Genomic DNA, 41,306 nt, shown 5'->3' with positions numbered 1-41,306 from the left:
GGCCGGGCGCACCGGCTTGAGCAGCAGCTGGTAGCCGCCGCGGCGGACCTCTTCGGCCACCTCCTCGGTGCGGTCGGCGGTGATCACGATACCGGGCACCGCGCCGGTCAGGCGCTCGCCGAGCGCGTCCAGCGCCATCAGGCCGGTGACCTCGTTGTCCAGGTGATAGTCGGCGAGGATGGCGTCGGGGTCGTCGTCCAGATGGCGCAGCACCGACTTGGCGCCACCGATGGAGGTCGCGGTGAACACCTCGCAGCCCCAGCCCGACAGCATCGCCTTCATGCCCTCGAGGATCAGCGACTCGTTGTCGATGCACAGGATGCGCTTGCCGTCGAGCTTGCTGGCGACCTTGCGCGCAGGCCGGGAGTCCGTGTCCTCGGCCGGGGCCTTTGCCTCGACCCTGGGCACGCTGACTGAGAATACCGTGCCCACGCCGACCCAGGAGCGCACCCGGATGGGGTGGTCGAGCACCCGGCTCATGCGGTCGGCGATGGACAGGCCGAGGCCCAGTCCCTTCTCGCTTTCCTTGTGGCGCGAGGCCTGATCCAGGCGACGAAACTCCTGGAAGATCTCGGCCTGCTTGGCCTCGGGGATGCCGGGGCCGCTATCCCATACCTCGATCAGCAGGCGCTCACCGCGCCGTCGAATGCCCAGCAGCACCCGGCCTTCCTGGGTGTAGCGGATGGCGTTGGACAGGAAGTTCTGGATGATCCGGCGCAGCATCTGGCTGTCGCTGTCCACCCACAGGGCCGAACCCACCACCTTGAGGTCCAGGCCGCGGTCTTCGGCCATCACCGCAAACTGGGCCTGCAGCGGGCGCAGGATGTCGGTCAGCGCAAAATGGCTGCGTCTGGGAGTCAGCGCGCCGGCGTCCAGCTTGGAGATGTCCAGCAGGGTGCCGAGCAGCTCTTCGGCGGACTGCAGTGAGCTGTCGATATGGCCGATGGTGCGCTTCATGTCCTCGGCGCCCATGTCCTGGGACAACGCCGAGGTAAACAGCCGCGCCGCGTTGAGCGGTTGCAGCAGGTCATGGCTGGCTGCGGCCAGGAAGCGCGTCTTGGAGGCGTTGGCGTCCTCGGCCACCTGCTTGGCCTGGCGCAGGGCCTGCTCGGCTTCGGCGCGCACCCGGTTCTCCTGGCGCAGCGCGGCGTTGGCTTCGGACAGGGCCAGGGTGCGCGAGCGTACCCGCTCCTCCAGGGTCTCGTTGGTTTCCTTGAGGGCGATCTCGGCCCGCCGGCGTTCGGTAATGTCCTGATAGAGCGCGAAGAAGCCGAGGATCGCGCCGCTGTCGCCGAAGTGCGGAGTATAGGTCACCAGCATGTAGCGCAGGCCTTCGTTGGTGATCTCGAGCGACACCTCGAAGCTGACCCTTTCGCCACTCAGGGTGCGCTGAATCCAGGGAATGCGCTCCTCGGCCATGGTCTCCGGAATCACCTGGGTCACCTTCTTGCCGATGACCTCGTTGCGGTTGATGTTGAAGGCCTGCTCGTAGGCACGGTTGGTAAAGAGGTAGCGACACTCCCGGTCGAAGTAGGCGATCAGCGCCGGCACGTTGTCGGTATAGATGCGGATATTGTTTTCCGAGCGGATCAGCGCTTCTTCGGTGCGTTTCTGCTGGGTGATGTCCTGATAGGTGTAGACGAAGCCGCCACCGGGCATGGGGTTGCCCTGGACCTCCAGCACGCTGCCGTCCTGGCGATATCGCACGTAGCGGTGGGGCTGGCCCTCGCGGATGTTGTCGAGCAGCAATTCCACGTGCTCTTCCGGGTCGCCGGGGCCGTACTCGCCGTTATGGGCGTTGTAGCGGAAGATGCGGTCGATCGGGGCGCCGACACGGATCAGGTGGTCAGGGAAGCGGAACAGCTCCAGATAGCGCTGGTTCCACACCACCAGGCGCAGGTTCTGATCCACCACGCTGATGCCCTGGTTGATGTTCTCGATGGTGGCCTGGAGCAGGGCGCGATTGAACTCCAGCACCTGGGAGGCCTCATCGACGATGGAGATGACGTCGGAGATGCCGATGCCACGCCCCTGCAGCGCCGAGTTGACGACGATCCGCGCCGACGAGGCGCCCAGCACCGAGGCCAGAAAGCGCTCGGTGAACTGGATCACGTCGATGGACGCTCGGGCACTGTCTTCCAGCGCCTTGCCGTTGCGCCGGGCGTAGTCCGAGAAGGCGCGGTCGACCTGGCCGGCGCTGAGGAAGCGCTGGCACAGCACCTTCAGGTCGCCGACCGTGGTAGCCCCGGTCCAGGGGCGATTGACCGAGGTCTGGCGGGTCTCGACGCTGTCGACGAACAGCGACGCCTGAATCCGTTCCACCACCCGCTGAGGGGTTACCTGGGAGACAAAGATGTAGGCCACCAGGTTGACCCCCAGCGACAGCATCACGCCGTGGGTAAAGCTGTCACCCACGTGCAGGCCGAATAGCGAGGTCGGTGACAGCCAGGCGATCCCCAGCGGCCCACCCTGTAGCCAGCCGGAGGGCAATACTCCGGCGTTGATCATCGCTGGCAACAGCAGGGTGTAGGCCCAGATGGCGAAGCCCGCGTTCATGCCGACGATGACCCCCAGGCGATTGCCGCGCTTCCAGTAGAGCCCACCGATCAGCGCCGGGGCGAACTGGGCGGCGGCGGCGAAGGACAGCATGCCGATGGAGGCCAGCGAGGTGAATTCGCCGATCAGCTGGTAGAAGCCATAGGCCATGGCCAGGATCACGGCGATGGTAATGCGCCGTGCCCGCAGGACCAGGCGGCCGTAGTCGCGGGCCTTGGTGTCGAACCAGCGCATGCGGAACAGCGCCGGGATGACGATCTCGTTGGAGATCATGATCGAGACCGCCACGGCGGCGACGATGACCATGCCGGTGGCGGCGGAGAAGCCGCCGATAAAGGTCAGCAGGGCCAGCCAGCTCTGGTTGGCGGCCATCGGCAGCGACAGCACATAGGTATCGGGTGATACGTCGGTGCCGGCGAAGATGGTCAGGCCGGCGGCGGCCAGCGGCAACACGAAGAAGGCGAACAGCACCAGGTACAGCGGGAACATCCAGCGCGCGCGGGCGGCGTCGTCGCGGTGGGTGTTCTCCACCACGGTGACGTGAAACTGACGCGGCAGACACAGGATCGCCAGCATGGCCAGCAGGGTCTGGGCCCAGAAGCTCTGGCCGAAGTCCTGCTGGGCCAGTTGCCGCTGCAGCTGCAGGTGGGTGTCGGCCCGGGTCATCAGGTCCTGCAGGCCATCGAACATGCCCCAGGTGACGTAGGCGCCGAGGATCAGGAAGGCCACCAGCTTGACCAGCGACTCGAAGGCCACCGCGTGGATCAGGCCTTCGTGGTGCTCGGTGGCGTCGGTATGGCGGGTACCGAACAGGATGGCGAAGATCGCCATGACGATGGCCACATAGAAGGCGGTGTCACCGAACAGCGGCGCCTGGGTGATGTCGGAGGCGTCGGTGAGCACGGCAAAGGACGTGGACACTGCCTTCAACTGCAGGGCGATGTAGGGCAGGGTGCCGATCAGCGCGACCAGGCTGGCGAAGGCCGCCAGAGACTGGGTCTTGCCGTAGCGAGAGGCGATGAAGTCGGCGATCGAGGTGACGTTCTGGTGCTTGGCGACCCGCACCATCTTGGCCAGTACCGGCCAGAACAATAGAAGCGTCAGTACCGGACCGACGAAGATGCTGGCGAACGACCAGCCGGAGGTCGCCGCCTGGCCCACGGCGCCGTGGAAGGTCCAGGAGGTGCAGTAGATCGCCAGCGCCAGGCTGTAGACCAGCGGGCGACGATGGCTGGCCCCCAGGTGGCGTGCACGACGATCGCCGCGCCAGGCGATGGCGAACAGCACGGCGATGTAGAGCAGTGAAACAGCGATCAATAGCCAACCGGCAAACATGGGCACCTCCTCGACGTCAGCGGCCATTCTAGGGCATTGGCGGCCTGCTCGGCAGGGGCGCAGCGTGGTTGCCTCGATTCGGGCGCCTGAAGCGCGAAGCATTGACAGAATTTTGCGCCATCAAGGGAAAGGCATTGCCTTCTCTCAAGGCCTTGAATCGCGACTAAGGTGGATTGCACCTTTGTAGTGATAGACCATCGGCTAATATTCCAGGAATGTTTATAAGTTACTGAAATATTTGATGTAATGGTTTTCTTGGTGCGGTGCATTTATGCTTTTCGACTAAAGTTATCGTTCCAGGAAAGACCATTTTGTCTAGTCTGCTTCTCGAGCCTTTGTGTCGTCTTTGCGGCGGCATTTGGCGATCAAACCACTTCTTGAGGGTAGCCTTATGCTAGACAAGAGCGCACAGGCCTACTGGAAACGAAACATACGAACCATCCTCGGCTGTCTGGCCGTATGGTTCATCGTCTCCTATGGCTTCGGCATTCTGCTGGTGGATGTACTCAACAATATCCAGTTCTTTGGCTTCAAGCTCGGCTTCTGGTTTGCACAGCAGGGATCCATCTACACCTTTATCGTGCTGATCATTTTCTATGCCTGGAAGATGAACAAGCTCGATGAAGAGTACGACGTCCACGAACAGTGACACCCGCAAAATAACGTCAATGAACGGGAATTGATTCCATGGATGTACAACTACTTACCTATATATTTGTAGGGGCGTCCTTCGCGCTCTACATCGGTATCGCGATCTGGTCGCGTGCCGGGTCTACCAAGGATTTCTACGTCGCCGGCGGCGGCGTCCACCCTGCCGCCAATGGCATGGCTACTGCGGCAGACTGGATGTCGGCGGCCTCTTTCATCTCCATGGCGGGCCTTATCGCCTATCTGGGTTACGACGCCTCGGTCTACCTGATGGGCTGGACCGGTGGCTACGTCATGCTGGCCATGCTGCTGGCGCCTTACCTGCGCAAGTTCGGCAAGTTTACGGTGCCGGACTTTATCGGTGACCGTTACTACTCGAATATCGCCCGTACCGTGGCGGTCATCTGCGTTATTTTCGTGTCCTTTACCTATGTCGCCGGTCAGATGCGCGGCGTCGGTATCGTCTTCGCCCGTTTCCTCGAAGTCGAGGTCAATCTGGGCGTGGTCATCGGCATGGTCATCGTGTTCTTCTACGCGGTGCTCGGTGGCATGAAGGGCATCACCTACACCCAGGTGGCTCAGTACTGCGTGCTGATCACCGCCTTCATCGTGCCGGCGGTGTTCCTGTCGATCATGATGACCGGCCACGTGCTGCCGCAGACCGGGCTCGGTGCCACCTTCGTCGATGCCGCCGGCAACGACAGCGGCCAGTACATTCTCGATCGTCTCGACGGTCTGCTGACGGATCTGGGCATCACGCCCTACACCGACGGCAGCCAGCCGATGATCAACGTGTTCTTTATCACCGCCGCCCTGATGTGCGGTACCGCGGGTCTGCCCCACGTCATCGTGCGCTTCTTCACCGTGCCGCGGGTGCGTGACGCCCGGGTCAGCGCCGGCTGGGCGCTGGTGTTCATCGCACTGCTCTACACCACCGCTCCGGCGGTCGGCGTGTTCGCCCGCACCAACATCATCGAGACGGTACACGAGACCAGCTACGAAGAGGCACCGGCCTGGTTCAAGAGCTGGGAAGGCGTGGGCCTGATCGGTTGGCTCGACAAGAACGACGACGGTCGGGTGCAGATGGGGCCGGGCGCGCCGTTCGAGGGCAAGCCGACCTTCGAAAGCGGCCCGCTGGAAGAGGAAACTCCCGGCGAGCACGGGCAGCGGGTGGTGACCAATACGCCTACCGACAGCCCCAACGAGGTCTATATCGATCGTGACATCATCGTGCTGGCCAACCCCGAGATCGGCGGCCTGCCGGCCTGGGTGATCGCCTTGATGGCCGCCGGTGGCGTGGCCGCGGCGCTGTCCACCGCAGCCGGTCTGTTGCTGGTGATCTCGGCGGCGGTGTCCCACGACCTGATCAAGAAGCAGATCAATCCCAACCTCAGCGAGAAGGGGGAGCTGCTGGCGGCGCGTAGTGCTGCTGCGGTGGCGGTGGTGGTAGCCGGCTACTTCGGCATCAACCCGCCGGGCTTCGTGGCCCAGGTGGTGGCCTTTGCCTTCGGTCTTGCTGCCTCGTCCTTCTTCCCGGCGATCCTGCTTGGCATCTTCGACAAGCGCATGAACCGCGAAGGGGCCATCGTCGGCATGGTGCTGGGTCTGAGCTTCACCTTCATCTACATCGTCTACACCAAGTTCATCAACACCGATCCTTCGATCTGGTGGTTCGGCATCTCGCCGGAGGGTATCGGTACCCTCGGCATGATCCTCCACTTCGTTGTGGCCTTCGTGGTCTCGCGGGCAACCGCGGCACCGCCGGAGCACATCCAGGAACTGGTGGAGAACGTGCGTGTGCCGAGAGGCGCGGGTGAGGCCCACGCTCACTAGAGCGGGCCATCAGGCAGGGGCGTCGGCCCACCATCCGTCGCCCCCTGCCAGACGACAACACTCCCCGACCCCGGCCTCGCCGGGGTCGGTCATGGAGCAGACATGATCGACATCGACTTCACTCATCCACCGTTTTCATTGCTCGACGAGGCCGAGCGCGAGCGGGTCCTGGGCGGGCTGGATATCGCCTACTACGGGCGGGATGACGTGATCCTCGATGCAGGGCAGTCCGGCGAGTTCGTCTTTGTGATCCACAAGGGCGAAGTCGCCGAACTGGACCCGGCCGAGGGCCCCGCCGGGGGGCGCATCGGCCACTACACCGGGGGCGATCTGTTCGGTGCCATCAGCGTGATCAACGGCCAGAGCCGTTACCGCTTCGTCGCCGAAGAAGAAAGCCTGTGTTATCTGATGCCGCACACCTTGTTTCTGTCGCTGTGCGAGAACAACGCCGCCTTCTCGGACTACTTTCACCAGCGCCTGATCAGCAAGACGCGCTTGCTCGCCGAACGTCGCGCCGAGGGCGGGGTCACCCTGGCCGGATTCATGCTCGCCCGGGTGAACGAGTGCATGCGTGAACCGCTCAAGGTCGGCTCGACGACATGCATTCGCGACGCCGTGCTGACCCTCAAGGACAAGGGCGCCGACAGCCTGCTGGTCGAGACGCCCGATGGTCCTGGCATGCTGACCAAGACCGACCTGCTCGAGGCCCTAGTGCTGGAGGGGTGCGACGGTAATGCCGAGGTCGGTGGCATCGCTCATCTGTCGCTGGTGACGGTGAACGAAAGCCAGTACCTGTTCGAGGCACTGATCGAGATGACCCGCCACAAGGTGGCCAGGGTGGTGGTGCTTCAGGGCCAGCGGCTGATCGGTGTCGTGGAGCTGACCGATGTGCTCAGCTTCTTTTCCAGCCGCAGCTACGTGGTCAGCCTGCAGGTCGAGCAGGCGACGACCCTGGCCTCGCTCAGCGAAGCAAGTCAGCGTGCGCCGGAGCTGGTCGAGGCGCTGATGGCCCAGGGGGTACGCATGCGCTTCGCCATGGGCATGCTGTCGGCGCTCAATGGGCGCATCATCAGCAAGGCCTGGCACTTCTCGATGCCGGTCCCTCAGCGCGAGCGCGCCTGTCTGCTGGTGCTCGGCAGCGAAGGGCGCGGCGAGCAGATCCTGAAGACCGACCAGGACAATGCGCTGATCCTGGCCGATGACCAGCAGTGGGACGAGCTCAGCGCAGATACCGCGCGGTTCACCAGCGTGCTCGACGATCTGGGCTATCCGCGCTGCCCGGGCAACATCATGGTCTCCAACCCCCAGTGGGTCGGCACCCTTGCGCAATGGCGCGCGCGCATCCGTCGCTGGGTCAGCGAACCCGACGGAGAAAGCCTGATGCGTCTGGCGGTGCTTGCCGACGCCTCGGGGGTGGCCGGTGACTTTGCCCTGGTGGACCGACTCCACGACGTGCTGATCGAAGAAACACGGGGCAATGAACTGTTGCTGACCCATCTGGCGAGGGGAGTGTTGCGGTTCTCGACGCCCTTGACCCTGTTTGGAACGCTGAAGAAGCCCGAGCACGGCGTCGACATCAAGAAGGGTGGCATCTTTCCCATCGTCCACGGTGTTCGCACCATGGCGCTGGAGTGCGGGCTGCGCGAGACCTCGACCCACGACCGGCTGGCGGCGCTGGCGTCACTCGGGCGCATCGAGCGGGTGGTGGCGGAGGATCTCGGCGAGGCGTTGTCGCTGTTCTGTGAGCTGCGGCTTCGGGCGCAGCTGGCCTACCGGCGCGACGATGCCCGGGCCACGGACGCCCCGGACAGAGTGGTGGTTCAGTCGCTCAATTCGCTGGAGCGGGACCTGCTGCGCGAGGCGCTGCATCTGGTCAAGGAGTTCAAGGCCAGCCTGTCCCACCGCTATCACCTGGAGTATGCATGAGTGTCGAGGCAGCCCCCCAGGGCAAGCTGCCTTGGCGTCAATGGTTTCGCTTGGGAGAGTACCCGATGCTGAGAGCGATCAGGCGTGTGGCCGACAGGCGTCGGCAGGCCGATGGCGATTTCGCCTGGCTGTTCAATCCCTATACCGGCGATGAGCTGGTGTCCCTGGACTGCGAAACCACCGGTCTGGATACCCGTCATGCGGAGCTGGTGTCCATCGCTGCGGTGCGCATCCGTGACGATCGCGTCTTGACCAGCGAGTCGCTGGACCTGCGGCTCGCGCGTCCTGCCAGTCTGAGTGGTGACTCCATCTGCATCCATCGCCTGCGAGGGGTCGACCTGGAAGGCGGCCTCGAGGTACGCGAGGCCTTGACGACGCTGCTGGAATTTATCGGCAATCGCCCATTGGTCGGCTGGTGTATCGACTTCGACCTGGCCATGCTGGATCGCTACCTGAAGGCGGAGTTTGGCTTCTCGCTGCCCAACGCCACCATCGACGTGGCCCAGCAGTACCGCAAGCGGCTGCGCCGAAGTCACCCGGAAATCGAGGTGCAGCCGACCTTTGAACAATTGGCAGAGCGACTTGGAGTCCCGATCATGGGACGCCATACGGCCCTGGGCGACGCCGTCACCACGGCGCTGATGCATCTGCGCCTGGAGAGCGGGGCACTCACGGCGCCATCGCGCTGACCCGGTGCCGTCATCCGCGCTGACCCGGTGCCGCCCGCACCGGCAACCATTCACCTGCAAGGAGATCCTGTCATGAGTCTGCACGCCATGTTGACCCTTCTCGAGCCCACGCTGCTGGCGCTGGGCCTGGTCTCGGTGCTGGTGGCCTACCTCCAGTACTATCGCCGTACCCGGGACCTGTGGGGCATGGTCAAGTTCTGGGAGAAGCGCCTGACCCTGACCGTGCGCGAGTTTGGCTGGCAACGTGCCGGCATCCTGCTGCTGTTGCTGGGCGTGGTGGTGCGCTATCTGCTGGCGCTGAACGTCGTCTAGGGCCTGTCTGAAAAGTGCCTGCGCTCGGTAATACGGCGTTAAAAATCGTCTGGTGCGCCAGCCCGGTCAAAATGCTCATTTACACCCCGTAAACTGCGCTTTCTCACCGATTTTTGCCTTGTCTAACCTTCGCTCGTCGACTTTTCGGACAGCGCCTAGGGCCTGGCTGACAGGCACTTGCGTTCTTCGACTTGCCAGGCCAGACCAGGCCAGGCCAGGCCACGACGCGCAAGAGCGCCACTACGGCGGTGTCGTCCTTGGCGGTTTCCGATGTGCCGCCGACGAAAAGCCCCTGCCGTATTGTCCTCGTCGGGGTAAGCGGTCGCTGACCTCTTCGCCACTAAAGCGTCCGGATGGTAGACTGGCGCCTCTTTCATTTTCAGCCGTGATGTCCCGCTCCCATGTCGCCACAGTCCGCCTCCGCCACCCTGTTCGATCCCCGTACCCCCGAGGATGACCATCTCTCGATCGATGCCGGCGTCAGCCCGGCCGACCCTGCTGCGGGTGGCGATCAGACGGAAGCCCAAGTTCAGGCCAAGGCACGGCGTGAATTCAACAAGCTGCAGAAGCGCCTGCGCCGCCAGGCCGGCAACGCCATCATCGACTACGGCATGATCCAGGAAGGCGACAAGATCATGGTGTGTCTGTCTGGTGGCAAGGACAGCTACACCATGCTCGAGATCCTGCGCAGCCTTCAGCGCAACGCGCCGGTCAACTTCTCGCTGGTGGCGGTGAATCTGGATCAGAAGCAGCCGGGCTTTCCGGAGCATGTGCTGCCGAACTATCTGGACAGCATCGGCGTGGACTACCACATCCTCGAGCGCGACACCTATTCGGTGGTGAAGGAGAAGACGCCGGAGGGCAAGACCACCTGCGCGCTCTGCTCACGCCTGCGGCGCGGCTCGCTCTATGGTTTCGCCGAGGAGATCGGGGCGACCAAGATCGCTCTGGGCCACCACCGCGAGGACATTCTCGAGACGCTGTTTCTGAACATGTTCTTCGGTGGCAGCCTCAAGGCGATGCCGCCCAAGCTGCTCTCCGACGACGGCAAGAACATCGTCATCCGTCCGCTGGCGTACTGCCGCGAGGCCGATATCCAGGCCTACAGCGAGGCGATGGAGTTCCCGATCATCCCGTGCAACCTGTGTGGTTCCCAGCCCAACCTGCAGCGCCAGGTGGTCAAGGAGATGCTGGCCGAGTGGGAGGTCAAGCATCCCGGGCGCCTCGAGAGCATGTTCAAGGCGGTGACCAATGTGGCGCCGTCGCAGCTGGCGGATCGGCAACTGTTCGACTTCGAGGGGCTGGAGGCCGTACAGGCCGAACGCCAGGCCCGGCGCATCGACGTGGTGGATGCCGGCTGATCTCGCCAGCAGCGAATGTGCATGATGCCATGACAGCGAAAGAGGCCGCATCTCCGGATGCGGCCTCTTTCTTGTCACACGCCATCTATTACGCTTTGCTTTCCAGATCCTGGATACCGGGCCCTGCCGGCCAAGCCCGGCACACTGCTGCCAGGCCCGCTCAGGTAACTTCGGTGTCGGCCAGGGTCGACAGCGCGGTCAGGTCGAGGATATTGACCTCACGTCCCGATACCGCCACCAGATCCTGCTGCTGGAAACGCCCGAGGATACGGCTGACCGTTTCCACCGCCAGCCCCAGGTGATTGCCGATGTCGGCGCGGGACATGGACAGGCGGAAGCTGAACGGTGAATAGCCGCGGCGGCGGAAGCGGTCCGACAGGCCGAGGAAGAAGCAGGCCAGGCGCTGATCGGCGGTCTTGCGTGACAGCAGCTGCATCATCCGGCGGTCTTCTCGCAGCTCCTTGCTCAGGGTGCGAAACAGCTGGGCACGCAGCTCCGGTAGGGTCTGGGTCAGCGCATCGAGGCGGTCGAAGGGAATCTCGCACACCGTGGTGGTCTCCAGCGCCACCACGCTGCCGGGATAGCGGCCGTCGTCGATGCCATCCAGGCCAACCAGTTCACTGGGCAGGAAGAAGTTGGTCAACTGAGCTTCGCCGCTGCCTTCGGTGGTGATCTGCTTGAGACTCCCCGATCGGACCGCGAAGACGCTGGTGAAGCGATCTCCCTGCTCGACCAATCGTGTGCCTTTCTTGATCGGCGGGTGACGACGGATGATGGAATCGAAGCGCTCGAGGTCGGCGGTCTCCAGCGACAGCGGAAGGCACAAGGAACTCAGGCTGCAGGACTCACAGCGAGTCTCATGCAGCATGGGACGCCGCCGATCTTGGGCCGTAGGACTCATTCGCAGCTCCTGTGGATCTGGGATCGATATTGACTGGGCCATGGGGAGAACAGACGTCGCCCGTACAGCACGTTGATGGCACTATTCTACACCCTCAGATCAGCTAAAAGTGGCGTCTACCTCTTTAGGATTAATAACTTAGAGGTAGGATGCGTCATTGATGCAGCCCAGTCCAAAGTTGCCAGACGGCAAAGGCGATGATCATGCCAGCGGCGACAAGGCGTGTTGCCCGATGCGCCAGCAGGGCCTGCATTTGTCTGGCGGCGAGGCCCGTCACCACCAGCGCCGGAAGCGTGCCAAGACCGAAGCTCGCCATCAGCAGTGCGCCCTCGAGGGGCTCGGCCCGTGCCAGGCTCCAGGCCAGCATCGAGTACACCAGGCCACAGGGCAGCCAGCCCCAGATGGCGCCCAGCGCCACCGCCTGGGGCAGACGCACCACCGGCAACAGGCGTCTGCCTGCGGGTTCCAGGTACCTCCAGAGGTGACGTCCCAGTGCCTCGACGTGACGCAGGCCTTTCCATAGATCGGCAATGTAAAGCGCCATCAGGATCAACATCAGGCTGGCGACGATCTGCATCAGGCCACGCAGGGTCGGCGAAAGGCCGATCACCGAACCCAGGGTGGCAACCAGAGCGCCCGCCACACAGTAGCTAGTGATACGACCTACATTGTAGCCGAGCACAAGTGTGCTCACCCGCCAAGGTTGACGCATGCTGGGGGGGATGGCAAAGGTCAGGGCGCTCATGATACCGCCGCACATGCCAATACAGTGTGCACCGCCGAGCAGGCCAAACACGAAGGCCGCCATCATGGGGGGCAGTTCCAGGCCGGTAGGGTTCACTCAGGCCCTCTGGACGATGGATCACGCTCGGATGTCTGCGCAGGCGTTTCGGAAGAGGAAGCGCCGTCATCGGCACCGCGAGTGTCGTCCTCATCCTCGAACAGGATGCGATAGGCGGGGCCTTCGAGGTCCTCGAACTGGTCGTTGCGCACCGCCCAGAAGAAGGCCCAGACCGCCAGGCCCAGCAGGATCAACGACAAGGGTATCAACAGGTAAAGGATGCTCATGGGCCGGGGCTTGCGGTGACGGGTGAAGGCGTCGCGGTCCGCCTGGTGCGTCCACGTCGCAGACGCAGGGCATTGCCGATGACCAGCAACGAGCTGAGTGACATGCCGATGGCGGCAAGCCATGGGGGCACGAAGCCCAGCGCCGCTGCGGGCAGCGCCACGACATTGTAGAGCACCGACCAGGACAGATTCTGGCGAATGATGCGACGGGTCTGACCGGCCACCTCGATGGCTTCGACGATACCCGTGAGCGGTTCGCCCAGCAATACCAGATCGGCGCGGGTGCGGGTGAGGTCGCTGGCCCCGGCCATGGCGATGGCAAGGTCGGCGCCGGCCAGTACCGGCACGTCATTGATGCCATCACCGACCATGGCCACCTTTTCACCCTGTGCCTGTCGCGCCTTCAAGTGCCCGAGCTTGTCCTCGGGGGTGGCCTCGCCACGCCACTGATCGACGCCCAGCGTGCGGGCCAGCTGGCCGACGTTGACTGCGCGGTCGCCCGACAGGATCTCGATGGCAAGCCCCCGATGGGCGAGGGCGGCGAGGGTCTCGGCGGCGTCGTCACGGGGCTGATCGTCGAGCTTGAACCAGGCCTGGGGCTTGCCTTCGCTGGCCAGCAGCAACCAAAGCCCTGCGCCAGGGAGCTCAGGAACGGGTCGGCCCAGGCAGGCAAAATGCGGCTGGCCCAGTCGCCAGCGCCGGCCGTCGATCACGCCTTCCACGCCCTGACCCGGGTGATTGCGCAGTTCGCTGGCCTGGCAGCTGGCGTCGCGCCAGGCAGCGAAGGCGCGGGCGATGGGGTGCTCCGAGCCGGTCTCCAGTGCCGCCGCCAGTGCCAGATGCCGGCGCTTGGCGGCAGCGTCCATCTCGCCATTGTTGGCGCTTCCTTCGTCGTCGCTCAGCGGCCGGTGTTCGGCGAGTTGCATACGCCCCCGGGTCAGGGTGCCGGTCTTGTCGAAGACGACGCGATCGAGGCCGGCCAGGGTCTCCAGCGCATCGGCTCGGGTCACCAGTACCCCGGCACGTCTCAGCCGGCCGTGGGCCACGGTCAGGGCGGTGGGGGTCGCCAGCGCCAGGGCGCAGGGGCAGGTCACCACCAGTACCGACAGGGTGATCCACAGGCTGCGGCTAGGGTCGATCAGGCTCCAGACCAGCGCCACCAGGGCGGTGATGACCAGCAGGTTCAACACGAAGCGATGGGCCACCTGCTCGGCCAGGCGGGCGATACGTGGACGATGGGCGAAGGCACGGTCGGTGAGATCGAGAATGCCGGCGGCGCGGGTATCGTCGCCGACGCGGGTGACCATCACTTCGATCGGGCTGTCCATGCACAGGGTACCTGCGTGCACGGTATCTCCCTGGCGACGCAGGCAGGGCAGCGATTCGCCGGTCAGCAGCGACTCGTCGATCTGGGCCAGGCCCGAGGTAAGGGTGCCATCTGCAGGAATCTGGGCGCCGGGGCTGACCCGAACCCGGTCACCAGGCGCCAGCTGACTGGCAGGGATGACGCGTTCATCGCCCTGCTCGTCGAGGCGCACCGCGGCACTCGGCAGCGCGCTGGCCAGGGCATTGCCGCTGCGGCCGTAGTGGGTACGGGCGCGAGACTCCAGGTAGCGTCCGAACAGCAGGAAGAAGGTGAACATGCTGACCGAGTCGAAGTAGCGGTCCCCGGAGTCGCTCACGACCGACCAGGTGCTGGCGACGAAGGCACCACCGATGGCCAGCGCCACCGGCACATCCATGCCCAGCACGCGGGTTCGCAGATCGCGCAGGGCGCCGACGAAGAAGGGTTGGGCCGAGTACAGTACCACCGGAGTGGTCAGCGCCAGCGATAGCCAGGCAAACAGACGCTCGAACTCGGTGCTGAGATCACCGCCGTCGACGTAGTGCGGGATGGAAAACATCAGCACCTGCATCATGCCGACGGCCGCCACGATCAGGCGCCTTATCATCTGGCGCGACTGTTGCTTGAGCCGCTGCTGAGCCTGGTCCGGCTCGTAGGGCTGGGAGGGATAGCCGATGGCAGCCATCTCGGCCAGCAGGCGCGACAGCGACAGGCGTTCGGGATCCCAGCGCACCTGAAGGCGATGCTGGGAAAGATTGACAGCGCAGCTCTCCAGGCCGTCGAGGGCATTCAGGCGGTGTTCGATCAGCCAGGCGCAGGCGGCGCAGGTGATGCCATCCACCGCCAGGGTCGCTACCTTGGTGTCGCCATCCTGACGCACGAAACGATCCTGCAGGCCCGGATCGTCGAATACCTGATAGCGGGCCTCGTCGGCGGGTGTCGGCGATGGGCGCTCCGGCAGGGCGGTGCGAAAGCGATAGTAGCTGTCCAGGCCGCCGCCGACGATGGCCTGGGCCACCGCCTCGCAGCCCGGGCAGCACAGCGGATGGCGCTGGCCATCCAGGGTGATCGACCAGGGTGCTGTGGCCTCCACCGGGGCGCCACAGTGGTAGCACGAGGCCGCCATCAGAGTCCCGGTGTCAGGCGCACGGAGGTCTCCCGCGGGAACTCTGCCTCGCCGGTCAGGCGCCATTCAGGCTGTCCTGACGCGCCTTCTGCGTGGGGCTGCAGCTGAAGGTACCAGCGATAGCGCAGATTGCGGTCGAGGGTGCCGACATAGTGGCCTGCACGGGTGTGGGTCAGCACCAGTGCCCGGTCGCGGGCGCCATCGGTGGGGAACTTCAGCGCCAGATCCAGCCGCTCTGGGCGTTCGTCGCCATCGAGTGTTACCACCACGTCGCCGGTGGTGGCGTCGATGCGCAGCTCGGCCGCCAGCCCCAGCGCCTCGGCACGTTGCTGCTTTTCGAGCTGGACGTTGATGGCCAGACCTTCCTTGTAGTAATCGTCCGGCACCGAACCGTCGAAGTAGCGGATCGAGAAGGCCAGGTAGACCATGCTGAAGGTGACCGACGACAGCAGCAGGGCGATCAGGAACCAGGGCCAGAACTGCTTGTACCAGGGCGGCACCTGGGGATCGGACAGGGACATCAGGGGGTAACTCCTATAAAGCGGCTTTCACGTTCGATGGCCACGGACGGATCGTCCTCGGCGAGGACGCGAACGCTGATATCGGCACTGCGTTGTTCCATCTGATCAGGATTCACGCTCAAGGTCATCACCAGTTGGCGGGACTGGTTGGCGGGAACCTCGATGGCGGTGGTGTCGCTCTCGAGACCCTCGATGCCGGCTACCTCGATCACGTAGCGATGAGGGCGGTTGTCGAGGTTACGCACGGTCATGGCGTAGGAGTTGGCGATGCGTCCATCGGTCAGTGTCTGGTAGAGCCGAGCGCGATCGCGCTCCACATCCACATCCAGCGGTGTGCGGTCGGCGATGGTCCAGACGAACAAGCCGATCATCACCACCAGGGCGACCAGATAGCCGATCAGTCGAGGCCTCAACAGGTGGGTCTTGTTGCCGTCGAGGGCGTGCTCGGTGGTGTAACGCACCAGACCACGGGGGTAGCCCATCTTGTCCATTACGCTGTCGCAGGCGTCGATGCAGGCGGCGCAGGTGATGCACTGGTACTGCAGACCGTCGCGGATATCGATGCCGGTCGGGCAGACCTGAACACAGAGGTCGCAGTCGATGCAGTGGCCAAGGCCCTGCTCTGCCGGGTCGGCGTTGCGCTTGCGCGGGCCGCGAGGCTCCCCGCGGTGGTAGTCGTAGGACACGATCAGGGTGTCGCGATCGAACATCACCGACTGGAAGCGGGCGTAGGGGCACATGTACAGGCAGACCTGCTCGCGCAGCCAGCCGGCGTTCAGGTAGGTGAAGACGATAAAGAAGCCGACCCAGAAATAGGACCAGCCGCTGGCCGAGAGGGTGGCAAGATCCAGCACCAGGCCACCGATCGGGGTGAAGTAGCCGACGAAGGTGATGCCGGTGGCCGCCGAGATGATCAGCCAGATGGCGTGCTTGGCGCTCTTGCGCCAGGCCTTGTCGGCGTCCCAGGAGCGCTTGTCGAGCTTGATGCGACGATTGCGCGGCCCCTCGATGCGGTGCTCGACCCAGATGAACAGGAAGGTCCAGACGCTCTGGGGACAGGTGTAACCGCACCAGACACGGCCGGCAAAGACGGTGATGAAGAACAGGCCGAAGGCGCAGATGATCAGAAGCCAGGACAGCAGCACGAATTCCTGGGGGTAGAAGGTGGCGGCGAAGATATGAAATTCGCGCCCCGGCAGATCAAACCAGACCGCCGGTCGATCACCCCAGGGAATCCAGGGCAGCAGCAGAAAACCGAGCATCAGCGCCCAGTTGGCGACCCGACGGACACGCTGGAACACGCCTTTGATCTCGCGTACGTAGATATGCCGGCGGCTCTCGTACATGCTCTGGCTGTCGGGGGAATGGTGCGACACCGCAGGGTCGGTGACGTCGTGGGCAGGGATCTTGTCGCTCATGGCAGACTCACATCGCGTCGATGGGGCCGAAGCCCCAGTCTAGCGATTGACGGGTAGGTGGGTGGCGAGTGCGGCCAAGCGCCGCACTCGCCGCGGGAGCGATCCCGCTGGGGTCACTACTGACTCTGGTCCTGATTCTGGCTCAGACCATAGACATAGGCGGCGACCAGGTGGACCCGCTCCTCGCCGATGTAGGCGGCCTGCGCCGGCATATGGCCGTTGCGGCCGTTGCGCAGCGTCTGACGCACGGAGTCGGCCAGGCTCTGGCCCGGTGCCTGGTACAGCCAGCTGTCGTCGGTCAGATTGGGCGCGCCCAGCGCCTGGTTGCCGGTACCGTCAGGCATATGGCAGGCGGCACATACCGAGGTGAAGACGGCGCCGCCTTTTTCGGCACGTTCGGCGTCCTCGGCCTGGCCGGACAGCGACAGTACATGCTGGGTCAGGTTCTCGATATTGTCCGCGCCGAGCTGCTGCCATGACGGCATCAGGCCATTGCGTCCGTTGTTGATGGTGGTGACGATGTGCTCGGGCTCGCCGCCGTAGAGCCAGTCGTCGTCGGTCAGATTGGGGAAGCCGTAGCCGCCCTTGGCGTTGGAGCCGTGGCAGATGGCGCAGTTGTTGAGGAAGATGCGCTCGGCCACCTGCATGGCGTCACCGTCCTGAGCGAGTTCCGGGATGGGTACCTGCTGGTACTTCTCGAAGATCGGCGCAAAGCGCTCTTCGGCCTGGGCGACCTCTTCCTCCCACTGACCTTCCTGGCTCCAGCCCAGCACACCGGCGAAGTTGCCGAGGCCCGGATACAGCACCAGATAGCCCAGGGAGAAGATCACCGTGGCAACGTAGAGCTGAAACCACCAGCGAGGCAGCGGGTTGTCGTATTCGTCGATACCGTCGGCGGTGTGGCCGGTGGTCTCGACGGTGCCGTCGGCGTCAGGGCGCTTGTCGGTCTTGCGGTTGGCCCACAGAAGCCAGAACGCAAAGCCGATGGTGCCGAGCGTGATGACGATGATCCAGGCACTCCAGAAGCCTGAGAGGGCATCACCCCAAAGCGTATTCATGTGTTCTTCTCTCCCCTGTCCTCTCGGGAATCGGCCTGTCGCTCGGCCGTGCGGTCACGATTCGGTTGTTCGTCGTCGTCGGCGAACGGCAGCTGCGCCGCCTGATCGAACTCGCGCTTGCGGCGGCTCGAGTAGGCCCAGGCCACCAGGCCCAGGAAGGCGATCAGCAGGATGCCGGTCAAGATGCCGCGAAAGGTTCCGATATCCATGGTTACGGGCTCTTCGCCGAGCTGGGCAACACCGTGCCAAGCTGCTGCAGGTAGGCGACCAGGGCGGTGATTTCACGCTCACCGCGGACCTCGCTGGTGGCGTTGGCGATCTGCTCGTCGGTGTAGGGCACGCCCAGTTTCTGAAGGGTGCGCATCTTGGCCGGGGTGTCCTCGCCTTCCAGGGTGTTCTCGAACAGCCAGGGGTAGGCCGGCATCACCGATTCGGGCACTACGTCCCGCGGGTTGTAGAGGTGGGCACGATGCCAGTCGTCACTGTAGCGACCGCCGACGCGGGCCAGGTCCGGGCCGGTGCGCTTGGACCCCCACAAGAAGTTGTGCTCGTAGACGGATTCACCGGCCACACTGTAGTGGCCATAGCGCTCGGTCTCGGCACGGAAGGGGCGAATCATCTGCGAATGACAGCCGACGCAGCCTTCGCGGCGATAGATGTCCCGGCCTTCCAGTTCCAGTGCGGACAGTGGCTCGAGGCCCTCGACCGGCTCCGTGGTCTGCTTCTGGAAGAACAGCGGTACGATCTCGGCCAGGCCACCGAAGCTGATCACCACCAGCACCAGCACCGCCATCAAACCGACGTTCTTTTCTATGATCTCGTGTTTCATGTCAGTCTCGGTCCTTCGTTGACTCAGGCGGTCTGGGGCAGGGGCGCGCCGCGCTTGGCGGAACCCTTGACGGTCATGGCCACGTTGACGGCCATGATCAGCATGCCGGTCACCCAGAAAAGGCCACCGATCAGGCGCACGATATAGCCGGGGCCGCTGGCCTCGACGGTCTCGACGAAGGTGTACATCAAGGTGCCGTCTTCGTTGATGGCGCGCCACATCAGGCCCTGCAGGATGCCGTTGACCCACATCGCGGCGATGTACAGCACGGTGCCGATGGTGGCCAGCCAGAAGTGCACCGCCACCAGCTTGACGGAGTACATCTCGGTGTGACCGAACAGGCGTGGAATCAGGTGGTACATCGAGCCGATGGTGATCATCGCTACCCAGCCGAGGGCGCCGGCGTGGACGTGACCGATGGTCCAGTCGGTGTAGTGGGACAGGGCGTTGACGGTCTTCACCGCCATCATCGGGCCTTCGAAGGTCGACATGCCGTAGAACGACAACGCAACGACGAGAAAGCGCAAGGTCGGGTCGGTTCGCAGCTTATGCCAGGCCCCGGAGAGGGTCATCATGCCGTTGATCATGCCGCCCCAGGAGGGCGCCAGCAGAATGATCGACATCACCATGCCCAGCGACTGCGCCCAGTTCGGCAGGGCGGTGTAGTGCAGGTGGTGGGGGCCGGCCCACATGTAGACCATGATCAGCGCCCAGAAGTGGACGATGGACAGGCGGTAGGAGTAGACCGGGCGCTCGGCTTGCTTGGGCACAAAGTAATACATCATGCCGAGGAAGCCGGCGGTCAGGAAGAAGCCTACCGCGTTGTGGCCGTACCACCACTGCACCATGGCGTCGATGGCGCCGGAGTAAATGGAGATGGAGTAGGTGGCGGTGACCGGAAGGGCCGCGCTGTTGACGATGTGCAGTACGGCAACGGTCAGGATGAAGGCGGCGAAGAACCAGTTGGCCACGTAGATGTGGGAGGTCTTGCGGACCTTGATGGTGCCGAGGAAGACGGCTGCGTAGGTCACCCACACCACCGCGAGCAGAATGTCGATGGGCCATTCCAGCTCGGCGTATTCCTTGACCTCGGTGAGGCCTAGCGGCAGGGTGACGACCGCGCACAGGATGACCGCCTGGTAGCCCCAGAAGGTAAAGGCGGCCAGCTTGTCGCTGATCAGCCTCACCTGGCAGGTGCGCTGGACGACGTAGTAGGACGTCGCGAACAGGGCGGAGCCGCCGAAGGCGAAGATGACCGCATTGGTATGCAGCGGGCGAAGCCGACCGAAGCTTGTCCAGGGCAAGCCAAGGTTGAGTTCCGGCCAGACCAGTTGGGCGGCGAGAATCACACCGAGGGTCATGCCCACGATGCCCCACACCACCGTCATGATCGCGAACTGCCGGACCACCTTGTAGTTGTAGGTCGGATGTTCAAATGCTGTGCTCATGATCAGTTTCCCATCGATCGCGTAAAGGGGACGATCCCCCGGCCATAGTGCCTGCCCGGCAATTGCCTCAGAATGATGCAGATCAACAACCACTCAGAATTCTAGCCCAGCCTGGCAGTGAGAAGAACTTAGCCTCTGGTGGCAGTGAACTTTGGAAACTTTGCCGTGTCACAACTCGTTTTACCCGACGCTTTTACTCAGGAATTCAGCCAGGCACTCGCCGCCGGGCACCGTGGCGAGTGGCAGGTGCCCGACCTGGCGCCGGTGATCATGGAAGGGCCACCCAGTCGCAATGTGCTGCTGCTGGCGCATGGGGCCGGTGCCGGACACGATTCACCCTTTTTGCTTGAATGGCGCGCGGCGCTGGCCAGGGCCGGCGTACAGACGCTGTCATTCGAGTTTGCCTATCTGCGCGAGATGCGTGCGGCGGGGCGTCGGCGGCCGCCGCCCAGGGTGGCTCGGCTGGTGGAGGAAATGCGCCTCTGGCGTGACGTTTTGTCGCAGATGGTGCCGGGGGCGCTGTGGCTCGGCGGCAAGTCCATGGGCGGTCGGGTGGCCAGTCTGCTGGCCGCCGAGGACGGTGCGCCGGGGCTGGTGCTGGCTGGCTACCCCTTTCATCCCGTGGGCAAGCCCGAGCGCCTGCGTCTGGATCACTGGCCGTCGCTGGCTTGCCCTCTGGTGGTACTGCAGGGTACCCGGGACGCTTTCGGCACTCGCGACGAGGTGGCGGGCTATGAGTTGGCGGCGCATGCGCGTCTTGAATGGCTCGAGGATGGCGACCACGACTGGTCGCCGCGGCGCTTGAGTGGACTGTCGCGTCAGGACCTGATGGCTAAGGCGGCGCGCGCTACCGCGGACGCCATGGGCAAGTCGTGAGCGCTTCTTTCTACAAGGGTGGATATCGCGGCGCTGTGGCGCCAGCCCTTGCGCCGTCTGGCTTTCGGCCCAAGTCGATGAATGCACGGGCAAAAGTCGGGACAAAAAAAACGAGAAAGATGCGTGGAGCGCGTTGACATCCCCCGGATGTTCTGTAGAATGCAGCGCCACGTGACCAGGGGTGGTTAGCTCAGCTGGGAGAGCACCAGCCTTACAAGCTGGGGGTCACAGGTTCGAACCCTGTACCACCCACCATCATGAAAATGATGGATGGACACGTAGAGTAGAGAGCGCTGGACCGGTAGTTCAGTTGGTTAGAATGCCGGCCTGTCACGCCGGAGGTCGCGGGTTCGAGTCCCGTCCGGTCCGCCAGCGTCTCTTCTCGAATTGGTCATCATTGCGGACCGGTAGTTCAGTTGGTTAGAATGCCGGCCTGTCACGCCGGAGGTCGCGGGTTCGAGTCCCGTCCGGTCCGCCACGATGACAAGCCAAAGACGACGTCTTCAGGAAACTCGAGACATCGCACCGTGTGAAATAACGTGGGTGATTAGCTCAGTTGGTTAGAGCACCAGCCTCACATGCTGGGGGTCACTGGTTCGAATCCGGTATCACCCACCACGCGGACCGGTAGTTCAGTTGGTTAGAATGCCGGCCTGTCACGCCGGAGGTCGCGGGTTCGAGTCCCGTCCGGTCCGCCAGTTTCACTCGATCCAGTTCGCTGGAAAAGTCCGGTCCTGTTACCGGCGCTTATTTCGAAAGGCCCCGCTGCTACGCAGCGGGGCCTTTTTCGTGTGCGTCAGGTCAGCGGTGGTGGACGAGGGTTGCCTGGAGGGCTATCTAGAGAGCTGTTCCAGGAGGGCGATTCCAGGGGCCATTTTAGTAGCTGTTTCAGGAGCTGTTTCAAGAGCTATCCCCGGAGCTGGCCGGAAAGAAACCTTTGCCCGACGATGCGTTTTGCGCGCATTTTCATCGTGGGGGGTGGCAGAGGGTGGACTGCTATCATACAGTTGTTTGAAATTGGTCGATGAGTGGCGCCAATTGTGTGAGCGCGCCATCCGACACCGCCAACAACAACGCGCAGCCTGTGCTGCGAAGGACCGCCCCGTGACCGCCTATCCCCAGCTCTTCACTCCCTTGCGCCTGGGCCATCTGAGCCTGCCCAACCGTGTGCTGATGGGCTCCATGCATACCAACCTGGAAGAAGCACCGCGCGGCTTCGAGCGTCTGGCCGCCTTCTACGCCGAGCGCGCCCGGGAGGGAGTGGCGCTGATTGTGACCGGCGGCATCGCCCCCAACGTCGAAGGCGCCGTCTTCCAGGGTGCCTCGCAGTTGACCAGCGAGGACCAGCTCGAGGGACATCGTCAGGTCGTCGAGGCGGTGCACGCCGAGGGCGGACGCATCTGCATGCAGATCCTGCACGCTGGGCGCTACGCCTACTCGCCGGAGCTGGTGGCGCCGTCGGCGATCCAGGCGCCGATCAACCCCTTTACCCCGCGTGAGCTTACTGACGAGGATGTGGAGCGGCAGATCGACGACTACGTGCGCTGCGCGCGCCTGGCCCAGCAGGCCGGCTACGCTGGCGTCGAGATCATGGGCTCCGAGGGCTACCTGATCAATCAGTTCATCTGTCGGCGCACCAATCAGCGCCAGGATCGCTGGGGCGGCGACTTCGACAATCGCTGTCGCTTTGCGCTGGAGATTTTGCGCCGGGTACGCGCGGCGGTGGGGGATCGCTTTCTGCTGATCTACCGGCTGTCGATGATCGACCTGGTGGAGGACGGCAGCACCCATGACGAGGTCATCGCCCTGGGGCGGGCGGTGGAAGCCGCCGGTGCCGACGTGATCAACACCGGCATCGGCTGGCACGAGGCCAGGGTGCCGACCATCGTCACCAGTGTGCCGCGGGCGGCCTTTACCGAGGTGTCCCGGCGCATGCGCCAGGCGGTGACAATTCCGCTGATCACCACCAACCGCATCAACATGCCCGAGGTGGCCGAGCGGGTGCTCGCCGAGGGCCACGCCGACATGGTCTCCATGGCTCGGCCTCTGCTGGCCGACCCCGCCTGGGTGGCCAAGGCTCGCGGCGACAGGGCAGACGAGATCAACACCTGCATCGCCTGCAACCAGGCCTGCCTCGACCACACCTTCCAGGGCAAGCTGACCTCGTGCCTGGTCAACCCTCGCGCCTGTCATGAGACCGAGCTGTCGCTGGAGGCGGCCGCCACGCCGCAGACGGTGGCGGTGGTAGGGGGCGGTCCTGCCGGACTCGCTACCGCCGTCAGTGCCGCCGAGCGGGGCCACAGGGTCACCCTGTTCGAGCGCCAGGCCAGTCTGGGGGGACAGTTCAACTTTGCCCGTCGGATACCTGGCAAGGAGGAGTTCGACGAGACGCTGCGCTACTTCCGGGTCATGCTCGACAAGACCGGTGTCGACGTCAGGCTGTCCTGTGAGGCAACGCTGGCCGACCTCGAGGGCTTCGATCACGTGGTGCTGGCCACCGGCGTCCGTCCCCGCCAGCTTCAGTTGCCCGGTGCCGATCATGCCAGTGTGCTGAGCTACGCCGAGGCAATCGAGTCACCTGGGCGGGTCGGGCGGCGGGTCGCCATCATCGGCGCCGGCGGTATCGGCTTCGACGTGGCGGAGCTACTGACCCACGTCGCCCCGGGTGACGACCCCCTGGCCGAGTGGTGTGACGAGTGGGGCGTGGATCTCGCCGTGAGCGCGCCGGGAGGGCTCAAGCCCGCACAGCGTCCCGAGTCACCGCGGGAGGTCTTTCTGCTGCAGCGCAAGAGCTCCAAACCCGGCAAGGGGCTCGGCACTACCTCTGGCTGGGTGCATCGGGCCTCGCTGCGCCATCGGGGCGTCCAGGCGATACCCGGCTGCGAGTATCAGCGTATCGACGACCAGGGCCTGCATCTGAGCGTTGACGGCGAGGAGCGCACCCTGGCCGTGGACAGTGTGGTGGTGTGTGCCGGGCAGGAGTCGGTGCGTGAGCTGGTAGCGCCACTTGAGGCCGCCGGCGTTCGGGTGTCGATCATCGGTGGGGCGGACAAGGCAGCGGAGCTGGACGCCAAGCGCGCCATCGATCAGGGCGTGCGTCTGGCGGCGTCGCTGTAGGATTGTCGACAATAAAATATGCAGATTCGGTAATCCTCAGGAGGTGCGTTGTCGTGCCTCATGAGGACCGGGCAGGTGGCGTCCGGCGCTGGCTTCCCGGCCGTCGGCTACCTCGGCTTTGGTGCCTCTTGACCCTCTTAGGTCGAATTACGTCTGGACAATGAAACGCTTCTGCTGGCATGAGTTCTTATAGGTAAGGACGTTCAGCGTTGAAGACTCGAGCATCGTCATTGGCTAATGCTGTTCTACGCTGAGAGTACCCCCTCGACAAGGGCGATGGCAGGCAAGGGTGGGTGACGTCGTCCAGATCGAGTCCCGGGCATCACAGGAGGCATCGATGAGCATCTTCGACCACGTGCAGAACCGCTTCGCTCGCGTCCAGCAGGAAGAAATGTCCCTGCAGGAATATCTGGAACTCTGCCGTCAAGACCCTTCCGCCTACGCCAGTGCGGCCGAACGCATGCTGGAGGCCATCGGTGAACCCGAGGTGATCGACACCGCCAAGGACCCGAGGCTGGCGCGGATCTTTTCCAACAAGGTGATACGCCGCTACCCGGCGTTCAGTGAATTCCACGGCATGGAGGAGGCCATCGAGCAGATCGTGGCCTACTTCCGCCACGCCGCTCAGGGCCTGGAAGAGAAAAAGCAGATTCTCTACCTGCTGGGGCCGGTGGGTGGCGGCAAGTCGTCTCTGGCCGAGCGGCTCAAGCTGTTGATGGAAAAAGTGCCGTTCTACGCCATCAAGGGTTCTCCGGTGCACGAGTCCCCGCTTGGCCTGTTCTCGCCCGAAGAAGACGGCGAGCTGCTCGAGAAGGAGTACGGTATTCCCGGTCGCCACCTGCGCAGCGTGATGTCCCCCTGGGCAGCCAAGCGACTCAAGGAGTCCGGTGGTGACATCTCCCAGTTCCGGGTGGTGCGGCTGTATCCCTCACGTCTCAATCAGATCGCCATCTCCAAGACCGAGCCTGGCGACGAGAACAACCAGGACATCTCCTCGCTGGTGGGCAAGGTGGACATCCGCCAGCTCGAGCTTTATTCCCAGGATGACCCGGACGCCTACAGCTTCTCCGGTGGCCTGTGTCGGGCCAACCAGGGTCTGATGGAGTTCGTCGAGATGTTCAAGGCGCCGATCAAGGTGCTGCATCCGCTGCTGACCGCCACCCAGGAAGGCAACTACAACCCCACCGAGGGCATGGGCGCGATCCCCTTCGATGGCGTCGTGCTGGCCCACTCCAACGAGAGCGAGTGGCAGGCGTTCCGCAACAATCGCAACAACGAGGCCTTCCTCGACCGGGTCTACATCGTCAAGGTGCCTTACTGCCTGCGGGTCTCCGAAGAGATCAACATCTACAAGAAGCTGCTCGAGCACTCCTCGCTCAACCAGGCTCCCTGCGCGCCGGATACCCTGCGCATGCTGGCCCAGTTCTCGGTGCTGTCGCGGCTCAAGGAGCCGGAGAACTCAAGCGTCTACTCCAAGATGCGGGTCTATGACGGCGAGAACCTGAAGGACACCGATCCCAAGGCCAAGTCGATTCAGGAGTATCGCGACAGCGCCGGGGTGGACGAGGGCATGGACGGGTTGTCCACACGCTTCGCCTTCAAGATCCTGTCGAAGGTATTCAACTTCGACAACCATGAGGTGGCGGCCAACCCGGTGCACCTGCTGTACGTGCTGGAGCAGCGTCTGGAGCAGGAGCAATTGCCCAAGGAGACCTTCGAGCGTTACCTGCGCTACATCAAGGAGTACCTGGCGCCGCGCTACGTCGACTTCATCGGCAAGGAGATCCAGACCGCCTACCTGGAGTCCTACTCCGAGTACGGTCAGAACATCTTCGACCGCTACGTCACCTACGCCGACTTCTGGATCCAGGATCAGGAGTATCGGGATCCTGAGACTGGCGAGCTGTTCGATCGCCAGTCGCTCAATGACGAGCTGGAAAAGATCGAGAAGCCGGCGGGCATCTCCAATCCCAAGGACTTCCGCCACGAGGTGGTCAACTTCGTGCTCAGGGCGCGTGCCCAGAACAACGGCATGAATCCGGGCTGGCAGTCCTACGAGAAGCTGCGTGGTGTGATCGAGCACAAGATGTTCGCCAACACCGAGGAGCTGCTGCCGGTGATTTCCTTCAACGCCAAGGCATCCTCTGCCGACATCAAGAAACACGAGGACTTCGTGGCGCGGATGAAGGATCGAGGCTACACCGAGAAGCAGGTGCGCCTGCTGTCGGAGTGGTACCTGAGGGTGCGCAAGTCGCAGTAGCCGTGAAGGCACCGGGAGCGTCCCGGTGCCTGCCACCCTTGTCGACTGCGCCCAGGAGGTCCCATGACCTACTTCATCGATCGCCGAGCCAACGCCAAGAACAAGAGCGCGGTCAACCGCCAGCGCTTTCTTGACCGTTATCGGACCCATATCAAGCGCTCCGTGGAGGAGGCGGTGAATCGCCGTTCCATCACCGACATGGAGCGCGGCGAGAAGGTCTCGATCCCGAGCCGTGATATCTCCGAGCCGGTATTCCAGCACGGCAGCGGGGGGCGTCGCTCCATCGTCGCGCCGGGCAATCGCGAATTTCAGGAAGGGGATCGCCTGCGCCGTCCGGACGGTGGCGGCGGTGGTGGCGATGGCAGCGGCGAAGGCGGCGCTTCCAATCAGGGTGAGGGCATGGACGAGTTCGCCTTCACCCTGACGCGGGAGGAATTTCTCGAGTTTGTCTTCGACGGCCTGGAGTTGCCCCACCTGGAGCGCAAGCCGCTGGTCGACGTCGAGGAGGTGCGGCCGGTGCGCGCCGGGGTGTCCCGGGACGGGGTGCCGGCGAGGATCAACATCGTGCGCTCCATGCGCGAGGCCCAGGCCCGACGTATCGCTATGCGGGCGCCCATTCGTCGGGCCCTGCGCGAGGCTCAGGAGGCACTGGAGGTCGAGGAGCGCAAGGATCCGGTGCTCCGAAACCCCGCTCGCATCCAGGAGCTCAAGGACGAGATCGAGCGCCTGGAGCGGCGCCTGGAGGCGGTGCCCTTCATCGACACCTACGATCTTCGCTACAACCACCTGATCAACCAGCCCCAGCCATCGAGCAAGGCGGTGATGTTCTGCGTGATGGACGTCTCCGGGTCGATGACCCAGGCCCACAAGGACATCGCCAAGCGCTTCTTCCTGCTGCTGTACCTGTTTCTCGAGCGCAGCTACGAGCGGGTCGAGCTGGTCTTCGTCAGGCATCATACCGCCGCCAAGGAGGTCGACGAGGAGGAGTTCTTCTACTCCCGCGAGACCGGCGGCACCATCGTCTCCAGCGCCTTGACCCTGGTCGACGAGATCATCGACAAGCGCTATCCGCCGGGGCAGTGGAATCTGTACGTGGCCCAGGCCTCGGATGGCGACAACTGGGACGATGATTCGGTGAACTGTCGTGAGCTCCTGACCAAGTCACTGATGGGGCGCCTGCAGTACTTCACCTACGTGGAGATCACGCCCCACGCCCACCAGGCCCTGTGGGAAGAGTACGAGCGGGTGGAGGCGGCCTATCCTGACCGTTTCGCCATGCGTCAGATCGTCGAGCCGGGGGATATCTATCCGGTGTTCCGTGCCTTGTTCAAGCGTCGCGCCGAGAGTTGACCCCTAGGTCGACTCGACAGCAGGCCGGGGCCTTGCGGCCCCTGAACAAGCGCTACGCAACTCCGGGCGATAATAGAGCCCCGGAGAGGAGGGGAGCTCCATGACCACCTTGACCAAGCGCCACGCCAAGCCCATCGCCACCGGCTCCGACTGGAGCTTTGACGATCTCACCGAGTTCGAGGCCGAGATCGCGCGACTGGCAGACGAGTACCGGCTCGATACCTACCCCAACCAGATCGAGATCATCACCACCGAGCAGATGATGGACGCCTACGCCAGCGTCGGCATGCCGGTGGGCTATCACCACTGGTCCTTCGGCAAGCAGTTCCTGGCGGTGGAGCAGGCCTATCGGCGTGGTCAGATGGGGCTGGCCTACGAACTGGTGATCAATTCAGATCCCTGCATCGCCTACCTGATGGAAGAGAACACCCTGATGATGCAGGTGCTGGTCATGGCGCACGCCTGCTATGGCCACAACTCCTTCTTCAAGGGCAACTATCTGTTTCGGACCTGGACCGACGCCTCCTCGATCGTCGACTACCTGGTGTTCGCCCGCAAGTACATCAGCCAGTGCGAAGAGCGCCACGGTGTTCAGGCGGTGGAGCAGCTGCTCGACGCCTGTCACGCCCTGCAGAATTATGGCGTCGACCGCTACAAGCGTCCGTCCCCGGTATCTCCCGAAGAGGAGGCTCGCCGTCAGCAGGAACGCGAAGACTACCTGCAGACCCAGGTCAACACCCTGTGGCGCACCATTCCGACCGGTGATGTGGGCAGCATCGCAGAGCCCATGGCGTCCGAGGACGATCCGCTGGGGCTGCGAGGTGGCGGGCGTTATCCGCCGGAGCCCCAGGAAAACCTGCTGTACTTCATCGAGAAGAACGCTCCGCTGCTGGCGCCCTGGCAACGCGAGGTGGTGCGTATCGTGCGCAAGCTGGCCCAGTACTTCTACCCCCAGCGCCAGACCCAGGTGATGAACGAGGGCTGGGCGACCTTCTGGCACTACACCCTGATGAATCGTTTGTTCGACGAGGGCGCGGTGGACGAAGGGCTGATCCTCGAGTTCCTGCAGTCGCATACCGCCGTGGTCAGTCAGCCGGCCTTCGATAGCCCCTACTACAACGGCATCAACCCCTACGCCCTGGGGTTCGCCATCTTCACCGACCTGAAGCGTATCTGCGAGGCGCCCAATGACGAGGACCGCGAGTGGTTCCCCGACATCGCCGGCAGTGACTGGCGCGAGACGTTGAACTTTGCCATGCGCAACTTCAAGGACGAGTCCTTCATTCAGCAGTTTCTCTCGCCCAAGGTGATCCGCGATCTGAAGCTGTTCCAGATCGTCGACGATGACCAGGAGGAGACCCTGGAGGTCGGCGCCATCCATGATGAGCGAGGCTACCGGCGGGTGCGCGAGGCGCTGTCCACGCAGTATGCGCTGTCGCTGCGTGAGCCCAATATTCAGGTCTATGAGGCGGATATCCGTGGTGATCGTTCGCTGACGCTGCGCCACGTGCAGGATCAGCGGCGACCGCTGGCACGCAGTGTCTATCCGGTGATCCGTCATCTGCATCAACTGTGGGGCTTTCCGGTCAAGCTGGAGTCCTGGGACGGCGATGAGGTGGTGCGTCGCTATCAGTGGCCGCTGCCGGACAGCGAAGAAGGCGCTTGAGACTCGGCAAGAGCGGCAATCGACAACACCCCGGGCCATCGGCCCGGGGTGTTGTCGTTCTGGTGTGGCTCAGGGGTGAGCTCTTTTCAGCCTACCCCTGGTAGATCCGACGCTGGGTCAGCCAGACGTCAAGGCTTGGCGGTCCAGGACTGGCACCACCCGCCCGGCTCCACGCTGTTCTGCGGGAACAGCTGGCAGCCTTCGGTCTCGGCGTTGAAGAACATGCAGTTGGCGCAGGTCTCTCCCTCTTCGTAGGCGGCGTTGCCACTGGCGTCGCTGGCGTTCTCGACGTAGCCGAGCGCTTTGGCCTGGGCGTTGTCGGTATCCAGGCGCGGCAGGCTCTGGGCCAGGGCGGTGCGGGACAGTACGCCAGCGCCCAGAGGCAGGGCGGCGATGCCCAGCAGACTGTGGCGCAGGAAGTCACGGCGGCTGTGCTTGGCCATGGTGGGGCTCCTCGTTGTGGCTCGATCGATAGTGATCGAAGTCGATAGTCGAACGGTCTTGGTTGGGTCCTTTTCTGCTGGACCGATGTTATCGAGTGTGCCCGGTGAGCCTGGGCGACCTCGTGCGCTCTAGGCGGCGCTGAACATTCAGATTAGCTAAGCCTTTGAGTCTTGGCGAATCCTCGCTACTCCGCTGCGGCAATCCGCCACGCAGGTGGTGCCCGTCGGGTGGTGCTGCCCGTGCCGCGCCGGCGCTGATATACTGCGCCGCGAGCACACCACATCTTGCCGTCTGTGCCGTGGGCTTGGTTGGCCAGGCGAAGACGGACATCGAAGGAGGGCGACCATGCAGAATGCAGTGATCCTGATCAATGCCGAAAAGGGCCAGGTCAAGGCGGTGGCGGAGCGCCTCGCCGAGGTCGACGGCATCAGCGAGGTGTACTCCACCTGTGGTCGCTACGACCTGGTGGCGATCGCGCGCACCCGTGATTTCGAGAGCCTGGCCGAACTCGTCACCGGTCGCCTGAACGCGGTGGAGGGGATCGCCGACACCGAGACCCTCAATGCCATGCAGGTGCACTCCCGTCACGACCTGGAGACCATGTTCTCGCTGGGGTGGTAGCAAGATCGCGTCGGCGGCCCGGTGACTGCGCCGGGCCGGCGCAACGCCGCTCGTTCGACGCGCCGGCGACCAGCACCTCTTCGCCATCTCGTGACTCTTTGCATCAAGGAAGCGTGTGGACCTTTCACTCGATCGCCTGATACCCCGCCCCCGAAACCTCCTTGTCTCGCTGGTGCTGGTCGCCGCGGGTGCCTTTCTGTGGCACAGCACAGAGCAGGGCTACCGTGATCGCATGAGCTGGATGGGGGTAACCGAGTGGGCCGAGCCCGGCGTCTTGTCCTTCACCCGCGTCATGCGTAACGATGGCTATCTGCTGGGATGGTCGGATGTCCGCGTCGGTGCGCTGTGGGTCAGCTATGAGCTACGCCAGAGCGGGGATCGACAGATCGGGCCGCGACCCGGTTTCCGCCAGGACTGGCGCACGCTCTGGCCTGTCAGTACCTCAAGCTACTCGGGCAGCGGTTACGACCGCGGCCATCTGGCTCCAAACTACGCCATGGCCAAGGTGTGGGGAGAGGACGCCCAGGACGACAGCTTTCTGATGAGCAACATGATGCCGCAGAAGCCCGCGCTCAATCGGCAGCTGTGGCAGCGCCTGGAGGAGGTGGTGATGGACCACTTCCTGCCGCGCTTCGGCCGGCTGCAGGTGATCACCGGCCCGATCTACGCCGAGACACGAATCACCGATATCGAGATCGATCGTCTACTCAATCGCGTCGGCTTCGTCGAGGTGCCGGTGGCGTTCTACAAGATCGTGGTGGTGCCGGGGGATACGCCGCTGGCGGTGGCCTTTGTGATGCCCCAGGACGTGCGTGGCGACGAGTCGCTCAAGCAGTTTCTGGTCAGCATCGACGAGGTAGAAGCAAGCACCGGGCTGAATTTCCTGCCGCGGCTGGCGGCGAGCCAGGAAGCCGACTGGGAGTCGGTCGCGGGGGTCGGCGACTGGGCATTGTCCCAGGTGGCCGAGTTGCCCTCTCGATTCGACTAGGTAGAGAGTTCGCGGGTGCCGGAAAGACGGCGGAGCTGGCTGTTGCTGTTCTGCTGCGTCAGGAGGGTGGCGCAGAGGGATAGTGCGAGAGGAAGGTGAGGTAGAGGGATATCCGGGAGCGGTGCAGATTTCAGGCACAAAAAAACCGCGACGAGGCGCGGGTTCTTGTTGATCCGATGTGGATCCGTTGTCTGCATGACGATGGTGCCCAGGAGAGGACTTGAACCTCCACGTCCATAAGGACACTAGCACCTGAAGCTAGCGCGTCTACCAATTCCGCCACCTGGGCATGTCATGCGATTCTCTTGTCAATCTTGCATCAGTCTGTCGTGTTCGTCGACCCTGACGAGTCGATGGTGCCCAGGAGAGGACTTGAACCTCCACGTCCATAAGGACACTAGCACCTGAAGCTAGCGCGTCTACCAATTTCGCCACCTGGGCGAACACGTGCTGCTTGACTGACAAAGAGCGTGACGACTTGCATCGTCGTGATCCCGAAGGATCGTTGGTGCCCAGAAGAGGACTTGAACCTCCACGTCCATAAGGACACTAGCACCTGAAGCTAGCGCGTCTACCAATTCCGCCATCTGGGCAAGTGGCGCGTATGTTACCGAATCATTTGGATAATGCAAGCGTCTCGATAAGGAATCGCGCGATTTTTTTTGCTGTTGTGACCATCGCCTGAATGGGCCCTCGGCGGGCGGCGGGTCTATCCACGGGCGCTTATGGTTGGGTCAAGGCCGCGCCAGCGCTATACTGCGCGCATGTTACGACAAATTTTCGACAAGACCGCACGCTCGCGCCCGGGAGTCGGCGCTCACCTGCCGTCCTCGACCCTGCCAAGGATGCCTTTCGCATGACCCATTGGACGCTCGACGCCGACGAACACGCTCTCCGCGAAGCCCACAAGTACGACAACCCCGCCCCGTCCCGCGAATACCTGCTCAAGCGGCTCGAGGAAATCGGGGCGCCGGTGACCCATGAGGCCATGAGCGATCAGCTGGGTCTCGATGACGAGGACCTGCGCGAGGCGGTGCGTCGCCGCCTGTCCGCCATGGAGCGGGACGGCCAGGTGCTGCGCAACCGTCGCAACGCCTATGCGCTGATCGATAAGCTCGATCTGATCAAGGGCAAGGTGCTGGGGCATCGGGACGGTTTCGGCTTTCTATTGCGCGACGACGGCAAGAAGCCTGATCTGGTGATCCCCCCGCGACAGATGCGCCGGGTGTTTCACGGTGACCACGTGCTGGTGCGTATCAGCGGACGCGATCGCAGGGGCCGTGACGAGGCCACGGTGGTGGACGTCATCGCGCGCAACACCCAGACCATCGTCGGTGTGTATCGCGAGAATACTCCCGAGTTCGGGGTACTGATCCCCGAGAACAATCGGATCACCCAGGAGGTGATCATCCCGCACAGCGCCTGTGGTGGCGCCCAGGACGGCCAGGTCATCTCGGCACGCATCGTCAAGCAGCCCGAGACCCGGGTGCAGCCGGTGGGTGAGGTCATCGAGGTGCTGGGAGAGCGTATGGATCCCGGTATGGAGATCGACATCGCGCTGAGAAGCTACGAGATCCCGTCCGAGTTTCCGCCGGATGTCACCGATCAGATCGCCAGCATGTCCGCCGAGGTCGCCGAGGAGGACAAGCTCCACCGCATCGACCTGCGTGACAAGCCGCTGGTCACCATCGATGACGAGACCGCCAAGGACTTCGACGACGCGGTGTGTGCCTACAAGACGCGTTCGGGCAGCTGGAAGCTCCTTGTCGCCATCGCCGACGTGTCGCACTACGTGCGTCCCGGCAGCCCGCTCGATCAGGAGGCCATCGCCCGCGGCAACTCGGTGTACTTCCCGGGGCAAGTAGTGCCGATGCTGCCGGAGCTGCTGTCCAATGGACTGTGCTCGCTGAACCCGGACGTCGATCGTCTGGCGCTGGTGTGCGAGCTCAACATCTCCAAGACCGGAGCCATCAGCCGTTATCGCTTCTACGAGGCGGTGTTCCGTTCCCATGCCCGGCTGACCTACAACAAGGTGGCGGCGATCCTTCAGGACGAGGGGGAGGAAGGCGAGGCCCTGCGCCAGGAGTACAAGTCGCTGGTGCCGTCGCTGAAGAACCTGCACAGCCTCTACCAGTTGCTGCGAGAAGCGCGCACCGAACGGGGTGCCATCGACTTCGAGACCACCGAGACCGCCATCGTCTTCAACGACGAGCGCAAGATCGAGAAGATCGTGCCGCGCTCACGCAACGACGCCCACAAGATCATCGAGGAGTGCATGCTGGCGGCCAACGTTGCCACCGCGCGCTTCCTCGACAAGCACGACCTGCCGGCGCTGTACCGTATCCACGAGCGTCCGTCGCCGGAGCGCCTGGACAAGCTGCGGCTGTTCCTCAACGAGATCGGCATGTCACTCGGCGGTGGTGATGAACCGACGCCCCAGGACTACCGTGACCTGGCCGAGGCGATCAAGGGTCGCGACGATGCCGACATCATTCAGACGGTGATGCTGCGCTCGATGAGTCAGGCGGTGTATTCGCCCCACAACGAGGGCCACTTTGGCCTGGCCTACCCGGCCTACGCCCACTTTACCTCGCCGATTCGTCGCTATCCCGATCTGCTGGTGCACCGCGCCATTCGTTCGGTGATCCGCGGACCGCGCCAGACCAACACCGTGCTGCGCGCCGAGGGCGCGCCGGTGGAGCCGCCGACCAAGTGGTGTCCCTATACCTTCGAGCAGATGCTCGAACTTGGCGAGCACTGCTCGATGACCGAGCGTCGTGCCGACGACGCCACCCGTGACGTCGAGGGCTGGCTCAAGTGCGAGTTCATGTCCGACAAACTCGGCGAGGTCTACGACGGTACCATCGCCTCGGTTACCCAGTTCGGTATCTTCGTGCGCCTCGACGAGTTCTATGTCGAGGGACTGGTCCACGTCACCTCCTTGCCGTCGGACTACTACCACTACGAGCCCGAGAAGCATCGTCTCAAGGGCGAGCGTACCGGCACCAGCTATCGCCTGGGCGATGGGGTCACCGTTCAGGTGGCTCGGGTCGACCTCGACGAGCGCAAGATCGACTTCGAGATGGCCGACGACAAGCCGCGCCCTCGTCGGGCACCGCGCAAGCGTCGCGACGCAGGCACCCAGAGTCAGGGCAAAGGCCAGGGCAAGGGGCGCGGCGGCAGGACGGCCCAGGGCGACACCAAGCGCCGTGCCGACGGCCCTTCCGGGGTCGGCGAACAGGATGCCCCGAAGAAGAAGGGCGGACGTCGGCGCCGCGGTCCGCGGCGTGGCAACAAGGGATGAACACCCGCGTGAAGATTGACCAGGAGGCCGCCCGTGGCCAAGCATGATTCCAGACGCCGTCGCCACGGCCAGAGCCAGTCCCAGACGCATGACCAGGCGCGTACTCAGGCGCGTGGCAAGGGACGTGGTCAGCATGGTCCGGCAGTGCCGAACGGCCTCGACAGTGTGTTCGGCGTCCACGCCGTCCGGGCGCTGCTGGAGCGTGGCGAATCACCCAAGGAACTGTGGGTGCAGGAGGGCGACGCCGGGCGTCGTCTCAGTGAGCTGGTCGATACCGCGCGCAGTCGCGGCGCCAGGCTCAGGAGCGTGCTCCGTGAAGAGCTCGACGGCCTTTCCCAGGGTGCCTCCCATCAGGGTATCGTGGCGTTCTGTCCGCCACTGGCTCCGGAGGGCGAGGAGTCCCTGTGGCACAAGCTCAAGGCCTGGCCGCTGGAGACGCCGCCGCTGCTGCTGATCCTCGATGGTGTCACCGACGTTCACAACTTCGGCGCCTGTCTACGCAGTGCCGATGCCGCCGGGGTGCACGGCGTGATCGTGCCCAAGGACAAGTCGGCACCGCTCAACGCCACCGTGCGCAAGGTGGCCTGCGGTGCCGCCGAGAGCGTGCCGGTGTATCAGGTGACCAACCTGGCCCGCGCCATGGCGCGACTGAAGGAAGAAGGAGTGTGGATCACCGGTACCGCCGGCGAGGCCGACGCCAGCGTCTTCGCTGCCGACTTCACCGGGCCCATGGCGCTGGTGATGGGGGCCGAGGGCAAGGGCATGCGTCGGTTGACCCGGGAGGCCTGCGACAACCTGGTCAAGCTGCCCATGGCGGGCACCGTCTCGAGTCTCAATGTGTCGGTGGCCACCGGCGTCTGTCTGTTCGAGGTGGTGCGCCAGCGCGAGCTCAAGGCCCGCGGGTGACGGTGTCGCCCCAGCATCGGCTTGCAACCCTGATCACAACTCCGTAGAATCTGTGCGCCCGTGCGTTCTGCGCGGGACAGGCTAATTGTTATTCACTCCTTGCTTCCCCCGGCGCCGAGACGACTCAGGCCCCTGCGGAAGCTGCCAAACCGAAAGGAGAATCCATGCGTCACTACGAGATCGTCTTCATGGTCCACCCGGACCAGAGTGAGCAGGTTCCGGCCATGGTCGAGCGCTACACCAGCATCGTCACCGAGAACGCCGGTACTGTTCACCGTCTCGAGGATTGGGGCCGCCGTCACCTGGCCTACCCGATCAACAAGATCCACAAGGCTCACTACGTGCTGATGAACGTCGAGTGCAGCGGCGAGACCCTCGAGGAAATCGAGAACATCTTCCGTTTCAACGACGCCATCATTCGCAGCCTGGTGGTGCGCTGCAAGGAAGCCATCACCGAAGCGTCTCCGATGATGAAGCCGGTGGAAGAGAAGCGTGCCCGTCGCGAAGAAAAGCCGCGCACCGCTGAATCCGCCTGAGCCGCGCATCACTAGCTCTGCAACGCACGTATAAGGAGTCTTTCCATGGCACGCTTTTTCCGTCGCCGCAAGTTTTGCCGTTTCACCGCTGAAGGCGTGAAGCAGATCGACTACAAGGATCTGGACACGCTCAAGGCCTACATCACCGAGACCGGCAAGATCGTTCCCAGCCGCATCACCGGTACCAAGGCCCGTTACCAGCGCCAGCTGTCCACCGCGATCAAGCGCGCACGCTACCTGGCCCTGCTGCCTTACACCGACAGCCACCAGTAAGTCGTCGCCGATGCTGCCCGTCGCCCGATGGTCGATGAAAGGCATGCCCCAGGCGACTCTGGTCGCGCTGGTGGCGTCTGCGGTGCCCTGGCTGTTCTGGTTCGGGGCGGCGATTGCCGCTCTGGTGACCTTGCGCAAGGGCATGGCACCGGCGATGCCGGTGATCGCCGCTGCGGCGGTGCCGGCAGGCTGGTGGTGGACCCAGGGAGATCCGATCCCTCTGGCGACCACCCTGCTGGCGCTGTTGATGGCCATCGTGCTGCGCTCCCGCATGCGCTGGGGCGAGGCGCTGATCCTGGGGTCGCTGGCCGGCGCTGCGATGATCCAGTTGGGGGTGTTCCTGCCCAAGGCAGACACCGCCCTGATGCTGGAGCAGCTGCGCCAGAGTTCCTCCGAGGTGGCGGCCATGCTCGACGAGCTGGCTGCCCAGGGGCTCGACGCCAGTCGGCTGGCCGAGCTGGTCATCAGCGGTGTCACCGGTCTGGTGGTGATGCTCGCTGCGGTGGCCTGTCTGGCCCTGGCACGCAGCTGGCAGGCGGGGCTCTACAACCCGGGAGGTTTCCGGGAAGAGTTCCACGCCCTGCGGCTCACCCCGAGGGAGCTGATCCTGTTGGTGGTGCTGGTGATCGCCGGCACCCTGCTGGGTCTCCCCGGGATCGGCATGCTGGCCTGGATTCCGCTGCTGATGGCCGGCATCGGCCTGACACATGGTGTAGTTGGACGTAAGGGAATGAACGGGTTGTGGCTGGTCGCGTTCTATCTGCTGCTGATCACCACCTGGCCCATGATTCTCATCGTGCTGGTTGTGGCCCTGATCGATACCTTCGCGGACTTCCGCGGGCGTCTGGGTCACAACAACTGACATAGAGGTTTACGAGATGGAAGTCATTCTGCTCGACAACATTGGCAAGCTGGGCGGTCTCGGTGACAAGGTCACCGTCAAGCCTGGTTACGGCCGCAACTACCTGGTGCCCTACGGTCTCGCCGTGCCGGCCACCAAGGACAACATCGCTGCCTTTGAAGCCCAGCGTGCCGAGCTCGAAGCTCAGGCCGCCGAGCGCAAGGCCGAAGCCGAAGCTCGCGCCGAGCAGCTCAACGACATCGAGCTGTCTCTGGTCGCCAAGTCTGGCGACGAAGGCAAGCTGTTCGGTTCCATCGGTCCGCGTGACCTGGCCGAGGCGATCTCCAGCGCCGGTATCGACGTCGCCAAGAGCGAAGTCCGCATGCCGGAAGGCCCGATCCGCCAGACCGGCGAATACGACATCGTGCTGCACCTGCATGCCGACGTCGACGCCACCGTGCGCGTGGTGGTGGTGGCCGAGTAAGGTCGTCTCCCACGGCAGTGGCAAGGGCGCGGGAGTCACATCCCGCGCCCTTTTTTGTGGCTCGCGATCGCCCGCACGGGTGATCGTGCGACGGACCCGGCTTCGGGTAGACTAAGGCTTGTCTGGAGAGTGGCTGCGCTCGTCGACTTTTCGGACACAGCCTGGATCCAGTGGCATGGCGCCGTGAACAACAGCGAAGAGACAAGCGCATGAGTGACGTCCAAACCATCGATCGTGAAGCCGCGGCGCTGAAGGTTCCGCCGCACTCGGTGGAGGCCGAGCAGTCGGTGCTGGGTGGCCTGATGCTCGACAATCAGGCCTGGGACAATATCGCCGACCGGCTGGTGGCCGACGACTTCTATCGCTACGAGCATCGCCTGGTGTTCAACGCCATGGTGGCGCTGGCCGAGTCGAGCCGTCCGCTGGACGTGGTGACCCTGTCCGAGGCTCTGGAGGGGCGCGACCAGCTCGACACCGTGGGCGGGCTCGCCTACCTGGCGGAGCTGGCCCGCAACACTCCCTCGGCCAGCAATATCCGCGCCTATGGCGACATCGTGCGCGAACGCGCCACCCTGAGAAAGCTGATCCAGGCGGCCAACCAGATCGCCGACGGCGCCTTCAGCCCCAATGGGCGTCCTGCCGATGAGCTGGTCAACGAGGCCGAGCGGCTGGTGTTCCAGATCAGCGAGGACCGCCCCAAGGCCGGCGGCCCCATCGGCATGAGCGAGCTGCTGACCAAGGCCGTCGATCGCATCGACGAGCTGTTCAACATGAAAGGCGAGATGACCGGCCTGTCGACCGGCTTTCGCGATCTCGATGACATGACCTCCGGGCTGCAGCCCTCCGACCTGGTGATCGTCGCCGGCCGCCCGTCCATGGGCAAGACCACCTTCGCCATGAACCTGGTGGAGCACGCGGTGGTGTCCAGCGACAAGCCGGTGATGGTGTTCTCCATGGAGATGCCGGCGGACTCGATCATGCTGCGCATGCTGTCGTCACTCGGGCGTATCGACCAGACCCGAGTGCGCTCCGGTCAGCTCGAGGACGAGGACTGGCCGAGGTTGACCTCGGCGGTCAACCTGCTCAAGGACAAGCAACTGTTCATCGATGACACCGCTGCGCTGTCGCCCAACGAGATGCGCTCACGGGTGCGTCGCGTGGTGCGCGAGCACGGCAACCTGGCGATGATCATGATCGACTACCTGCAGTTGATGCAGGTGCCGGGGTTCGGTGACAACCGTACCGGCGAGATTTCGGAGATCTCGCGCTCGCTCAAGGGGCTTGCCAAGGAGTTCGGCTGCCCGGTGATTGCGCTGTCGCAGCTCAACCGCTCGCTGGAGCAGCGCCCCAACAAGCGTCCGGTGATGTCGGACCTGCGTGAATCCGGGGCCATCGAGCAGGACGCCGACCTGATCGGTTTCGTCTATCGTGATGAGGTCTACAACCCGGATAATCCCGACAACAAGGGACTCGCCGAATTCATCATCGGCAAGCAGCGTAATGGCCCCATCGGGACGGTGCACATGGCCTTTATCGGCAAGTACACCCGCTTCGAGGATCTGGCGCCGGACAGCTACGGTGATACCTTCGGCGAATAAACGTGCTTGAGCCTGACCGACGGGCTCGTATAATGCCGCCCCTTGCGATTTCGACAGACACAGTGAAGGAGACCTGACATGGCAGGCGGATTTCGACGCGGCAATCGCCGTCGCGCGCCCAAGCTGGAAGCCCGTGGCGAATTGACCTCGGTGGAACGGGAAGGCCCGTTCAAGGAATGGCTCGGCATGCCCGATCTGTATCGCTATCACCTGGTAGTGGACGGCGTGGACTACAGCTACCAGACAGAAGACTCCGAGCTGCCGGTGCAGATCGGCGACAAGGTGGTGTTTCGCTACAAGGAAACCAAGGCCGGCAATTGGGTCGACCGCAACTCCCTCGGCAAGGCCATCGATCCCTCCGACTACCAGTAGTCTCACCGCCGGATCCGTCGCCCGCGAGCATTCGTGTCGCGGGCCTTCGTTTTTCCTCCTTCAGCACCCCCTCCCGGGGACGCCGTCGCTGTCTCCTTCAAGCCCTCCACTTCCTCCCGCAAAGGCGCTGCCTGCCGCTGAAGACCCCTTTTTCTCCGCCGCGATCATGGAGGTCGTTTAACCCGCTGTGCGCGCGAAACGGCCAATATGTATCCAGATCAGAGAAATTCTTCACACCGTCACGGGAATGTCACCCGAAGGGCCCAGGCTGTGCCATGATCAGAGAGTCACATGCGCGGCACAGGGAAATGAAACGAGTGTCATGGTCTGCCGAAATATCATCGGCACGCTCGTCGCCGTAGTGTCGTCACATAAGGAGGGCGGGGGCCACAGGACCCCCGTCGCGACAGGATGAAAAGAGGCGAAAGATACGATGGAAATTAATGATCTCAAGGCCTTTGTCGGCCGCCACGACAACTTCGAGATTCGCGTGATCGGCCATGCCGGCAGCCGTTTTTACCAGGTCGAACTGGAAGACGTGGAAGGTGCCCGCAAGATGCTCTGCCGCCGCGGCAAGCCGGTGCTGTTCCGCTCGCTGGACGACGTCTACCTGGAGCTCAAGCGTGCCGGTATCCACCGCGCCTATCTGGTCCAGCACGTGGCCCACGACGAGGTGATCGGTCGCGAGGCCCACTATGCCGAACCGCTGGCCTCACGTATGCCCCTGGTGTTTTGAGTGACATCGTTCCACACCACCCTGGTGCTGGAACCCTCTCGACGGCAGTCTCGCCGTCTCTGCCTTGCCACTGATGTACCCACGTTCACCGAACAAGTCCCTGGCGCAAGCTGCCAGGGCCCTTGGCGGTGTCGACCTGCCTTATCGCTTCCTTTGAGTCCCTGTTAGCCAGGGGCGCAGTCGGGCGAAGCCCAGATAGCCGATGTCCAGCAGTCCACGCAAACCGGGTACGCGGCTTAGCTGCACCCAACGGCGATGACCCAGCGTCGCGTACAATGCGCGAGTGGCATCCATGCCGATGAACCAGCGACCTGTGGCGTCGCGCAGGTGCAGCTTGCCCAGCATGTCATCGAAGCGCTGGCCCCAGGCCTCGGCGCAAAAATCGTCGTCGCGGATATCGATAAAGTGGATCAGCCGGCTGCGCGGATGCCGCCTTGAAGTGACCCCCTCCATAGCTGCACAGGGTATAGTGCAGTCATCAGGAGGACAGGATGAGCGACGACAACTCCATCAAACGATGGACCGCGAAGCGCAAGGCTGCCGTGGTCATGGACATCTTC

35 protein-coding genes and 8 tRNA genes are annotated in these 41,306 nt (G+C 63.8%); 27 read left to right on the top strand and 16 right to left on the bottom strand.

Annotated elements, in window-relative coordinates:
- Window positions 1-3,891: NahK/ErcS family hybrid sensor histidine kinase/response regulator (locus NH448_RS17645; protein ID WP_253029127.1), on the bottom strand; the 3,891-nt coding region annotated here is incomplete at its 3' end.
- Between the two features lie 391 nt (window positions 3,892-4,282).
- On the opposite strand from NH448_RS17645, the gene NH448_RS17640 reads away from it, so the two are divergent.
- From NH448_RS17640 to ttcA, 6 genes are all read left to right on the top strand, one after another.
- A complete protein-coding gene (locus NH448_RS17640; RefSeq protein WP_045992160.1) occupies window positions 4,283-4,540 on the top strand; it encodes a DUF4212 domain-containing protein in 258 nt (85 codons plus the stop codon).
- Window positions 4,541-4,578: 38 nt separating this feature from the next.
- Window positions 4,579-6,372: a sodium:solute symporter family protein gene (locus NH448_RS17635; RefSeq protein WP_108131315.1), complete on the top strand. Its 1,794-nt coding sequence runs from the start codon at window positions 4,579-4,581 to the stop codon at window positions 6,370-6,372.
- Window positions 6,373-6,474: 102 nt separating this feature from the next.
- Entirely contained in the window at window positions 6,475-8,298 is a 1,824-nt protein-coding gene (locus NH448_RS17630; protein ID WP_253029126.1) for a DUF294 nucleotidyltransferase-like domain-containing protein, read from the top strand.
- Entirely contained in the window at window positions 8,295-8,987 is a 693-nt protein-coding gene (locus NH448_RS17625; RefSeq protein WP_308812406.1) for a 3'-5' exonuclease, read from the top strand. The genes NH448_RS17630 and NH448_RS17625 overlap by 4 nt, the downstream gene beginning before the upstream one ends.
- A 72-nt stretch (window positions 8,988-9,059) precedes the next feature.
- On the top strand, window positions 9,060-9,299 hold the full coding sequence (locus tag NH448_RS17620) for a hypothetical protein (protein WP_239452527.1): 240 nt from the start codon (window positions 9,060-9,062) through the stop codon (window positions 9,297-9,299).
- A gap of 401 nt (window positions 9,300-9,700) precedes the next feature.
- On the top strand, window positions 9,701-10,660 hold the full coding sequence (gene ttcA / locus NH448_RS17615) for a tRNA 2-thiocytidine(32) synthetase TtcA (protein ID WP_231498446.1): 960 nt from the start codon (window positions 9,701-9,703) through the stop codon (window positions 10,658-10,660).
- A 160-nt stretch (window positions 10,661-10,820) separates the two neighbouring features.
- Here ttcA and fnr read toward each other — a convergent pair whose 3' ends face one another.
- The 10 genes from fnr to ccoN form a co-directional block, all read right to left on the bottom strand.
- A complete protein-coding gene (gene fnr, locus NH448_RS17610; protein ID WP_045992157.1) occupies window positions 10,821-11,561 on the bottom strand; it encodes a fumarate/nitrate reduction transcriptional regulator Fnr in 741 nt (246 codons plus the stop codon).
- A gap of 154 nt (window positions 11,562-11,715) precedes the next feature.
- Window positions 11,716-12,402 carry a sulfite exporter TauE/SafE family protein gene (locus NH448_RS17605; RefSeq protein ID WP_253029125.1) on the bottom strand — a complete coding sequence of 229 codons (687 nt, stop codon included), beginning with the start codon at window positions 12,400-12,402 and terminating at the stop codon, window positions 11,716-11,718.
- Window positions 12,399-12,629 carry a cbb3-type cytochrome oxidase assembly protein CcoS gene (ccoS, locus tag NH448_RS17600; RefSeq protein ID WP_253029124.1) on the bottom strand — a complete coding sequence of 77 codons (231 nt, stop codon included), beginning with the start codon at window positions 12,627-12,629 and terminating at the stop codon, window positions 12,399-12,401. Before ccoS ends, NH448_RS17605 begins: the two co-directional genes overlap by 4 nt.
- Window positions 12,626-15,100, bottom strand: a complete 2,475-nt coding sequence (locus tag NH448_RS17595) for a heavy metal translocating P-type ATPase (protein WP_045992154.1) — start codon at window positions 15,098-15,100, stop codon at window positions 12,626-12,628. The genes ccoS and NH448_RS17595 overlap by 4 nt, the downstream gene beginning before the upstream one ends.
- Window positions 15,100-15,621, bottom strand: a complete 522-nt coding sequence (locus NH448_RS17590; protein WP_045992153.1) for a FixH family protein — start codon at window positions 15,619-15,621, stop codon at window positions 15,100-15,102. The genes NH448_RS17595 and NH448_RS17590 overlap by 1 nt, the downstream gene beginning before the upstream one ends.
- The gene (ccoG, locus tag NH448_RS17585; protein ID WP_239452526.1) at window positions 15,621-17,039 is read right to left on the bottom strand and encodes a cytochrome c oxidase accessory protein CcoG; all 1,419 of its coding nucleotides are present in this window, start codon (window positions 17,037-17,039) and stop codon (window positions 15,621-15,623) included. Before ccoG ends, NH448_RS17590 begins: the two co-directional genes overlap by 1 nt.
- A gap of 116 nt (window positions 17,040-17,155) precedes the next feature.
- Window positions 17,156-18,097 carry a cytochrome-c oxidase, cbb3-type subunit III gene (ccoP, locus tag NH448_RS17580; protein WP_045992152.1) on the bottom strand — a complete coding sequence of 314 codons (942 nt, stop codon included), beginning with the start codon at window positions 18,095-18,097 and terminating at the stop codon, window positions 17,156-17,158.
- On the bottom strand, window positions 18,094-18,306 hold the full coding sequence (locus NH448_RS17575; protein WP_045992151.1) for a CcoQ/FixQ family Cbb3-type cytochrome c oxidase assembly chaperone: 213 nt from the start codon (window positions 18,304-18,306) through the stop codon (window positions 18,094-18,096). The genes ccoP and NH448_RS17575 overlap by 4 nt, the downstream gene beginning before the upstream one ends.
- Before the next feature lie 2 nt (window positions 18,307-18,308).
- On the bottom strand, window positions 18,309-18,926 hold the full coding sequence (ccoO, locus tag NH448_RS17570; RefSeq protein ID WP_045992150.1) for a cytochrome-c oxidase, cbb3-type subunit II: 618 nt from the start codon (window positions 18,924-18,926) through the stop codon (window positions 18,309-18,311).
- Between the two features lie 23 nt (window positions 18,927-18,949).
- Window positions 18,950-20,374: a cytochrome-c oxidase, cbb3-type subunit I gene (gene ccoN / locus NH448_RS17565; protein WP_045992149.1), complete on the bottom strand. Its 1,425-nt coding sequence runs from the start codon at window positions 20,372-20,374 to the stop codon at window positions 18,950-18,952.
- A 165-nt stretch (window positions 20,375-20,539) separates the two neighbouring features.
- Between ccoN and NH448_RS17560 the strand changes: the two genes are divergently transcribed.
- From NH448_RS17560 to NH448_RS17515, 10 genes are all read left to right on the top strand, one after another.
- Window positions 20,540-21,250 carry an alpha/beta family hydrolase gene (locus NH448_RS17560; protein WP_157033031.1) on the top strand — a complete coding sequence of 237 codons (711 nt, stop codon included), beginning with the start codon at window positions 20,540-20,542 and terminating at the stop codon, window positions 21,248-21,250.
- A 179-nt stretch (window positions 21,251-21,429) separates the two neighbouring features.
- A tRNA-Val gene (locus NH448_RS17555) sits at window positions 21,430-21,505 on the top strand.
- Between the two features lie 40 nt (window positions 21,506-21,545).
- Window positions 21,546-21,622, top strand: a tRNA-Asp gene (locus tag NH448_RS17550).
- A gap of 29 nt (window positions 21,623-21,651) precedes the next feature.
- A tRNA-Asp gene (locus tag NH448_RS17545) sits at window positions 21,652-21,728 on the top strand.
- A gap of 63 nt (window positions 21,729-21,791) precedes the next feature.
- Window positions 21,792-21,868, top strand: a tRNA-Val gene (locus NH448_RS17540).
- Between the two features lie 3 nt (window positions 21,869-21,871).
- A tRNA-Asp gene (locus NH448_RS17535) sits at window positions 21,872-21,948 on the top strand.
- A 406-nt stretch (window positions 21,949-22,354) separates the two neighbouring features.
- Complete coding sequence (locus NH448_RS17530; RefSeq protein WP_253029123.1) at window positions 22,355-24,367, top strand: NADPH-dependent 2,4-dienoyl-CoA reductase; 2,013 nt, start codon at window positions 22,355-22,357, stop codon at window positions 24,365-24,367.
- Between the two features lie 337 nt (window positions 24,368-24,704).
- A complete protein-coding gene (locus tag NH448_RS17525) occupies window positions 24,705-26,627 on the top strand; it encodes a PrkA family serine protein kinase (RefSeq protein WP_045992147.1) in 1,923 nt (640 codons plus the stop codon).
- A gap of 63 nt (window positions 26,628-26,690) precedes the next feature.
- Entirely contained in the window at window positions 26,691-27,977 is a 1,287-nt protein-coding gene (locus NH448_RS17520; RefSeq protein WP_045992146.1) for a YeaH/YhbH family protein, read from the top strand.
- A gap of 100 nt (window positions 27,978-28,077) precedes the next feature.
- Window positions 28,078-29,643: a SpoVR family protein gene (locus NH448_RS17515; RefSeq protein ID WP_108131324.1), complete on the top strand. Its 1,566-nt coding sequence runs from the start codon at window positions 28,078-28,080 to the stop codon at window positions 29,641-29,643.
- Between the two features lie 128 nt (window positions 29,644-29,771).
- On the opposite strand, the gene NH448_RS17510 is transcribed toward NH448_RS17515, so the two are convergent.
- Window positions 29,772-30,086 carry a high-potential iron-sulfur protein gene (locus tag NH448_RS17510; RefSeq protein WP_045992144.1) on the bottom strand — a complete coding sequence of 105 codons (315 nt, stop codon included), beginning with the start codon at window positions 30,084-30,086 and terminating at the stop codon, window positions 29,772-29,774.
- A 346-nt stretch (window positions 30,087-30,432) separates the two neighbouring features.
- Here NH448_RS17510 and NH448_RS17505 point away from each other — a divergent pair, with 346 nt between their 5' ends.
- Both NH448_RS17505 and NH448_RS17500 read left to right on the top strand, forming a co-directional pair.
- Window positions 30,433-30,708, top strand: coding sequence for an Lrp/AsnC ligand binding domain-containing protein (locus tag NH448_RS17505; protein ID WP_045992143.1), 276 nt, complete (start codon window positions 30,433-30,435; stop codon window positions 30,706-30,708).
- Between the two features lie 115 nt (window positions 30,709-30,823).
- Window positions 30,824-31,696 (top strand): DNA/RNA non-specific endonuclease, encoded by an 873-nt coding sequence (locus NH448_RS17500; protein ID WP_045992142.1) that lies wholly within the window; start codon window positions 30,824-30,826, stop codon window positions 31,694-31,696.
- Between the two features lie 202 nt (window positions 31,697-31,898).
- Here the strand turns inward: NH448_RS17500 and NH448_RS17495 are convergent.
- The 3 genes from NH448_RS17495 to NH448_RS17485 all read right to left on the bottom strand — a co-directional run bounded on the left by NH448_RS17495 (window position 31,899) and on the right by NH448_RS17485 (window position 32,289).
- Window positions 31,899-31,985, bottom strand: a tRNA-Leu gene (locus NH448_RS17495).
- Between the two features lie 65 nt (window positions 31,986-32,050).
- Window positions 32,051-32,137, bottom strand: a tRNA-Leu gene (locus NH448_RS17490).
- A 65-nt stretch (window positions 32,138-32,202) separates the two neighbouring features.
- Window positions 32,203-32,289 (bottom strand) — tRNA-Leu (locus NH448_RS17485).
- Window positions 32,290-32,552: 263 nt separating this feature from the next.
- On the opposite strand from NH448_RS17485, the gene rnr reads away from it, so the two are divergent.
- The 9 genes from rnr to NH448_RS17440 all read left to right on the top strand — a co-directional run bounded on the left by rnr (window position 32,553) and on the right by NH448_RS17440 (window position 40,746).
- Complete coding sequence (gene rnr / locus NH448_RS17480) at window positions 32,553-35,000, top strand: ribonuclease R (RefSeq protein WP_045992141.1); 2,448 nt, start codon at window positions 32,553-32,555, stop codon at window positions 34,998-35,000.
- 165 nt (window positions 35,001-35,165) lie between these two features.
- Entirely contained in the window at window positions 35,166-35,906 is a 741-nt protein-coding gene (gene rlmB, locus NH448_RS17475; RefSeq protein ID WP_204248931.1) for a 23S rRNA (guanosine(2251)-2'-O)-methyltransferase RlmB, read from the top strand.
- Between the two features lie 164 nt (window positions 35,907-36,070).
- Window positions 36,071-36,442, top strand: coding sequence for a 30S ribosomal protein S6 (gene rpsF, locus NH448_RS17470; RefSeq protein ID WP_045992140.1), 372 nt, complete (start codon window positions 36,071-36,073; stop codon window positions 36,440-36,442).
- Between the two features lie 45 nt (window positions 36,443-36,487).
- Window positions 36,488-36,715: a 30S ribosomal protein S18 gene (rpsR, locus tag NH448_RS17465; protein ID WP_016853668.1), complete on the top strand. Its 228-nt coding sequence runs from the start codon at window positions 36,488-36,490 to the stop codon at window positions 36,713-36,715.
- Between the two features lie 10 nt (window positions 36,716-36,725).
- Window positions 36,726-37,577, top strand: a complete 852-nt coding sequence (locus NH448_RS17460; protein WP_045992139.1) for a hypothetical protein — start codon at window positions 36,726-36,728, stop codon at window positions 37,575-37,577.
- 16 nt (window positions 37,578-37,593) lie between these two features.
- Window positions 37,594-38,040: a 50S ribosomal protein L9 gene (rplI, locus tag NH448_RS17455; RefSeq protein WP_045992138.1), complete on the top strand. Its 447-nt coding sequence runs from the start codon at window positions 37,594-37,596 to the stop codon at window positions 38,038-38,040.
- 209 nt (window positions 38,041-38,249) lie between these two features.
- Window positions 38,250-39,638 carry a replicative DNA helicase gene (dnaB, locus tag NH448_RS17450; protein ID WP_045992137.1) on the top strand — a complete coding sequence of 463 codons (1,389 nt, stop codon included), beginning with the start codon at window positions 38,250-38,252 and terminating at the stop codon, window positions 39,636-39,638.
- Window positions 39,639-39,716: 78 nt separating this feature from the next.
- Complete coding sequence (locus NH448_RS17445; protein ID WP_045992136.1) at window positions 39,717-40,010, top strand: hypothetical protein; 294 nt, start codon at window positions 39,717-39,719, stop codon at window positions 40,008-40,010.
- Between the two features lie 433 nt (window positions 40,011-40,443).
- On the top strand, window positions 40,444-40,746 hold the full coding sequence (locus tag NH448_RS17440) for a DUF6482 family protein (RefSeq protein WP_045992135.1): 303 nt from the start codon (window positions 40,444-40,446) through the stop codon (window positions 40,744-40,746).
- 141 nt (window positions 40,747-40,887) lie between these two features.
- On the opposite strand, the gene NH448_RS17435 is transcribed toward NH448_RS17440, so the two are convergent.
- Window positions 40,888-41,199 (bottom strand): DCC1-like thiol-disulfide oxidoreductase family protein, encoded by a 312-nt coding sequence (locus NH448_RS17435; RefSeq protein WP_253029122.1) that lies wholly within the window; start codon window positions 41,197-41,199, stop codon window positions 40,888-40,890.
- Between the last annotated feature and the right edge of the window lie 107 nt (window positions 41,200-41,306).

It is taken from the genome of Halomonas sp. OfavH-34-E (genome assembly GCF_024124525.1).
GTDB lineage: Bacteria > Pseudomonadota > Gammaproteobacteria > Pseudomonadales > Halomonadaceae > Halomonas > Halomonas litopenaei.
The sequence above is the reverse complement of the archived record's forward strand: the minus strand, read 5'-3'. Positions and strand labels throughout refer to the sequence as shown.

What these genes read in the sequence shown, in the direction of transcription:
- NH448_RS17625 (WP_308812406.1), top strand. Translation starts at nt 8,295, where the DNA reads ATGAGTGTCGAGGCAGCCCCCCAGGGCAAGCTGCCTTGGCGTCAATGG.
- NH448_RS17460 (WP_045992139.1), top strand. Translation starts at nt 36,726, where the DNA reads ATGCTGCCCGTCGCCCGATGGTCGATGAAAGGCATGCCCCAGGCGACT.
- ttcA (WP_231498446.1), top strand. Translation starts at nt 9,701, where the DNA reads ATGTCGCCACAGTCCGCCTCCGCCACCCTGTTCGATCCCCGTACCCCC.
- NH448_RS17445 (WP_045992136.1), top strand. Translation starts at nt 39,717, where the DNA reads ATGGCAGGCGGATTTCGACGCGGCAATCGCCGTCGCGCGCCCAAGCTG.
- ccoO (WP_045992150.1), bottom strand. Translation starts at nt 18,926, where the DNA reads ATGAAACACGAGATCATAGAAAAGAACGTCGGTTTGATGGCGGTGCTG.
- NH448_RS17590 (WP_045992153.1), bottom strand. Translation starts at nt 15,621, where the DNA reads ATGTCCCTGTCCGATCCCCAGGTGCCGCCCTGGTACAAGCAGTTCTGG.
- NH448_RS17620 (WP_239452527.1), top strand. Translation starts at nt 9,060, where the DNA reads ATGAGTCTGCACGCCATGTTGACCCTTCTCGAGCCCACGCTGCTGGCG.
- NH448_RS17520 (WP_045992146.1), top strand. Translation starts at nt 26,691, where the DNA reads ATGACCTACTTCATCGATCGCCGAGCCAACGCCAAGAACAAGAGCGCG.
- NH448_RS17440 (WP_045992135.1), top strand. Translation starts at nt 40,444, where the DNA reads ATGGAAATTAATGATCTCAAGGCCTTTGTCGGCCGCCACGACAACTTC.
- NH448_RS17510 (WP_045992144.1), bottom strand. Translation starts at nt 30,086, where the DNA reads ATGGCCAAGCACAGCCGCCGTGACTTCCTGCGCCACAGTCTGCTGGGC.
- ccoG (WP_239452526.1), bottom strand. Translation starts at nt 17,039, where the DNA reads ATGAGCGACAAGATCCCTGCCCACGACGTCACCGACCCTGCGGTGTCG.
- ccoS (WP_253029124.1), bottom strand. Translation starts at nt 12,629, where the DNA reads ATGAGCATCCTTTACCTGTTGATACCCTTGTCGTTGATCCTGCTGGGC.
- rpsF (WP_045992140.1), top strand. Translation starts at nt 36,071, where the DNA reads ATGCGTCACTACGAGATCGTCTTCATGGTCCACCCGGACCAGAGTGAG.
- NH448_RS17575 (WP_045992151.1), bottom strand. Translation starts at nt 18,306, where the DNA reads ATGGATATCGGAACCTTTCGCGGCATCTTGACCGGCATCCTGCTGATC.
- NH448_RS17525 (WP_045992147.1), top strand. Translation starts at nt 24,705, where the DNA reads ATGAGCATCTTCGACCACGTGCAGAACCGCTTCGCTCGCGTCCAGCAG.
- NH448_RS17505 (WP_045992143.1), top strand. Translation starts at nt 30,433, where the DNA reads ATGCAGAATGCAGTGATCCTGATCAATGCCGAAAAGGGCCAGGTCAAG.
- NH448_RS17435 (WP_253029122.1), bottom strand. Translation starts at nt 41,199, where the DNA reads ATGGAGGGGGTCACTTCAAGGCGGCATCCGCGCAGCCGGCTGATCCAC.
- fnr (WP_045992157.1), bottom strand. Translation starts at nt 11,561, where the DNA reads ATGAGTCCTACGGCCCAAGATCGGCGGCGTCCCATGCTGCATGAGACT.
- rpsR (WP_016853668.1), top strand. Translation starts at nt 36,488, where the DNA reads ATGGCACGCTTTTTCCGTCGCCGCAAGTTTTGCCGTTTCACCGCTGAA.
- NH448_RS17595 (WP_045992154.1), bottom strand. Translation starts at nt 15,100, where the DNA reads ATGGCGGCCTCGTGCTACCACTGTGGCGCCCCGGTGGAGGCCACAGCA.
- ccoN (WP_045992149.1), bottom strand. Translation starts at nt 20,374, where the DNA reads ATGAGCACAGCATTTGAACATCCGACCTACAACTACAAGGTGGTCCGG.
- rnr (WP_045992141.1), top strand. Translation starts at nt 32,553, where the DNA reads ATGACCCATTGGACGCTCGACGCCGACGAACACGCTCTCCGCGAAGCC.
- NH448_RS17635 (WP_108131315.1), top strand. Translation starts at nt 4,579, where the DNA reads ATGGATGTACAACTACTTACCTATATATTTGTAGGGGCGTCCTTCGCG.
- NH448_RS17640 (WP_045992160.1), top strand. Translation starts at nt 4,283, where the DNA reads ATGCTAGACAAGAGCGCACAGGCCTACTGGAAACGAAACATACGAACC.
- NH448_RS17630 (WP_253029126.1), top strand. Translation starts at nt 6,475, where the DNA reads ATGATCGACATCGACTTCACTCATCCACCGTTTTCATTGCTCGACGAG.
- NH448_RS17515 (WP_108131324.1), top strand. Translation starts at nt 28,078, where the DNA reads ATGACCACCTTGACCAAGCGCCACGCCAAGCCCATCGCCACCGGCTCC.
- dnaB (WP_045992137.1), top strand. Translation starts at nt 38,250, where the DNA reads ATGAGTGACGTCCAAACCATCGATCGTGAAGCCGCGGCGCTGAAGGTT.
- rplI (WP_045992138.1), top strand. Translation starts at nt 37,594, where the DNA reads ATGGAAGTCATTCTGCTCGACAACATTGGCAAGCTGGGCGGTCTCGGT.
- ccoP (WP_045992152.1), bottom strand. Translation starts at nt 18,097, where the DNA reads ATGAATACGCTTTGGGGTGATGCCCTCTCAGGCTTCTGGAGTGCCTGG.